The sequence below is a fragment of the Delftia sp. GW456-R20 genome, assembly GCF_001622915.1.
GTDB lineage: Bacteria > Pseudomonadota > Gammaproteobacteria > Burkholderiales > Burkholderiaceae_C > Comamonas > Comamonas acidovorans.
In genome coordinates this window covers 1,626,780-1,682,976 of record NZ_LWCN01000004.1, presented here as the reverse complement: position 1 = coordinate 1,682,976, position 56,197 = coordinate 1,626,780, and the positions used below count along the sequence as shown (strand labels likewise).

The 56,197-nt window shown below is 68.2% G+C and carries 48 protein-coding genes (2 of these 48 only partly in view); 26 read left to right on the top strand and 22 right to left on the bottom strand.

Going from position 1 to position 56,197, the window contains the following annotated elements; genetic code table 11:
* Both A4F85_RS12895 and A4F85_RS12890 read left to right on the top strand, forming a co-directional pair.
* Positions 1 to 291 carry the final stretch of a hypothetical protein gene (locus tag A4F85_RS12895; RefSeq protein WP_063327974.1) on the top strand. Its footprint begins 954 nt before the window's first position, so 291 of the gene's 1,245 nt are visible here — the last part of the coding sequence; its start codon lies beyond the left edge, outside the window; the stop codon is at positions 289 to 291.
* Positions 292 to 323: 32 nt separating this feature from the next.
* The gene (locus A4F85_RS12890) at positions 324 to 980 is read left to right on the top strand and encodes a Vgb family protein (protein WP_063326791.1); all 657 of its coding nucleotides are present in this window, start codon (positions 324 to 326) and stop codon (positions 978 to 980) included.
* Between the two features lie 3 nt (positions 981 to 983).
* Here the strand turns inward: A4F85_RS12890 and A4F85_RS12885 are convergent, their stop codons facing one another.
* On the bottom strand, positions 984 to 2,072 hold the full coding sequence (locus A4F85_RS12885) for a tartrate dehydrogenase (protein ID WP_013803482.1): 1,089 nt from the start codon (positions 2,070 to 2,072) through the stop codon (positions 984 to 986).
* Between the two features lie 130 nt (positions 2,073 to 2,202).
* Here A4F85_RS12885 and A4F85_RS12880 point away from each other — a divergent pair, with 130 nt between their 5' ends.
* Positions 2,203 to 3,117: a LysR substrate-binding domain-containing protein gene (locus A4F85_RS12880; protein ID WP_170962064.1), complete on the top strand. Its 915-nt coding sequence runs from the start codon at positions 2,203 to 2,205 to the stop codon at positions 3,115 to 3,117.
* Positions 3,118 to 3,142: 25 nt separating this feature from the next.
* Here A4F85_RS12880 and A4F85_RS12875 read toward each other — a convergent pair whose 3' ends face one another.
* The 3 genes from A4F85_RS12875 to A4F85_RS12865 all read right to left on the bottom strand — a co-directional run bounded on the left by A4F85_RS12875 (position 3,143) and on the right by A4F85_RS12865 (position 5,310).
* Positions 3,143 to 3,589, bottom strand: coding sequence for a GatB/YqeY domain-containing protein (locus tag A4F85_RS12875; RefSeq protein ID WP_012204282.1), 447 nt, complete (start codon positions 3,587 to 3,589; stop codon positions 3,143 to 3,145).
* A 122-nt stretch (positions 3,590 to 3,711) separates the two neighbouring features.
* Positions 3,712 to 3,924, bottom strand: a complete 213-nt coding sequence (gene rpsU / locus A4F85_RS12870; protein ID WP_012204283.1) for a 30S ribosomal protein S21 — start codon at positions 3,922 to 3,924, stop codon at positions 3,712 to 3,714.
* A 165-nt stretch (positions 3,925 to 4,089) separates the two neighbouring features.
* Complete coding sequence (locus A4F85_RS12865) at positions 4,090 to 5,310, bottom strand: NAD(P)/FAD-dependent oxidoreductase (RefSeq protein ID WP_063326790.1); 1,221 nt, start codon at positions 5,308 to 5,310, stop codon at positions 4,090 to 4,092.
* Positions 5,311 to 5,495: 185 nt separating this feature from the next.
* On the opposite strand from A4F85_RS12865, the gene A4F85_RS12860 reads away from it, so the two are divergent.
* Positions 5,496 to 5,999 (top strand): acyl-CoA thioesterase, encoded by a 504-nt coding sequence (locus A4F85_RS12860; protein ID WP_013803479.1) that lies wholly within the window; start codon positions 5,496 to 5,498, stop codon positions 5,997 to 5,999.
* On the opposite strand, the gene A4F85_RS12855 is transcribed toward A4F85_RS12860, so the two are convergent.
* The 5 genes from A4F85_RS12855 to A4F85_RS12835 form a co-directional block, all read right to left on the bottom strand.
* On the bottom strand, positions 5,986 to 8,925 hold the full coding sequence (locus A4F85_RS12855; RefSeq protein WP_063326789.1) for an ATP-binding protein: 2,940 nt from the start codon (positions 8,923 to 8,925) through the stop codon (positions 5,986 to 5,988). The genes A4F85_RS12860 and A4F85_RS12855 overlap by 14 nt on opposite strands.
* A gap of 251 nt (positions 8,926 to 9,176) precedes the next feature.
* Positions 9,177 to 9,989, bottom strand: coding sequence for a uroporphyrinogen-III C-methyltransferase (gene cobA / locus A4F85_RS12850; protein WP_063326788.1), 813 nt, complete (start codon positions 9,987 to 9,989; stop codon positions 9,177 to 9,179).
* Between the two features lie 27 nt (positions 9,990 to 10,016).
* Positions 10,017 to 10,931, bottom strand: coding sequence for a DNA-binding protein YbiB (gene ybiB, locus A4F85_RS12845; protein ID WP_063326787.1), 915 nt, complete (start codon positions 10,929 to 10,931; stop codon positions 10,017 to 10,019).
* 98 nt (positions 10,932 to 11,029) lie between these two features.
* Positions 11,030 to 13,867, bottom strand: coding sequence for a nitrate reductase (locus tag A4F85_RS12840; protein WP_063326786.1), 2,838 nt, complete (start codon positions 13,865 to 13,867; stop codon positions 11,030 to 11,032).
* Positions 13,868 to 13,911: 44 nt separating this feature from the next.
* Complete coding sequence (locus A4F85_RS12835; protein ID WP_082848196.1) at positions 13,912 to 15,174, bottom strand: NAD(P)/FAD-dependent oxidoreductase; 1,263 nt, start codon at positions 15,172 to 15,174, stop codon at positions 13,912 to 13,914.
* A gap of 414 nt (positions 15,175 to 15,588) precedes the next feature.
* Between A4F85_RS12835 and A4F85_RS12830 the strand changes: the two genes are divergently transcribed.
* The 3 genes from A4F85_RS12830 (at position 15,589) to A4F85_RS12820 (ending at position 18,654) form a co-directional block, all read left to right on the top strand.
* Positions 15,589 to 17,304, top strand: coding sequence for a methyl-accepting chemotaxis protein (locus A4F85_RS12830; RefSeq protein ID WP_063326785.1), 1,716 nt, complete (start codon positions 15,589 to 15,591; stop codon positions 17,302 to 17,304).
* 130 nt (positions 17,305 to 17,434) lie between these two features.
* Positions 17,435 to 18,091, top strand: a complete 657-nt coding sequence (locus tag A4F85_RS12825) for a DUF937 domain-containing protein (RefSeq protein ID WP_063326784.1) — start codon at positions 17,435 to 17,437, stop codon at positions 18,089 to 18,091.
* Between the two features lie 122 nt (positions 18,092 to 18,213).
* The gene (locus A4F85_RS12820; RefSeq protein WP_012204294.1) at positions 18,214 to 18,654 is read left to right on the top strand and encodes a CBS domain-containing protein; all 441 of its coding nucleotides are present in this window, start codon (positions 18,214 to 18,216) and stop codon (positions 18,652 to 18,654) included.
* Between the two features lie 60 nt (positions 18,655 to 18,714).
* On the opposite strand, the gene A4F85_RS12815 is transcribed toward A4F85_RS12820, so the two are convergent.
* The 4 genes from A4F85_RS12815 to A4F85_RS12800 all read right to left on the bottom strand — a co-directional run bounded on the left by A4F85_RS12815 (position 18,715) and on the right by A4F85_RS12800 (position 23,349).
* Positions 18,715 to 19,521, bottom strand: coding sequence for an ABC transporter ATP-binding protein (locus A4F85_RS12815; protein ID WP_013803472.1), 807 nt, complete (start codon positions 19,519 to 19,521; stop codon positions 18,715 to 18,717).
* Positions 19,518 to 20,453 (bottom strand): nitrate ABC transporter permease, encoded by a 936-nt coding sequence (ntrB, locus tag A4F85_RS12810; protein ID WP_063326783.1) that lies wholly within the window; start codon positions 20,451 to 20,453, stop codon positions 19,518 to 19,520. The genes A4F85_RS12815 and ntrB overlap by 4 nt, the downstream gene beginning before the upstream one ends.
* Before the next feature lie 40 nt (positions 20,454 to 20,493).
* Entirely contained in the window at positions 20,494 to 21,774 is a 1,281-nt protein-coding gene (locus A4F85_RS12805) for a CmpA/NrtA family ABC transporter substrate-binding protein (RefSeq protein WP_063326782.1), read from the bottom strand.
* A 309-nt stretch (positions 21,775 to 22,083) separates the two neighbouring features.
* Positions 22,084 to 23,349 carry a nitrate regulatory protein gene (locus A4F85_RS12800; protein WP_063326781.1) on the bottom strand — a complete coding sequence of 422 codons (1,266 nt, stop codon included), beginning with the start codon at positions 23,347 to 23,349 and terminating at the stop codon, positions 22,084 to 22,086.
* A 332-nt stretch (positions 23,350 to 23,681) separates the two neighbouring features.
* Here A4F85_RS12800 and A4F85_RS12795 point away from each other — a divergent pair, with 332 nt between their 5' ends.
* Together A4F85_RS12795 and tsaD are read left to right on the top strand one after the other, a co-directional pair.
* Entirely contained in the window at positions 23,682 to 25,379 is a 1,698-nt protein-coding gene (locus A4F85_RS12795) for a putative bifunctional diguanylate cyclase/phosphodiesterase (protein WP_063326780.1), read from the top strand.
* Positions 25,380 to 25,469: 90 nt separating this feature from the next.
* Positions 25,470 to 26,510, top strand: a complete 1,041-nt coding sequence (gene tsaD, locus A4F85_RS12790) for a tRNA (adenosine(37)-N6)-threonylcarbamoyltransferase complex transferase subunit TsaD (protein WP_063326779.1) — start codon at positions 25,470 to 25,472, stop codon at positions 26,508 to 26,510.
* 180 nt (positions 26,511 to 26,690) lie between these two features.
* Here the strand turns inward: tsaD and A4F85_RS12785 are convergent, their stop codons facing one another.
* Complete coding sequence (locus tag A4F85_RS12785; RefSeq protein WP_012204301.1) at positions 26,691 to 27,071, bottom strand: Hsp20/alpha crystallin family protein; 381 nt, start codon at positions 27,069 to 27,071, stop codon at positions 26,691 to 26,693.
* 98 nt (positions 27,072 to 27,169) lie between these two features.
* Between A4F85_RS12785 and A4F85_RS12780 the strand changes: the two genes are divergently transcribed.
* The gene (locus tag A4F85_RS12780; RefSeq protein ID WP_063326778.1) at positions 27,170 to 28,480 is read left to right on the top strand and encodes a branched-chain amino acid ABC transporter substrate-binding protein; all 1,311 of its coding nucleotides are present in this window, start codon (positions 27,170 to 27,172) and stop codon (positions 28,478 to 28,480) included.
* Positions 28,481 to 28,507: 27 nt separating this feature from the next.
* Here the strand turns inward: A4F85_RS12780 and mltB are convergent, their stop codons facing one another.
* Genes mltB through A4F85_RS12760 form a run of 4 tightly spaced genes read right to left on the bottom strand, consistent with a single transcriptional unit; the run spans position 28,508 to position 33,814 of the window.
* Positions 28,508 to 29,686, bottom strand: coding sequence for a lytic murein transglycosylase B (mltB, locus tag A4F85_RS12775; RefSeq protein WP_063327973.1), 1,179 nt, complete (start codon positions 29,684 to 29,686; stop codon positions 28,508 to 28,510).
* A complete protein-coding gene (locus A4F85_RS12770) occupies positions 29,683 to 31,863 on the bottom strand; it encodes a transglutaminase family protein (RefSeq protein WP_063326777.1) in 2,181 nt (726 codons plus the stop codon). Before A4F85_RS12770 ends, mltB begins: the two co-directional genes overlap by 4 nt.
* Positions 31,860 to 32,894: a DUF58 domain-containing protein gene (locus tag A4F85_RS12765; protein WP_013803464.1), complete on the bottom strand. Its 1,035-nt coding sequence runs from the start codon at positions 32,892 to 32,894 to the stop codon at positions 31,860 to 31,862. The genes A4F85_RS12770 and A4F85_RS12765 overlap by 4 nt, the downstream gene beginning before the upstream one ends.
* Positions 32,894 to 33,814 (bottom strand): AAA family ATPase, encoded by a 921-nt coding sequence (locus A4F85_RS12760; protein ID WP_013803463.1) that lies wholly within the window; start codon positions 33,812 to 33,814, stop codon positions 32,894 to 32,896. Before A4F85_RS12760 ends, A4F85_RS12765 begins: the two co-directional genes overlap by 1 nt.
* Positions 33,815 to 33,904: 90 nt before the next feature.
* Between A4F85_RS12760 and A4F85_RS12755 the strand changes: the two genes are divergently transcribed.
* From A4F85_RS12755 to cydX, 13 genes are all read left to right on the top strand, one after another.
* Positions 33,905 to 34,810, top strand: coding sequence for a histone deacetylase family protein (locus A4F85_RS12755; protein ID WP_049801441.1), 906 nt, complete (start codon positions 33,905 to 33,907; stop codon positions 34,808 to 34,810).
* 17 nt (positions 34,811 to 34,827) lie between these two features.
* A complete protein-coding gene (locus A4F85_RS12750; RefSeq protein WP_063326776.1) occupies positions 34,828 to 35,637 on the top strand; it encodes an enoyl-CoA hydratase in 810 nt (269 codons plus the stop codon).
* A 92-nt stretch (positions 35,638 to 35,729) separates the two neighbouring features.
* Positions 35,730 to 37,019 carry a mechanosensitive ion channel family protein gene (locus tag A4F85_RS12745; protein ID WP_063326775.1) on the top strand — a complete coding sequence of 430 codons (1,290 nt, stop codon included), beginning with the start codon at positions 35,730 to 35,732 and terminating at the stop codon, positions 37,017 to 37,019.
* A gap of 209 nt (positions 37,020 to 37,228) precedes the next feature.
* Positions 37,229 to 37,978, top strand: a complete 750-nt coding sequence (locus A4F85_RS12740; protein ID WP_046239651.1) for an electron transfer flavoprotein subunit beta/FixA family protein — start codon at positions 37,229 to 37,231, stop codon at positions 37,976 to 37,978.
* 13 nt (positions 37,979 to 37,991) lie between these two features.
* Positions 37,992 to 38,924, top strand: coding sequence for an electron transfer flavoprotein subunit alpha/FixB family protein (locus A4F85_RS12735; protein WP_013803459.1), 933 nt, complete (start codon positions 37,992 to 37,994; stop codon positions 38,922 to 38,924).
* Positions 38,925 to 39,078: 154 nt separating this feature from the next.
* Entirely contained in the window at positions 39,079 to 40,221 is a 1,143-nt protein-coding gene (locus A4F85_RS12730; RefSeq protein ID WP_063326774.1) for an ABC transporter substrate-binding protein, read from the top strand.
* 97 nt (positions 40,222 to 40,318) lie between these two features.
* Entirely contained in the window at positions 40,319 to 42,109 is a 1,791-nt protein-coding gene (locus A4F85_RS12725) for an acyl-CoA dehydrogenase (RefSeq protein ID WP_013803457.1), read from the top strand.
* 60 nt (positions 42,110 to 42,169) lie between these two features.
* Complete coding sequence (locus A4F85_RS12720) at positions 42,170 to 43,129, top strand: NAD(P)H-dependent flavin oxidoreductase (RefSeq protein WP_012204314.1); 960 nt, start codon at positions 42,170 to 42,172, stop codon at positions 43,127 to 43,129.
* A gap of 291 nt (positions 43,130 to 43,420) precedes the next feature.
* On the top strand, positions 43,421 to 45,061 hold the full coding sequence (gene cydD, locus A4F85_RS12715; RefSeq protein ID WP_063326773.1) for a thiol reductant ABC exporter subunit CydD: 1,641 nt from the start codon (positions 43,421 to 43,423) through the stop codon (positions 45,059 to 45,061).
* On the top strand, positions 45,058 to 46,743 hold the full coding sequence (locus A4F85_RS12710) for an amino acid ABC transporter ATP-binding/permease protein (RefSeq protein WP_063326772.1): 1,686 nt from the start codon (positions 45,058 to 45,060) through the stop codon (positions 46,741 to 46,743). Before cydD ends, A4F85_RS12710 begins: the two co-directional genes overlap by 4 nt.
* Positions 46,744 to 46,785: 42 nt before the next feature.
* Entirely contained in the window at positions 46,786 to 48,372 is a 1,587-nt protein-coding gene (locus tag A4F85_RS12705; protein WP_034391473.1) for a cytochrome ubiquinol oxidase subunit I, read from the top strand.
* Between the two features lie 18 nt (positions 48,373 to 48,390).
* Entirely contained in the window at positions 48,391 to 49,542 is a 1,152-nt protein-coding gene (gene cydB / locus A4F85_RS12700; RefSeq protein ID WP_012204318.1) for a cytochrome d ubiquinol oxidase subunit II, read from the top strand.
* 49 nt (positions 49,543 to 49,591) lie between these two features.
* Complete coding sequence (gene cydX / locus A4F85_RS12695) at positions 49,592 to 49,717, top strand: cytochrome bd-I oxidase subunit CydX (RefSeq protein WP_012204319.1); 126 nt, start codon at positions 49,592 to 49,594, stop codon at positions 49,715 to 49,717.
* A gap of 199 nt (positions 49,718 to 49,916) precedes the next feature.
* Here the strand turns inward: cydX and A4F85_RS12690 are convergent, their stop codons facing one another.
* Positions 49,917 to 50,513 carry a GbsR/MarR family transcriptional regulator gene (locus tag A4F85_RS12690; protein WP_012204320.1) on the bottom strand — a complete coding sequence of 199 codons (597 nt, stop codon included), beginning with the start codon at positions 50,511 to 50,513 and terminating at the stop codon, positions 49,917 to 49,919.
* Positions 50,514 to 50,674: 161 nt separating this feature from the next.
* Here A4F85_RS12690 and A4F85_RS12685 point away from each other — a divergent pair, with 161 nt between their 5' ends.
* Positions 50,675 to 51,832, top strand: coding sequence for an acyltransferase family protein (locus tag A4F85_RS12685; protein WP_063326771.1), 1,158 nt, complete (start codon positions 50,675 to 50,677; stop codon positions 51,830 to 51,832).
* A gap of 73 nt (positions 51,833 to 51,905) precedes the next feature.
* On the opposite strand, the gene rnk is transcribed toward A4F85_RS12685, so the two are convergent.
* Both rnk and A4F85_RS12675 read right to left on the bottom strand, forming a co-directional pair.
* The gene (gene rnk, locus A4F85_RS12680) at positions 51,906 to 52,310 is read right to left on the bottom strand and encodes a nucleoside diphosphate kinase regulator (RefSeq protein WP_013803451.1); all 405 of its coding nucleotides are present in this window, start codon (positions 52,308 to 52,310) and stop codon (positions 51,906 to 51,908) included.
* Between the two features lie 229 nt (positions 52,311 to 52,539).
* Entirely contained in the window at positions 52,540 to 52,992 is a 453-nt protein-coding gene (locus A4F85_RS12675; RefSeq protein ID WP_043823856.1) for a GNAT family N-acetyltransferase, read from the bottom strand.
* A 95-nt stretch (positions 52,993 to 53,087) separates the two neighbouring features.
* On the opposite strand from A4F85_RS12675, the gene A4F85_RS12670 reads away from it, so the two are divergent.
* On the top strand, positions 53,088 to 54,227 hold the full coding sequence (locus A4F85_RS12670; RefSeq protein ID WP_063326770.1) for a PA0069 family radical SAM protein: 1,140 nt from the start codon (positions 53,088 to 53,090) through the stop codon (positions 54,225 to 54,227).
* A gap of 37 nt (positions 54,228 to 54,264) precedes the next feature.
* Here the strand turns inward: A4F85_RS12670 and A4F85_RS12665 are convergent, their stop codons facing one another.
* Positions 54,265 to 55,131: a LysR family transcriptional regulator gene (locus tag A4F85_RS12665; protein ID WP_063326769.1), complete on the bottom strand. Its 867-nt coding sequence runs from the start codon at positions 55,129 to 55,131 to the stop codon at positions 54,265 to 54,267.
* Between the two features lie 106 nt (positions 55,132 to 55,237).
* Here A4F85_RS12665 and A4F85_RS12660 point away from each other — a divergent pair, with 106 nt between their 5' ends.
* Positions 55,238 to 56,197: the 5' portion of a mandelate racemase/muconate lactonizing enzyme family protein gene (locus tag A4F85_RS12660; RefSeq protein ID WP_063326768.1), read on the top strand. 165 nt of this gene lie beyond the right edge of the window; only the first 960 of its 1,125 coding nucleotides appear in the window; its start codon is at positions 55,238 to 55,240; its stop codon lies off the right edge, out of view.

The window sequence follows — 56,197 nt, the reverse complement described above, 5'->3', positions numbered from 1 at the left end:
GCGCCCCGGCAGGCCCGGGTGGCCGTGCTGGCACGGCCCTTGGAAGCAGTGCAAGGGACGCTGTGCGGGCCGGTGCTGGCGCTGCTCTCCGATGGCGAGGCCTGGGCCAGTTCGGCGCTGGCCCTGGCACTGGGCGCGAGCCAGCGCAGCGTCCAGAGGACCCTGGAGGCGCTGGAGCGCGACGCGCTGGCGCAGCCCGTGGGCCGGGGACGCGCCCGCCGTTGGGTGGCCCGGCCTGCGCCGGGATTCACGACGACTTTGTTACTCCCCGCTGTGCTGCCGGCTGGCTAGCATGGGCCGACCAACGCAACCAGGAGTTCCGCATGAAGACAGAAGCTGCAGAAATCATCCGCGAATACGGTCCCTTTCCCGGCATCGATTGCGTGCACGGGGTGTCCTACGACGGCAGCCAGGTCTGGTTCGCCACCGGCACCCAATTGCAGGCGCTGGACCCCGACAGCGGCCGGATCGTGCGCAGCATCCCTGTGCCGGGCGATGCCGGCACGGCCTTCGATGGCCGGCATCTGTTCCAGATCGCCAATGACCGTATCCAGAAGATCGACCTGTCCACCGGCCATGTGCTGGCCACCATTCCTGCACCCGGGGGCGGCGGCGATGCCGGCGATTCGGGAATGGCCTGGGCCGAGGGCTCGCTGTGGGTGGGTCAGTACCACGGCCGCAAGATCCATCAGATCGACCCCGACACTGGGGCGGTGCTGCGCACCCTGGAGTCCAACCGCTTCGTCACCGGCGTCACCTGGGTGGACGGCCAGTTGTGGCACGGCACCTGGGAAGAGGGCCAGAGCGATCTGCGGCGCCTGGACCCGGACAGCGGTGCCGTGCTGCAGCGGCTGGAGATGCCGGCCGGCACCGGCGTGTCGGGGCTGGAGTCCGACGGCGGCGACCGCTTCTTCTGCGGCGGCGGAGAAAGCGGCCGCATCAGGGCCGTGCGCCGGCCCCGGCAGGCGCAGCAGCCCTGAGGCCTACTTGCCCGCGATCTGTGCCGCGATGGCCTGGCCCACTTCGGTGGTGCTGGCCGTGCCGCCCAGGTCGGGCGTGCGGGGGCCGTTCTTGATGACTTCCTCGATGGCCGAGACGATGGCGTCGTGCGCCGCGCGGCCTGCGCCCTGGCCGTGGGTCAGGAAGTCCAGCATCAGCGCTGCCGACCAGACCATGGCGATGGGGTTGGCGATGTTCTTGCCGTAGATGTCGGGCGCCGAGCCGTGCACGGGCTCGAACAGGCTGGGGAAGCTGCGGTCGGGGTTGAGGTTGGCCGAGGGGGCCAGGCCGATGGTGCCCGTGGTGGCCGGGCCCAGGTCGCTGAGGATGTCGCCGAACAGGTTGGTGGCGGCCACCACGTCGAAGCGGCCCGGCTGCAGCACGAAGCGCGCGGTCAGGATGTCGATGTGCTGCTTGTCCAGCGTGACGTCCGGGTAGGCCTTGGCCACGTCCTCGGCGCGCTGGTCCCACCAGGGCATGCTGATGGCGATGCCGTTGCTCTTGGTGGCCAGGGTGACGTGCTTGCGCTCGCGGCTTTGGGCCAGGTCGAAGGCGTACTTGAGCAGGCGCTCGGCACCCTTGCGCGAGTAGACCGATTCCTGGATCACGATTTCGCGGTCCGTGCCCTCATACATGATGCCGCCCAGCGAGGTGTATTCGCCTTCGGTGTTCTCGCGCACCACGTAGTAGTCGATGTCGCCGGGCTTGCGGCCGGCCAGCGGGCAGGGCACGCCTTCGAACAGGCGCACGGGGCGCAGGTTGATGTACTGGTCGAACTCGCGGCGGAACTTGAGCAGCGAGCCCCACAGCGAGACATGGTCGGGCACGGTGGCGGGCCAGCCCACGGCGCCGAAGAAGATGGCGTCCATGCCGCAGAGCTGCGCCTTCCAGTCGTCGGGCATCATTTTTCCGTGGGCCAGGTAGTAGTCGCAGTGGGCCCAGTCGAAATGGTGGAATTCGAGCTTGATCGCAAAGCGGCTGGCGGCGGCCTCCAGCGTGCGCAGGCCTTCGGGCATGACTTCCTTGCCAATGCCGTCACCGGCGATGACGGCGATCTTGAATGTGTCTTGCATGGTGTCTGTCCTTGGATCGAATGGAGGGATATGAAGCGGCGCCGCTGACAGCCTGGCCGCATGCATGGCATTGTTGGCTGCGCCAGGGCTAAATACAATCGGCCAACTGTGGTTCCATTGTTTACAGATCGTGAATAAACAACCGGCTCCCGAAGACCTGCGTGTCTTCACCGTGGTGGCTCGCAAATCCGGCTTTGCCGCTGCGGCCGAGGAATTGGGTGCATCGCCCGCCTATGTGAGCAAGCGCATCCGCCTGCTGGAGCAGGAGTTGGGCGTGAAGCTGCTGCACCGCACCACGCGCCGCGTGGCCGTGACCGAGGAGGGCGAGCGCGTATTCCACTGGGCGCAGCGCATCCTCGACGACATGGACCAGCTGATGCAGGAGGTGGCCATTACGCGCAGCGAGCCGCGCGGCCTGCTGCGCGTGAGCAGCAGCTTCGGCTTCGGGCGGCATGTGATCGCACCGGCGCTGTCCCGGCTGGTGGAGCGCCATCCGGGGCTGCAGGTGCGGCTGGATGTGTTCGACCGGCTGGTGGATGTGGCGGGGGAGGGCTTCGATCTGGATGTGCGCGTGGGCGACGAGATCGCTCCCCACCTGATTGCGCGGCGGCTGGCCGACAACCACCGCGTGCTGTGCGCGGCGCCGGCCTACCTGGCGCGCCGTGGCACGCCGCGCACGCCGGCCGAGCTGTCGGCCCACGACTGCCTGGCCATCAAGGAGCGCGACCAGGCCTTTGGCGTGTGGCGGCTGCGCGCGGGCGCCGCCGAGCAATCGGTGAAGGTCACGGGGCCGCTGTCGGCCAACAACGGGGAGATGGTGGTGCAGTGGGCCGTGGACGGGCGCGGCATTGCGCTGCGCTCGTTGTGGGATGTGGGCGCCCATCTGCAGGCCGGGCGCCTGGTGCAGCTGCTGCCCGAATGGCGGCAGGAGGCCAATGTCTGGGCGGTCTATCCGACGCGGCTGCAGCTGTCGGCCAAGGTGCGTGTCTGTGTCGAATTCCTGCAGGAGCACTTTCAGCAGGAATGGGCGGCAGCAGCGTCCTGAAAAGGGCGCGGCTGCCGCAGCAGGCTCAACCTGCCAGGGCGGCCTTGACGGCAGCGGACACCTGGCCCATGTCGGCCTTGCCAGCCAGTTGCGCTTTGACCGCGCCCATGACCTTGCCCATGTCGCCGGGGCCGGAGGCACCCAGCTCGGCCACGATGGCCTTCACGGCGGTGGCCACTTCCTCGGCCGACATGCGTGCGGGCAGGTAGGCGGTCAGCACGGCCATTTCGGCCTTTTCCTTGTCGGCCAGATCCTGGCGGCCCGCGCCCTCGAAGGCGGCAATGCTGTCCTTGCGCTGCTTGATCAGCTTGTCCACGATGGCGATGACGGCGGCGTCGTCGAGCTCGACGCGCTCATCGACTTCCTTTTGCTTCATCGCGGCCAGCAGCAGGCGGATGGTGCCCAGGCGTTCGCTGTCCTTGGCGCGCATGGCGGTCTTCATGTCTTCGGTGATCTGGGCCTTGAGGCTCATGGCATTTCTCCTGAGGTAGTGGCGTCGGAAAACAAAAACCAAAAAACAAAAACAAAAAACCCGCGCCTGGCGTCCCGAGCGCGGGTTTTGCGGCTGACGAGAGCCGGCTGGTCAAGAGCTGATCAGTACAGCTTCTTGGGCAGCTGCATGCTGCGAACGCGCTTGTAGTGACGCTTGACGGCGGCAGCCTTCTTGCGCTTGCGTTCGGATGTGGGCTTCTCGTAGAACTCGCGAGCGCGCAGGTCGGTCAGCAGGCCGAGCTTTTCGATGGTGCGCTTGAAGCGGCGCAGGGCAACTTCATAGGGCTCGTTTTCTTTTACGCGGATGGTGGTCATTAGCTAGATTTCCAGATATCTGTGCTGACAGCGGGTTCTCGGGAAGATCGGGCCTGAGAGCCATGTTCAGCGGTTGGTCCCCGTCAATAGTTAACTAGTATTGGCCGACGGGGCAATTGCCAGCAAAGCGGGCGATTATACGCGAGACTAAAGCGATCTGACAAATCACGCACAAGGCAAGGCCTGCGCGCAGGCATACCCGCTGGCCCAGGCCCATTGGAAGTTGTATCCGCCCAGCCAGCCGGTGATGTCCACCACTTCGCCGATGCAGTACAGGCCGGGCTGGGTCTTGCATTCCATGGTCTGTTGCGAAAGCGCACGCGTGTCCACGCCGCCCAGTGTCACTTCGGCCTTCTTGTAGCCTTCGGTGCCGGTGGGCACGATCTCCCAGCGCGACAGGCGCTCGGCCAGCTGGTTCAGGGCCTTGTCCGAGGCTTCGGCAATGGGGCGCTGCCAGGCCGCGTCCTGCTGCACCCAGGCATCGGCCAGGCGCGAGGGCAGCCACTGCGCCAGTTCGTTGGCGATGAGCTTGCGCGAGCGCGACTTGGCCTTGAGCAATTCGTCCTGCAGGTCCACCTCGGGGGCGAGGTTGATGCACAGGGGCGTGCCGGGCTTCCAGTAGCTAGAGATCTGCAGCACGGCGGGGCCGGACAGGCCGCGGTGCGTGAACAGCAGGTCTTCCATGAAGGCCATGCGTTCCTTCTTGCTGCCGGTGCTGATCTCGACCGGAAGGGCCAGGCCGGCGAGCTGGGCGTAGGGTGTCCAGGCGTCGCCATCGAAGGTCAGCGGCACCAGGCCCGGCGTGCGCTCGACCAGGGGCAGGCCGAACTGCTGGGCCAGGCGGTAGCCGAAGTCGGTGGCGCCGATCTTGGGAATGGACAGCCCGCCCGTGGCGATGACCAGGCTGGGCGCCTGCACGGCGCCACGGCTGGTCTGCAGGCGGTACTGGCCATCCGCATGCGCGACGGAATCGACCTTGCAGGGCTGCCAGCGCTGCACGCCGCCGGCCTGGCATTCGGCCAGTAGCATGGCGATGATGTCCTCGGCCGAGCGGTCGGCGAACAGCTGGCCCTTGTGCTTTTCATGGTGGGCAATGCCGTGCCTGTCCATCAGCGCGATGAAGTCGGCCGGCGTGTAGCGCGACAGGGCCGAGCGGCAGAACTGCGGGTTGCCGCCCACGAAGTGCTTGTGCGGCGCACGCACGTCCAGGTCGCGGTTGGTGAAGTTGCAACGGCCGCCGCCCGAGATGCGGATCTTCTCGGCCACCTTCTCCGCGTGGTCCAGGAGCAGCACCGACAGGCCCCGCTGTCCGGCCTGGGCCGCACAGAACAGACCGGCCGCGCCGGCGCCGATGACGATGGCGTCGAAAGAGAGGGAAGAGGTCACAAAAACGTCACTCGGGGGGCAAAAGGGCGCCCATTCTCGCGCACTTGTGCCAGCCCTTCGCGTGCCCTGTGAAACTGGCGTGTCCTGAAGCCAGGGACACCGAGGAAGGGCCGCCCCGCACCGAGGGTGTCGTCCCCCTCTGGGGGAAGGCGCGCAGCGACTCAGGGGGGACCTAAAATCCAGCGATGAATTTCCCATCGCACCAGCTGAGCATGACCGTGCTCATGTCGCCCGACATGGCGAACTTTTCGGGCAACGTCCATGGCGGCGCCGTTCTCAAGCAGCTCGACCAGGTGGCCTATGCCTGCGCCAGCCGCTACGCGGGCCGCTATGTGGTCACGCTGAGCGTGGACCAGGTGATGTTCCTGCAGCCCATCCACGTGGGCGAGCTGGTGACCTTCCTGGCCAGCGTCAACCACACGGGCAAGTCGTCGATGGAAATCGGCATCAAGGTGGTGGCCGAGGACATCCGCACCCAGGTGGTGCGCCATGTCAACAGCTGCTTTTTCACCATGGTGGCGGTGGACGAGAACAAGCAGCCTGCGCCCGTGCCCACGCTGGTGCCGGCCACCGACGAGGAAAAGCGCCGCTGGCAGGCCGCGCTGATCCGCAAGGACCTGCGCCGCGAGCTGGCCCAGCGCTTCGAGCAAAGCCGCGTGACGGCCAGCAGCTCGGTCAAGCCGGGCTGAGCGTGGAGGGTGCGGCCGGTGGCCGATGCCAGGTGCCGGGCGCGCTGCCCTGCAACTCGTCCCGCACCTGCTCGATGACGCGCCTGAGGTCTTCCATGGAAGCAGGCTTGGACAGCACCTCGTCGGCACCGGCCTGCAGGTAGCGCAGGGCCTCGGAGGCCTCGGGACTGGCGGTCAGCGCAATCACGCGGCAGCGGCGCAGCTGGTTTTCGGCTTCCCGCCGACGCAGGCGCCGGATGAACTCGAAGCCGTCCATGATCGGCATGCGGCCGTCGGTGATGATGAGATCGAAGGACTCGACCAGGCAACGCGCCCAGGCCTCCTGTCCATCGCCGGCCAGCGAGATGCCCTGGCCCAGCGCGGTGAGCTGGCTCTTGAGCAGCTCGCGATTGAACATATAGTCTTCCACGGCCAGGATTCTGAGTTCCGGCTCGGCCGGGACTTCGGGCAGGGGCTCGGTGCCTGTATCGGCCTTTGCACGCAGCTCCAGGGGCGCGGGCATGATCCGGGGCAATACCTCTTCGGCCGACGGCCTGTCGTCCGGCTCCACCAGGGGCAGGCTCAACCTGACCGTGAAGCGTGAGCCCCGGCCCGGCACGCTCTCCAGGGTGATGGTCCCCCCCATGTGCTCCAGCAGGCGGCGCGTGATGCTCAGGCCCAGGCCGCTGCCGAAGGCCTGGTCCTGATGGGCGCCCGGCACCTGCGAAAAGGGCTTGAACAGCCGGGCCTGGTCCTGCGGCGCAATGCCGATGCCGGTGTCCTCCACCTCCATCTGCAGCAGCAGGCGGTCATGGCGGCGGGTGCCTTGCGCGCGCAGGGTGACGCTGCCGCGTTCGGTGAATTTGATGGCATTGCTCAGCAGGTTGAACAGCACCTGCTTGAGGTGCAGCGGGTCGGCCGTCACGCTGTGGTCCACGCCCTTGCCAACCTGGGTGCGCAGCGACAGCCGCTTGCCGTGCGCCAGGCCCTGCAGCAGCGGGGCCATGTCTTCGATCAGAGGCCGCAGCGCCACGGGCTGGGGCGTGGAGTCGATGTGGCCCGACTCGATGCGGTGCAGGTCCAGCACATTGCCCAGCAGCAGCAGCATGCCCTGTGAGGCCTTGTGGGCCGCGGCCAGCGTATCGCGGTGGGGCAGGCCGAGTTTTTCGCGGTCCTGAGCCAGCTCCAGCAGGCCGATGATGGCGCTCAGCGGCGTGCGTATCTCGTGGCTGGTGGTGGACAGGAACAGGCTTTTGGCCCGGTTGGCGGCCTCGGCGCGCCGCTCGGCACGGCGCGTCCTGCGCATCTGGCGGCTCAGGTAAAAGCCCCAGACCAGGGAGGTGGCCGTGGCCAGCGCCAGCGCTGCCAGCAGCAGCAGCAGGCGCTGGCGGTGCTCGCGCCAAAAGCGCGTGCCGCTGCCGCTATCGCGCGGCGCCCACAGGCGCACGATTTCGGCCATTTCTTCGGGTGAGATGGACAGCTGGGCCTTCTCCAGAATGCTCAGAAGCTCGGGCTCGGCGGCATGCACTGCCAGGCTCACGGGGCGGGTGTAGTCCTCCAGGATGCCGGTGAGCTGCAACTGGTTGCCCAATTGCTGGGCGTTGGCATAGCGCGCTGCGTAGTCGTTGCCGACGAAGGCATCGCTGTCATCGGCTGCCACGCTGGCCAGGGCCTGGGCCAGGTCGGGATACAGCTGCAGCCGTATGCGCGGATGCTCGCGGCGCACCGTGTCCTCCAGGAAGAAGCCAGCCACCATGGCCACGCGCTTGCCCTCCAGTCCCTGCAGGTGGTGTATGCCCTTGTCACGCTGTGTGCCCGCATTCGCCTCGGGCCGGGCCAGCACCACCACCGCGCTGCGCAGGTAGGGCGGCAGCAGCTTGATATCGGGCGATGCAATCGGCGGCGAGGTGTAGACGGGGGTGAGCAGGGCCTTGCCCGAGCCCAGAATGGCCTCGAGTTCGGTGTAGTTGCGTGCGGTCACGTAGTCGAACTGCAGGCCGGCGCGGTGGCTGATCAGGTCCAGGTAGTCGGGTCCTATGCCCTCGGCCTGGCGGTCGGCATTCAGCTTTCCCAGCGATCCCAGCGAGCTGTTGAGCACCACGGGAATGCGGGGATGGGCATCCAGCCACTGCTTTTCCGAGGGTGTCAGGGCCACGCGGTCGCTTCCCAGCAGCGGACGGCGGCTGCCGCTCCAGCTGTGCAGAATGTCGTCGCCATGCTGCAAGGTGATGGCGGGCAGTGCCTGGTCCAGATAGGCCTTCAGCTGCGTATCGTCATGCCGCACCAGCATGCCGAAGCCCCGGCTTTCTATGGGGGCAAAGCCCTGCACGCGCAGGTTGAGCAGGTAGTTGGCCTGGATCAGGTAGTGCACCGTGACCGTGTCGCCGACGAAGCCATCGATCTCGCCCAGGCTCAGCGCCTCCAGCGCGCGGCGGGGTGTTTCATAGGTCAGCAGCTCGCTGAGAGGATAGGCGGCCGCAACCTGGGAGCGCAACAGCTGGTCGGGCGTCATGGCCAACCGCGCGCCCCGGCGCTCCGCGTCGAAGGGCGCATGCGAGAGCGACACCAGCACGGGCTGGCTGGGCAGGTAGGGCACGCTCAGGGCCAGGTCGGCGCGTTCGGCCTCCAGCTCGGTGCCCTCGCAGGCCAGGTCGATCTCGCCGCGCCGCAGCGCATCGAGCACGGCCACGCGCGATCCATAGGTCTTGAAGCGCACCGGCGCGGGAAACAGCAGTCCCAGGTGGTCGGCCGTGATGCCCTGGAAGCGCTCGCCATCGATCATTTCCAGGGGAGGATGGTCGGGCAGGGAAATGCCCACGGTCAGCGGCCCGCGCGCCTGCAGCCACTGGCGGTGCGCGGGTGTGAGCCAGGGCTTTGCAGCGGCCGTGACGCGCGTGGCCAGCACCATTTCGGCGCCTCCAGCCAGGCCGGGCATGAGCAGGGCCATGCCAAGCGCGCAGCCGGCCAGCAGCGGCGACCACGTGCGCCGCCATGCGGACAGCCGTATCTGCGCAGCTGTGGAAGTGAAATTAAGGCCTGGTGTTTTCATGGAATCCCCCGATGGCGCTACCGCCGCCTGGCGGAGCTGACGGTCTGCCAAAACGGTCTAAACGCCGTTTCGGCAGCCAACAGGGGATTTTTAATGAAAACTAATGACTTTTATGAATCGATAGATTTTCGATTGCAGCAATCTCGCACTCAGGCGGCTGCAACCGCAGCGGTGAGCTGCGTCTGAGGTTCGGCCATTGCCCGTACGCCATGGACCACATCGCCAACGACGATGACGCTGGGGCTGCCCAGGCCCGTGTCGGCAATGCACTCCACCAGCGCGCCCAGCGTGGTCAGCGCGTGGCGCTGCTGTGGCAGGCTGGCGTGCTGGATCACGGCCACGGGCGTGGCTGCGGGCAGGCCATTGAGCAGCTCGGCGCGGATGTGCTCCACGCTGCTCACGCCCATGTAGATCACCAGGGTGAGCCGCGCATCGCGCGCGGTGGCGGCCAGCTGGCGCCAGTCAGTGCCGCTGTCGCCGGGCTTGGCGTGGCCCGTGATGAAGACCACGCCGTGCGCCCGGTCGCGGTGCGTGAGCGGGGCGCCCAGGCTGGTGAGCCCGGCCAGGCCAGCAGTGATGCCGTTGATGACCTGGACCTCGATGCCGGCCTCGCGCAGGTGCTCCACCTCTTCGCCGCCGCGCCCGAAGATGAAGGGGTCGCCGCCCTTCAGGCGCACCACGGTCTCGCCCTCCTGCACGGCGCTCAGCATGAGCTTTTCGATGAAGGCCTGGGGCGTGCTCTTGCAGCCGCCGCGCTTGCCCACGTAGACGATGCGCGCCGTGGGCGCGGCATGGGCCACGATGGCGTCGCTGACCAGGTCATCGACCAGCAGCACGGTGGCAGCCTGTATGGCCTTGAGGGCCTTGATGGTCAGCAGCTCCGGGTCGCCGGGGCCGGCGCCGACCAGGGTGCAGGTGCCGCGCCGGGCGGTGTTCGCAGGGGTGTGGGACGGGGTCGTCATGGCGGGGCTCCGTTTTTTCTGGGGTGTTCAGCGAATCTGATCGGCAAGGTGGACGATGTGTTCCACCTGGCGTGTGAGCGCGGGCGGCACGGGCAGCCGGCCCGCGAGCACGTCTTCGGTGTAGCGCGCCGTGGTGTCCACGTCGATCTCGGCGGGCAGGCCCGGCACGTCGGAGGCGGTGCCGCTTTGCTGCTCGGCCAGCAGCTGGTGGGCGCCTGCCACAAAGCCGTCGTAGCGCGGCAGCCGGCGCGGGTCGGCCGCGACCTCGCCTTCCAGCCCGCGCGAGAGCAGGACATTCATGCCCAGCGTCCCGAAGGTGCCGTGCAGCATGGGCAGGTACTCGGGATGGGTGTAGGCCGTTACCAGCAGGCAGGGGCCGTCGCAGGGCGCCAGCAGCTTGACCACGCTGTGGCCCGGGTTGCGCAGGCCGATGACCTCGCGCACGGACAGCAGGCGCGCCAGGGCCGGGTGCAGATGTTCGGTATGGATATGGGCCACCTGGCCGCCGGCCAGGGCCTGGGGAGATGGCAGCGGCGCAATGCCCAGGGCCTGCAGCACATCGCTGGCCAGGATGCGGCGCGCCTCGGTGCGCATGCCGTGCAGCAGCACGGGCAGGCCTTCGCGCGCCAGCAGCAGGGCCAGCAGGGGCGTGAGCACGGGCAGGCGGCGCGCGCCGTTGTAGCTGGGCAGCACGATCACGGGGCGGCCATTGGCCGCGGCGGGAAAACGGGCGACGCGCGCATGCACGGCGTCCAGGAAGCCGCTCATCTCCTCGACGGTCTCGCCCTTGATGCGCATGGCGATGCAAAAGGCCCCGATCTCCAGGTCGCTGACGCCGCCGTCCAGCACCTGGCCGAACAGGTCGGCCGCCTGCGGGCGCTCCAGCGCCTTGGCTCCGCGTGCGCCGCGGCCTATTTCCTTGATGTATTGGCTGATGCCCATGGCGTTGCAATCGTGGGTGGAATCCTGTGGGGGCATATTTTCCCGCAGGTTTCATTACTTTTCGCTATATATGCAAACCCGTTGTTCCATCGCCTCTTTCATGCGGTCTCCTGGCTCTTCGCCAGGGGTATGTGGCGCACCAGGCGCTTGAGCTCGGGCAGGCAGGAGCCGCAATTGGTGCCGCAGCGCAACTGGCCCTGCAGCGCGGCCAGGCGAGCGTCGTCGCTGCCCTCGCAGCGCGCAAGCGCGCCTGCGATGGCGGTCTCGTCCACATCGAAGCAGGTACAGACCTGGCGCGCACGCGGCTGGATGGCCAGCGGCGCCGAACCCGAGGGCATGAGCAGCAGGCGGCCATAGTCCTGTGCCGGCATCTGGTCCTGCAGCAGGGTGGACAGCCAGCTGCCCGCGCGCGTGTCGCCCGCCAGCAGCAGGGCCTCGACCGTGGTGGACAGGCTGTGGCGGTCCAGCCGCAGCGCGCGGCTGTGCTGGCGGCGGCGGTCGCTGTAGCGCAGGGTGTCGGCGGCATCCAGGCCCAGCAGGGATTCGATCCGTGCGAGGACGGCCTCGCCCGGCGCCTCATGCGCGGCGGCGCGCAGCAGCACGCCGTGCCGGGCCCGGGCAGCATCCTGCAGCGGGACGGCATTGCCGAAGGGCACGCAGCTGGCGAAGCCGAAGTGCGGCATGAGGGCGGACAACTGCTCGCGCACGGCCAGCACCCGGTCCTCGGGCAGCCAGGCCATGGCCAGCAGGGTCCAGGGCAGTTCGGCCTTTTGCAGCTTCACGGCCGTGTGCTTGAGTTCGGGCTGCTTGGAGCCGGGGCACAAGGCCGGTGTGGTCAGGGCGTTGATGCCGCCCATTGAAGTGCCGCCCAGGTACTCGCCGCCCCAGTGCATGGCCATGAAGAGCTGGGAGGGCGTCAGCGTGTCATCGGGCTGCACCGGCACCAGCAGGGCGCCGCGCCGGCTGCTCATCTGCACCAGGTCGCCCGCGCGCAGGCCGCGCTCGGCCATGTCCCGCGGGTGCATTTGCAGGCAGGGCTCGGCCGCATGGCCGAACAAGCGGCCCAGCTGGCCCGTGCGGCTCATGCCGTGCCACTGGTCGCGCAGCCGGCCCGTGGTCAGGCTGAAGGGATAGTGCGCATCGGGCGGCTCGGCCAGCGGCTGCCAGGGCAGCAGGGCAAAGCGTGCGCGGCCATCGGGCGTGGGAAAGCGGCCGTCTTCGTAGAGCCGTGCGCGGCCCTGGGCTGCACCTTCGGGCAGCGGCCATTGCTGGGGGCCTTGCGCGTCCAGCAGATCCCAGGACAGGCCGGTGATGTCCAGGTCACGCCCGCGCGTGCTCTCGCGGTGCTCGTTCCAGATGGCCTGGGCGCCGGCAGCGGCGTCTTCGGTGTCGTAGGGGAAGAGGCTGGGCCGGCCTGGGCGCAGCCGTGCCTCCATGCGCTGCGCGCAGTCCACTGCAATGCGCCAGTCATGGCGCGCGGCACCGGGTGCGGCCACGGCGGGGCGCACGCGCGAGATGCGCCTTTCGCTGTTGGTCACCGTGCCGATCTTCTCGCCCCAGGTGGTGGCGGGCAGCAGCAGGTCGGCGTAGGCGCAGGTGGCGGTGGTGGCAAAGGCCTCCTGCACGATGACGAATTCGGCCCGCTGCAGCGCGCGCCGTACCAGGGCCTGGTCGGGCATGCTTTGCGCAGGGTTGGTGCAGGCTATCCACAGCGCGCGGATCTCGCCCTCGGCGGCGGCCTCGAACATCTCCACGGCGGTCTTGCCGGGGCGGGGCGGCACGGCGTCCACGCCCCACAGTGCGGCCACTTCGGCGCGGTGGGCGGGGTTGGCCAGGTCGCGGTGGGCCGACAGCAGATTGGCCAGCCCGCCCACCTCGCGCCCGCCCATGGCATTGGGCTGGCCCGTGAGCGAGAAGGGCCCCGCGCCTGCGCGCCCGATCTGGCCTGTGGCCAGGTGCAGGCCGATCAGCGCGGCGTTCTTGGCCGTGCCGTTGCTGCTCTGGTTCAGGCCCTGGCAGTACAGGCTCAGCGTGGCGCCACGGGCGGCGCCGTCGCGTGCATCCCCGCCCAGCGCAAACCATTGCGCGGCCTGGAACAGATCGTGCCGGGGCAGGCCGCAGAGCTCGCCCACGCGCTCGGGCGTGGCCTCCCGCACCAGGGCCTGCAGGTCGGCAAAGCCGCTGGTGTGGCGTGCGATGTAGGCCTGGTCCAGCCAGCCTTCCAGTTCCATGATGTGCAGCATGCCGTGGAACAGCAGGGTGTCGCTGCCCGGGCGCAGCGGCAGGAAGAGGTCGGCCATGCCGGCCGTGTCGGTGCGGCGCGGGTCGGCCACGATGATCTTCATCTGCGGCCGCGCGGCACGCGCCTGCTCGATGCGCCGCGTGAGCACGGGATGCGCCCAGGCCGCGTTGCTGCCCGCGATGAAAAGGCAGTCCGCATGGTCCACATCCTCGTAGCAGGCCGGTGGCGCGTCGGCGCCCAGCGTGAGCTTGTAGCCGGCCACGGCGCTGCTCATGCACAGGCGCGAATTGGTGTCGATGTTGTTGGTGCCGATCAGGCCCTTGGCCAGCTTGTTGAAGACGTAGTAGTCCTCGGTCAGCAACTGGCCGCTCACATACAGGCCCACGGCGTCGGGGCCGTGCTCCTGCACGATGGAGGCCAGCCTGCCGGCGGCCAGGTCCAGTGCGGCATCCCAGCCCACATCCTGGGGCGCCGCGCCGCGCGTGGCACGCAGCGCGGGCTGCAGCAGCCGCGTCTGCTGTGCCAGTGCGGGCGAGGCCGTCAGGTGCAGGGTGCTGCCCTTGGTGCACAGGCGGCCGTGGTTGGCGGGGTGCGCCGGATCGCCGCGCACGCCCGTGATGCGCGCACCATCGCTTTCGATGAGGACGCCGCAGCCTACGCCGCAATAGGGGCAGGTGGATCGGGTTTCTTGCATGGTGGGCCTGGGGTGGATGAGGGAAGGGCAGGGCACGGGCGCCGTCACGCGCCGCTGGCCGGGTCGGCCTGGCTGGCCTTGCTGGCTTGACTTTCGCCGAACATGAGGCGGTCGCGCAGTTCCTGCACTGCCACGCCATCGCGCAACAGGCGGAAGTACCAGCCACCGTCCTCGGTGTCGCCATACAGGCAGGCGCCGACCAGCCTGTCACCGCGCAGCACAAGCTTGCGGTACACGCCCGCGCCGGGGTCGCTGAGCACGATTTCCTCCGTGCCCTCGTCGCCGCGGAAATCGCCCGCGCTGAACAGATGGATGCCCGTGACCTTGAGCTTGGCCGAGGTCTGCGAGCCCGGATAGCGGCCGATGCCCATCTCCGCCAGGTGGTTGGCCAGCACCTTGCCCTGCTCGAACAGCGGCGCCACCAGCCCGTAGGCCACGCCCCGGTGCGCCGCGCACTCGCCCACGGCGTAGATGCGCGGGTCGGTCACGGTCTGCAGCGTGTCGCTGACCACGATGCCGCGCTGCACGTGCAGGTGCATCTGCTCGGCCAGCGTGGTCTCGGGCCGGATGCCCACGGCCATGACCACCAGCGAGGCCGGTGCCTCGCGCCCGTCCTGCAGGTGCACGCAGGCCACGCGGCCCTGGCCGTCGCCCGTCAGCGCCCGGGTCTGGGCCTGCATCAGAAAGCGCATGCCGCGCTCGGCCAGCGAGGCCTGCAGCAAGGCGGCGGCGGTCTCGTCCAGCTGGCGGTCCAGCAGGCGCTCGCCCGCATGCACCACGGTAACGTCCATGCCGCGCTTCATGAGTCCGTTGGCGGCCTCCAGGCCCAGCAGGCCGCCGCCGATGACCACGGCATGGCGGTGGCTGGCGGCCGCCGCGATCATGGCCTGGGTGTCGGCAATGTCGCGGTAGCCCAGCACGCCTTCCAGCTCGCGCCCGGGCACGGGCAGCATGAAGGGGCGCGAGCCCGTGGCCAGGATCAGCCGGTCGTACTCGGCGCTCACCGGCTGTCCGGCCGCGTCCACGGCGTGCACCACGCGGCGCGCCCGGTCGACTGCGTGCACGCGGCAGCCCGCATGCAGGGTAATGCCGTGCTGCGCATACCAGGACCAGTCGTTGAGGATGATCTCGTGCAGCTGCTGCTCGCCCGCCAGCACGGGCGACAGCATGATGCGGTTGTAGTTGGGGTGGGGCTCGGCCCCGAATACCGTGATCTCGTAGAGGTCGGGCGCGATCTTGAGCAGCTCCTCCAGCGTGCGCACGCCGGCCATGCCGTTGCCCACCATCACCAGCCTGGATTTTTTCATCGTGCCCCCGTTGCGGTTCGGAAAACAAAAAAGGCGTCCCCACGCTGCGCGGCCGATGGCTGCGCGCGGGGTGACGCCTTTGTCCCGGGCCGTGGCACGTCGTTGCGCCTGGCCCTGCGGCCCTTCATGGCCACGCCCGGTATTTAGCAAGCTGCGTGCCAGGCCTGCTGCCCTGTGGCGACTGATCGCCCCGGGGACGCGAGTCCGCGCGGCCGTGCCAGGCTGGTGCGCCGCATGCATCAAAGCGGTGCGCGTGCTATCGATACGGTCCTATCAGATGTCTGAATCCAATGGAGGTTTTGTTTTTATTTGTTTCAAATGTGGCGATTCGGGGTAAAAACTGTGAACTCCGGCCAGCGGTTCGCTGGGCCGGATGGGGCACGCAGGATTTTTCTTCTTCAAGGGAGGATGCCTATGAGAGTGAATCTGCCGGTCAGTACGCGCGAGTACTCGTTTCCCAAGGGCCAGACCCTGGTCTCCACCACGGACCTGAAGGGCCGCATCCTCTACTGCAACCCGATGTTCATCGAGGTCAGCGGCTACGAGCGCGAAGACCTGCTGGGCCAGCCCCACAACATGATCCGCCACCCCGACATGCCGGAGGAAGCCTTCCGCGACATGTGGGAGACCATCTCGGCGGGCCTGCCCTGGTCCGCCCCCGTGAAGAACCGGCGCAAGAACGGCGACTTCTACTGGGTCATGGCCAATGTCACCCCGCTGATGGATGGCGACCGGCCCTCGGGCTACATGTCGGTGCGCACCGAGGCCACGCGCGAGCAGACCGATGCGGCCGAGCGCCTCTACGCCACCATGCGCGCCGAAAAGGACGCCGGGCGCCGGGTCCACGTGCTGCGTGCCGGCCACCTGTTGCGCAACAACCTGCGCGGCCGCCTGGCCAACGCATTGAGCCTGGGCCTGGCCGGCAAGCTGGTGCTGATCTTCTTCATGGTGGTGGCTGCGGCCTTTGGCGCGGCGGTGGCCGGTGGGCATACGCTGGACGCATGGTCTGCGCTGGCCTGGCTGGCGGTCTGCATCTTCACGGGCCTGGCCGGGGCCTGGGCCTACCGGCTGACCGTGGCGCCGCTGGCGCAGATGGTGCTGCTGGCCAATCGCCTGGCGGCCGGCGACCTGACGCAGACGATACGCATCACGCGCAAGGACGTGGTGGGCGATCTGCAGAAGGCGCTGAGCCAGCTCAACGTGAACCTGCTGTCCATCGTGCGCGATGCGCGCGAGGAAAGCGACAAGATGCAGATCTCCAGCCGGGAAATCGCGCAGGGCAACCATGACCTGTCCGCGCGCACCGAAACCCAGGCGGGCAACCTGCAGCAGACGGCGGCCTCCATGGAGGAGATCACGGGCACCGTCAAGCACACGGCCGACTCGGCCCGCCAGGCCACGGACCTGGCCGCCCAGGCCAGCGAGGTGGCCGAACGCAGCAGCGGCGCCGTCGATGGCGTGGCCGCCACCATGAAGCAGATCCAGGCCGCGTCGGGGCGCATTGGCGAGATCACGCAGCTCATCGACTCCATCGCCTTCCAGACCAATATCCTGGCGCTGAACGCTGCGGTGGAGGCCGCGCGCGCAGGCGACCAGGGCCGGGGCTTTGCGGTCGTGGCGGCCGAGGTGCGCAGCCTCTCGCAGCGCACGCTGGCGGCGGCCAAGGAGATCCGCGAGCTCATCGACGACTCCGCCGCCAAGGTGCTGGACGGCAACCAGAGGACCGAGGTGGCGCAGAAGACCATGATCGAATCGCTGGATCTGGTGCGGCGCGTGAGCCTGCTGATCGGTGAGATCCACAGCGCCTCCAGCGAGCAGCTCAGCGGCATCTCGCAGGTCAACGCGGCCGTGGCGCATCTGGACAGCATCACGCAGCAGAATGCGGCCCTGGTCGAGCAGAACGCGGCATCGGCCATGGCCCTGCAGGCCCAGGCGCAGACCGTGTCGGAAACCGTGCAGGTGTTCCGGCTGGACGTCACGGGCCGCTCTCCTGCCGCAGCGGGCGATGCCGTGGCCCTGCGCCGGTCCATGAAGGCCCAGGCACAGAGCCTGGCACGCAGCCAGGTGCAGAGCCCGCCACAGATGCGGCAGGCGCGCGCGCAGCCGCAGAGGGTGCTGACCACGACCTGACCCCTGCGGGTTCCTGCGGCCGCTGGAAAACATCGTTGACACTTGGACGTGGCACCGTCATGTGCGCTGCGCAGGCTTGCGCATACCATGTGGTTTTGTGTTGACCGGGCGACCGGATGAAGGAACGACCATGAACTCCAGCTCTTCCCTGGCCGCCGAACTGATGGCCCAACTGCAGGGCGCGCCCATGCAGCAGATGGCGGACCAGATCGGCGCCAGCCCCGCCCAGACCGAAAGCGCCGTGGGCGCGGCCCTGCCCGTGCTGCTGGCCTCGCTGGGCCGCAATGCGGCCGATCCGCAGGGCGCGGCCAATCTCTTCGGCGCGCTGCAGCGCGACCATGGCGCGGCCAGCGGCGGCGGCGGCGCCGGTGGCCTGGACCTCGGCGGCCTGCTGGGCTCGCTGCTGGGCGGCGGCGCAGGCGCGGGCGGCAATGCAGGTGGCGGGCTCGATGGCGCAGCCATCCTGGGCCACATCCTGGGCGGCAACCAGCAGCGCGCGCAGGACGGACTGGGCCAGGCCACGGGCCTGGGCAGCGGCGGCGCGGCCCAGCTGCTGCAGCTGCTGGCACCCATCGTCATGTCCTTTCTTGCACAGCGCGTGAGCGCAGGCGGCATGGATGCCGGCGGCCTGGGCCAGGTGCTGGGCCGCGAGCATGCGCAGGCGCAGCAGCAGGGCGGTCTGGGTGGTGGTTTGCTGGGCAGCCTGCTCGATCAGGATGGCGACGGCCAGGTAGGTCTCAGCGATCTGATGAAGATTGGTGGCAGTCTGCTGGGTGGTCGCCGCTGAAGGGCCGCATTCACTGAATCGGGCAGGGCCGGTGCGTGTGCATACACGCGCTGGCCCTGTTGCTTTTTGGGCGCAGTTCGGATGACACTAGAACCGAATTGGCGAACGACTGAAAGGCACCCATGACAGCAGTTGCAGACATTCTCAAGTCCAAGGCCAGCGGCGCGGTGTACAGCATCGCGCCTACCGATTCCGTGCTCGACGCGCTGCGGCTCATGGCCGACAAGGGCATTGGAGCCCTGCTCGTGATGGAGGGCAGCGAGATCGCAGGCATCGTCACCGAGCGCGACTACGCGCGCAAGATCGCGCTGCTGGGGCGTACCTCGGGCGCCACCCTGGTGCGCGACGTGATGACGCGCGACGTGCTCTTCGTCGGCCCCACCCAGACCACGCAGGAATGCATGGCGGTGATGACCGAGAACCGGCTGCGCCACCTGCCCGTGGTGGACGAGGGCGGCAAGCTGCTGGGCCTGATCTCCATCGGAGACCTGGTCAAGGACATCATCTCCGAGCAGAAGTTCATCATCGAGCAGCTGGAGCACTACATCTCGGGCCGGCACTGAGCCGGGGCTCGGCCGGCCCGCTCTGTGCAGGGCCTGGAAGGCGGCAGGACCGGCGAAGGTTCAGGCCGCCTTTTCCACATGCCCCTGGCGTGTGTAGAGGAAGTCGATCACCGCCTTGCGGCACTCGCGGTAGCGGTCGTCCTCGGCAAGTGCCACGCGGTTGCGCGGCCGGGCGATGCCGACTTCCAGCACCTCGCCGATGGTGGCTGCCGGGCCGTTGGTCATCATCACGATCTTGTCGGACAGCAGCACGGCCTCGTCCACATCGTGGGTGACCATGACCACGGTGCTTTGCGTGCGCGCCACGATCTCCAGCAGCTCGTCCTGGAGCTTGGCGCGCGTGAGCGCATCGAGCGCGCCGAAGGGCTCGTCCATCAGCAGCACCTGCGGCTCCATCGACAGCGCGCGCGCAATGCCCACGCGCTGCTTCATGCCGCCCGAGATTTCACCGGGCCGCTTGTGCGCGGCATGGGCCAGGCCCACCAGCTCCAGCGCGGCCAGGGTGCGTGCCTTGAGCTGGGCGCGGCTTTCCGTGCGGCCATAGACGCGCTCCACGGCCAGGTGGATATTGCCCTCGCAGGTCAGCCAGGGCAGCAGAGAGTGGTTCTGGAAGACCACGGCGCGCTCGGGCCCGGGGCCCTTGATCTCCTTGTTGGCGCACAGCAGCACGCCCGTGGTGGGCGTGGTCAGGCCCGCGATCAGGTTCAGCAGGGTGGACTTGCCGCAGCCCGAGTGGCCGATCAGCGAGACGAACTCGCCCCGCGCAATGGTCAGGTCGATATTGCGCAGCGCCGGAAACAGGCCCTTGGCGGTCTTGAAGCTCTGCTCCACGCCCTGGACCTCGATGAACTTGGACGATGCATTCATGCCTTCACCTCTTCGAACGTAAATGCCGTTGCCAGCTTGACCAGGGCCATCTCCAGCAGCAGGCCCACGATGCCGATCACGAAGATCGCGATGATGATGTTCTTGACGTTGAGGTTGTTCCACTCGTCCCAGACCCAGAAACCGATGCCCACGCCGCCGGTGAGCATCTCGGCCGCGACGATGACCAGCCAGGCCGTGCCCACGGCCAGGCGCACGCCGGTCAGCATGTAGGGCAGCACGGCGGGGAACAGGATGGTGGTGGCGATCTTCCATTCGCTGAGGTTGAGCACGCGCGCCACGTTCATGTAGTCCTGCGGCACGCGCTGCACGCCCACGGCGGTGTTGATGAGCATGGGCCAGATGGAGCAGATGAAGATGGTCCAGATGGCCGCCGGGTTGGCGCCCTTGAAGACCAGCAGGCCGATGGGCAGCCAGGCCAGCGGCGACACCGGGCGCAGCAGGCTGATCAGCGGGTTGAACATGCGCGACAGGAAGTTGAAGCGCCCGATCACGAAGCCGGCCGGAATGCCGACCAGCGCCGCCAGGCCAAAGCCCACGGCCACGCGCTGCAGCGAAGCCAGCACATTCCAGCCCACGCCCTGGTCATTGGGGCCGTTGCGGTAGAACGGGTCGCTGAAAATCTCCACCGCCTGCTGCCAGGTCGCCAGGGGCCCCGGAATGCTCTGGCCCGAGCCTGCAGCCACCAGGGACCACACGCCCACCAGCAAACCGAGGCCGCACAGCGGCGGCAGCACGGCCAGCCAGAAGGCACGCGAGAGCGCTGCCCAGTCGCGCGGGGCGGCGGGTGCCCGGGCCTGGGTGGCCGGCGCGGCTGGAGCGGCGGGCCCGGAGACCTGCGCGGAGATCGGTGTGGAGGCGGCTGCCGGCGCGGCAGCGGATTCGGCCGGGAAGTGGAAGACGGCGCTGACCATGGTGTGTTCCTCTGTGGGGTGGGGCTTCAAAGGGGATCTCTCAGGCCTTGATGGCAAAGCTGTCTGCGTACTTGCGCGGATCCTTGCCGTCCCAGACGGTGCCATCCATGAGCTTGCTGCTGCGCATCTCCGCCTTGGGCAGCGGGGCCTTGGAGGCGGTGGCGGCCTGCTGGTAGATGTCCAGGCGGTTGATGGAGCGGGCCACGCCCAGGTAGTCGGGGTGGTCCTTGAGCAGGCCCCAGCGCTTGTGCTGGGTCAGGAACCACATGCCGTCGGACAGGTAGGGGTAGCCCACGCTGCCGTCGCCGTAGAACTTCATGTGGTTGGGGTCGTCCCAGGTCTTGCCCATGCCGTCCTGGTAGCGGCCCAGGATGCGCTGGTTGATGGCATCCACGCCCGTGTTCACATAGGCCTTGCCGGCGATGGTCTCGGCCATGCGGGTCTTGTTGGCCAGGCTCTCGTCGATCCAGCGGCTGGCCTCGATGATGGCCGCCGTCACGGCGCGTGCCGTGTTGGGGTTCTGGCGTGCGAACTCGGCCGTGGTGCCCAGCACCTTTTCTGGGTGGTCCTGCCAGATGGACTGGGTGGTGGCGGCCGTGACGCCGATGCCGTCCATGATGGCGCGGTGGTTCCAGGGCTCGCCCACGCAAAAGCCGTCCATGTTGCCCACGCGCATATTGGCCACCATCTGCGGCGGTGGCACGGTGATGACCTTGGCATCCTTGAGCGGGTGGATGCCGTTGGCCGCCAGCCAGTAGTACAGCCACATGGCATGCGTGCCCGTGGGAAAGGTCTGGGCAAAGGTGTATTCGCGCTTTTCGCTGGCCATCAGCTTGGCCAGGCCCGCGCCATTGACGGCACCCTTGTCGGCCAGTTTCTTCGACAGCGATATGGCCTGGCCGTTGTGGTTGAGCGTCATCAGCACGGCCATGTCCTTCTTGGCGCCGCCCACGCCCAGGTGCACGCCGTAGACCAGGCCGTAGAGCACGTGGGCAAAGTCCAGCTCGCTGTTGACCAGCTTGTCGCGCACGCTGGCCCAGCTCGCTTCCTTGGAGGGAATGATCTTGACGCCGTACTTCTGATCGATCCCCAGCACCGAGGCCATGACCACGCTGGCGCAGTCGGTCAGCGGGATGAAGCCGATGCGCACCTCTTTCTTCTCTGGCGCATCCGAGCCGGCCGCCCAGGCGCCATGGTGGCCCAGCTGGGTGTAGAGCGCCGCACCGCCTGCCAGCGTGCCGGCCTGGCGCAGAAAGTCGCGCCGGGGCAGGGCCGGGCCGGCGGTGAGAGGGCCTGTGGTGGGCTTGGGGCTTGACGCCATGGCGGAACTCCTTCGATCGTCGGGAATGGAACACTTGCAAACGGGCTCTGCTCCAAGCAAAACGGCGTCCTCTCCAGCCGCGCTGCGCGGGGAGAGTGACGCCGTTGTCCTGGGGCCTTGAATCAAGACCGGGGTCCCGGCCGCCTTTGGCCGGGAGTTGCCAGAGTCAATGCAGAAAGCGTGCCAGGCCGTGTTCACAGGGGACCATGCCGTCCATCGGCCTTGCAGTCCTCGCCGGGCCACCTTCTGGTGCGTTCCATGGCACCAAGTCGGTGCTGCACTGCAGCATGGCTCGCACCGGCCCGGCGTTCAAGGCGCAGGCGGCAGGAGATCGGCCATGGAAAGCACGGCCTGCGCCACATCGGCCAGGCGGCGGTTCTGGTTCATGGCGGTCTGGCGCAGCAGCTTGTGGGCCTCGCCTTCGCTGAGCTGGCGCCGCGCCATCAGCAGGCCCTTGGCGCGTTCCAGCAGCTTGCGCTCCGTGAGCGTGGCGCGCACGGTCTCCAGCTCGGCCTGCATGGCCTGCAGGCGCTGCGACTGGTCCTGCACCAGGTCCATCACGGAACGGTCCAATTGCGGCCCCAGCCGTGCAGCCGGCGGCTGCAGCTCGCCCGGCGCCAGCGTGGCCGAGACCGGCGTGGTCGCCAATGCCTGCGGCGCCTGCAGCAGCGTCTGCAGGGCGGCGCGGGCATCGGCAATGCGGTGCTGGCATTGCTGCTGCAGCTCGGCCGTCAGGCGGGCCTCGACGGTCTGCAGCGCGTCCATGCGCTGCGAGCAGCTGTCGAACCAGGGCTCGGCCATCTCCACGGACAAAGGCGCGCCCGCCGCGGCCGTGCAGCCCACGCGGCGCAGCCGCTCGATCACGGCCAGCGTGGCGTCGGCCGCGCTGCTTTCTTGCCACAGGGCCAGGGAATGGGGCGGCGCGAACTCCGCAAAGACCTGAAAGCAGCGCTCCTGCGAGGCGATCAGGTGCAGCCAGTGCTGCTGGCGCGGCGCATCGCTCACGCCCGCGCCGAACGCCGCCACGCCCGTGGCGCGCTCCTGGCCCGCGAACTCCTTGCCCTGCATGAAGTTGAACAAGGCCACCAGCAGGCGCGAGATGCCGGGCTCGGGCGCGCTGTCCGCCGCCTCGAAGACCACGGCCAGCAGGCCGGCCACCAGATCGATATAGAGGGCCGTGGCCGCCTCCGGCGACAGCGTGCGGCTGGCGACGCGCTCGCGCAGCGCGGGCAGGGCGTCCAGGCACTGCAGCACATGGGCGATGCGGCTGAACAGCCGCGCGCCATGGCCGGGGTGGCCGGTGAGTCCCCCACCGCCGGGCTGCATGTCCACCCGCTCGAAGCCGTCGCGCGCCGCAGCGGCCATGCGGTCGCACTCGGCCATCTGCGCCAGCCGTGCCGGGCCGCCGCGCGCGCCTGCGCTGGCCAGAAACACGTTGGACAGGCCGCGCTCCTTTTGCAGCGCATGGATGAGGCGGCTGAGCAGATCCACCAGGGCGCTGGTGCGCTGCAGTTGCTCCAGCTCGCCGATTTCGCACTGCCGCGCGGCCACAAGAAAGTTGAGAGCGGTTTTCATGGGGGGCTTGGTCCTGTCTGCCTGCCTTGATGCAGTTTGCCTTCGTGCAAGGGACCTGGATGCAATTCCCATGCCGGGGGCGTCGCGCGGTGCTTGCATGGGCACGGGATCGATGATTTGATAGAATTTTTTTAATGATTTGAAATTTTCGATACACAAACTGACGTGTAAGCGTGTCGAATGTTTGCAAAGCGAATGGGGCGGTTTTTCAAGAAAAGCCCCGTTCATCCGGCGCACATGGCAACGCAGACCACGGCATTGGGCTGCGCAATGCGGCAGTGAGGCTGAATCGGCATGAGTTTGAAATATCACGAGAAGATCGGTTTTTCCCCATGCATTCGCTGTTCCTGACCGAGGGGGTGTCCCGGTGGATACTTGCGCGCTGGCGCGGCCCGACATTTGCGTGCTGGCTGGCTTCGCTGCTGCCCTGCATGGTGCAGGGTCAGGTGCCTGCGGCTGCCCCGGATGGCGTCGCGTCGGCGCAATTGGCCGATGAGGGCGTCTGGTTCGCTGGATGGCATGCCCTCGGCCCGTGGGGTGCCGGTGCGTTCGTGGCCTTCCTGCTGGTGTGCTCGGTGCTCTACATCCGCATGCGCTGCAAGGCGCAGCGCCTGACGCAGTCGCTCAAGCAGAGCAATGAGAAATTGCTGCGCGCCAATGTGAAGCTCAAGCGCATCGCCTTCCGGGACCCGTTGACCGGTACGGCCAACCGGGCGCTGTTCGAGTACCGGCTGGGCCGCACGATTGCGCGCGCCGACAGCTCGGTGGAGCAGCCGGGGCCCTGCGGCCCGGTGCGCGTGGGCCTGCTGTACATCGACCTGGATGGATTCAAGCCCATCAACGATGTGGAAGGCCATGCCGCCGGTGATGCGCTGCTGTGCCAGGTGGCCGTGCGTCTGGGCCATATGACGCGCAAATCGGACACGCTGGCGCGCGTGGGTGGCGACGAGTTCGTGCTGCTGCTGGGCTGCCTGGCTTCGGTGGACGACGCCGTGGCCATGGCAGGCCGCGTGCAGAAGGCCTTGAGCCAGCCGTTCGACCTGCCAGGAAAAGCGGTCTCCATCAGCAGCTCCATCGGCGTGGCCATCTATCCCGACCATGGCAAGAAGGAAAAGCTCATGGCGGCGGCCGATGCCGCCATGTACACGGCCAAGCGTGCCGGCGGGAACACCTACGCCATCTTCAAGGAAAGCATGCGCCAGGGCGTGGCCGCGCAGTTCGACCTGCAGCAGGCCCTGCGCCGCGCCGTGGCCAGCCAGCAGCTGGTGCTGTTCTATCAGCCCAAGATCGATACCCGCACGGGCCGCATCCGCAGCGTGGAGGCGCTGGCGCGCTGGAACCACCCGCAGTTCGGCCTGATCAGTCCCCGTGTGTTCATCCCGCTGGCCGAGCGCTTCGGCCTGATCAGCGAGATCGGCGACTGGGTCATCGACGAGGCCTGCCGCCAGACCGCGCAATGGGCGCGCGAGCGGCGCTTCATGCGGGTGTCCATCAATATCTCGGGCTACCAGCTCTTTCAGACGCGGCTGGCGCAGTTCATCGCCGAGGCGATCGCAAGGCACCACATCCGGCCCGAGCAACTGGTCTTCGAGATCACCGAGTCCGTGGCCATGGAGGACGACAAGACCACCATGGCCGTGATTGCCGAACTCACGGGCATGGGCGTGCAGATCTCCATCGACGACTTCGGCACCGGCTACTCCAGCCTGGCCCTGCTGCGCCAGCTGTGCGCCGACGAGGTGAAGATCGACCGCAGCTTTGTGCGCGACGTGGCCCTCAAGAGCGATGCGCGGGCGGTGGTCGATGCCATCGTGCGCCTGGCCCATGCGCTGGAGCTGCGCGTGGTGGCCGAAGGCGTGACCAACCAGCAGCAGCGCGAAGTGCTGCAGGCGCTGGGCTGCGACGAGCTGCAGGGCTTTTACTTTGCCCGCCCCATGGATGCCCAGGCACTGATCGCCAGCGAAATCTGGACCTCCGACGGCTTCGAGCCCGTGCGGTTCTCGCGCTCTTCCTACATAGACAACCTGTAGCGGAGCGCCGGCCGTGCAACTGCCCGCCTGCCAGGGGCCATTGATGCCGGTGGCCGTGCGCCGCGCCCGCAGGTTCTACACTTCAGCCCCATGAGTTTGCTGATTCTGGGGATCGAATCCTCCTGCGATGAAACCGGCGTGGCCCTGGTCGAGGCCCCCGATGGCACGGGCGTGCCCACGCTGCTGTCCCATGCGCTGCACAGCCAGATCGACATGCACCGCGCCTACGGCGGCGTGGTGCCCGAGCTGGCCAGCCGGGACCACATCCGCCGCGTGCTGCCGCTGACCGAAAACGTGCTGGGCGAGTCCGGCCGCACGCTGGACCAGGTCGATGTGATCGCCTTCACGCGCGGCCCCGGCCTGGCCGGCGCGCTGCTGGTGGGCGCGGGCGTGGCCTGCGCCATGGCTGCGGCATTGAACAAGCCCGTGCTGGGCGTGCACCACCTGGAAGGCCATCTGCTGTCGCCCTTCCTGAGCGCCGATCCCCCCGAATTCCCCTTCGTGGCCCTGCTGGTCTCGGGTGGCCACACGCAGCTGATGCGCGTGGACGGCGTGGGCAGCTACGCCATCCTGGGCGAGACCATCGATGACGCGGCCGGCGAGGCCTTCGACAAATCGGCCAAGCTCATGGGCCTGCCCTATCCGGGCGGTCCCGTGCTCTCGCGCCTGGCCGAAGGCGGCGATGCCCAGGCCTTCAAGCTGCCCCGACCGCTGCTGCATTCGGGCGACCTGGACTTCTCCTTCGCCGGCCTGAAGACGGCCGTGCTGACCCAGGCGAAGAAGCTGGGCGATGACCTGGAGGCGCGCAAGGCCGACCTGGCCGCCAGCACGCAGGCCGCCATCGTCGAGGTGCTGGTCAAGAAGACCCTGGCCGCGCTGCAGCAGACCGGCATGAAGCGCGTGGTCGTGGCCGGCGGCGTGGGTGCCAACCGGCTGCTGCGCTCGCAGCTGGATGCCGCCTGCGCCAAGCGCAAGCTGCGCGTGCACTACCCCGAGCTGCACCTGTGCACCGACAACGGCGCCATGATCGCCATGGCCGCCGCCATGCGCCTGCAGGCGGGCCGGGAGGTGGCCAACAGGCACTACGCCTTCGACGTCAAGCCGCGCTGGCCGCTCGATTCGCTGGCCTGATTCTTCGGCCGCCTCTGCCTTCCCCATCGCCGCGCTGTGCGGCGGGGCACCTGTGATGCGCAGCCTGCGCACAAAAAAAGCCCGGCATGTGCCGGGCTTTGAAAACGGGCTGTCACCTTGCTAAGAGGAGGGAAGAAAGGATTGGTTGACAGCCCGGGTGCACAAACTCGATGACCGGATTTACTGGATGCTCAGCGTGGTGGCCTTGCTCTGCGGTTCCAGGCGGGCCAGGGACAGCGTGAGCACGCCGTTTTCCAGCTTTGCGCTGCTGGCGGCAGTGTCGATCTCATGGTCCAGCTCCCAGGCGCGCTGCACCTGGCGGGGCGCACCCTCGACGCTGGACAGACGGACCACGGCGCCCTCAATGCTCAGCTGCAGCTGCTCGCGGGACAGGCCGGGCACATCCAGCTGCAGCGTCGTGGCCTTTTCATCGCGCTGCACCTGCACCGACGAGGGGGAGGGGGCGGCGTTGCCCAGGGTGCCTTGCAGGAAGCGCTGCAGGGCCAGATCGGCGGCTTGGGGGTTGAAGGCGTTGCGGCGGAGAACAGGCGAGAAGATCATGGTGAAGTGGCTCCTATAAACTGCGCGGCTTCATCGAAGTTGTCGCCGCATGGAGCGTAGTTGAGCGGCGTTGAACGCATTTCAAGAGGGAAAAAGCCATGAATAAATTGCGCCGCAAGGTCTTGAAAAGCGGTGCCATGGCGCTATTTGCGGCGCCCGCGCTGGCGGCCCTGGCCGCAAACGAACGCGGACAGCCAGTGCCCCCGCCGCGCGGCGAGCCCATACGGCTGGCGCTGATCGAAAGCCTGTCCGGCCCCTTTGCCAACACGGGCGAGGCCGTGTTCCGCAACCTGCTGTGGGCCACCGAGCGCGTGAATGCGCGCGGCGGTGTGCCACTGCCGGCCGCGCAGGGCGGCGCCCGGCCCCTGGCCATCGAACGCCATGACAGCAAGGGCCAGAACGAGGAGGCGTTGTCCGCGCTGCGCGCAGCCATCGACGGCGGTGCGCGCGTGGTCATGCAGGGCAATTCTTCGGCCGTGGCCGCCGTGCTGGTCGATGCCATTGCCAAGCACAACGAGCGCGATCCGGCCCGGCGCGTGCTGTACCTGAACTACTCGGCCGTCGATCCCGCGCTCACCAACGAGCGCTGCAGCTTCTGGCACTTTCGCTTCGACGCCCATGCCGACATGCGCATGGCCGCGCTGATGCAGGTGCTGCGCGAGGACGCGGCCGTGCGCAGCGCCTACCTGATCGGGCAGGACTACAGCTTTGGCCAGGCCGTGCTGCGCGAGGCACGGCGCCAGCTGGCCGCGCAGCGGCCCGATGTGGCCATCGTGGGCGACGAGCTGCACCCCGTGGGCCGCGTCAAGGACTTTGCGCCCTATGCCGCCAAGATCAAGGCCAGCGGCGCCCAGGCCGTGATCACAGGCAACTGGGGCAACGATCTGATGCTGCTGGTCAAGGCCGCGCGGGAGGCGGGTTTTGACGGCCGCTTCTACACCTTCTACGGCAATGCGCTGGGTGCGCCAGCCGCTTTAGGCGAGGCCGGCGTGGGCAAGGTGCTGGCCGTGGCCGACTGGCTGCCCAACGTGCCGGGCCCCGACAGCCAGGCCTTCTACAAGGCATTCCGCGAGCGCTTTCCCAGGCCTGCCGATGACTATGTGCACATGCGCATGCAGCTGATGATCGAGGCCCTGGCCCAGTCCATGGCGCGTGCGGGCAGCACCGACACGGTGGCCGTGGCGCAGGCGCTGGAAGGCGCCGAGGTGGCGCTGGCCGGGCGCAAGGGCCGCATGCGCGCGGCCGACCACCAGTTCCAGCAGGCGCTGGTGGTCGGTGTCATGGACAGGCAGGGCGCGCCCGGCGTGCCCTTCGATGTGGAGGGCTCGGGCTACGGCTTCCGCGTGGTGCGAGAGATCGAGGCGGCGCGTGCCGAGCAGCCTGCGATGTGCCGCATGCGCCGTCCCTGACGGCCTCGACGGTTTGGATGGCCCGGATCAGCGGCCCATGGCCGCAGCGACTTCCTGGCCCAGTTCGATCACTGACAGCGCGTAGTAGCTGGACCAGTTGTAGCGCGTGATGGCATAGAAGTTCTCGGTGCCCGCGATGTACAGCGGCTGGCCCTGCGCGCCGTTTTCCAGCTTGACCAGGGCCAGCGGCCCTTGATGCGCCGCGCCGCTGCCCGGCAGTTGCACGCCGCGCGCAGCCATCTCGTCGGCCGTGAACTGGGGCAGGATGTCGGGCGCCAGCAGGGCGGCCAGGTCGGCGCCCTGGGCTTGCATGATCACAGGGTAGTGGGTGGGCATGCCGCTTTTCCAGCCATGCGCGACAAAGTAGTTGGCCACCGAGCCGATGGCGTCGGCCGCGCTGCCGAACAGGTCGATGCGGTCGTCGCCGTCGAAGTCCACCGCCCACTTCACCCAGCTGCTGGGCATGAACTGGCCCATGCCCATGGCGCCCGCGTAGCTGCCGCGCAGCGAGAACGGGTCCGTTGCGGCGCGGTGCGTGAAGCGCAGGAACTGCTCCAGCTCGCCGCGGAAGTACTCGGTGCGTGCCTGCGCTCGGGGGTGGGCTGCGGGGAAGTCGAAGCTCAGCGTGGCCAGGGCGTCGATCACGCGGAAATTGCCCATCTGCTGGCCGTAGATGGTCTCCACGCCGATGATGCCGACGATGATTTCGGCCGGCACGCCGTACTGCTTTTCGGCACGCGCCAGCGCGGCGGCATTGGCCTGCCAAAAGCGGGTTCCGGCGCGTATGCGCACGGGCTCGACAAAGCGGCTGCGGTAGACGCCCCAGTTCTTGGCCGTGCCCTGGGCAGCCGGCGTCATCAGGCGGGGAACCTGGGGCAGAAAGCGCGCCTGGGCGATGGTGTCGCGCACCCAGTCCACCGGCAGGTCGTGGCGCATCGCAATGTCGGCGGCCATTTGCATGGCATCAGGCCGTTCTCCGTAGGGGGTGCTGCCCTGCACGGTCCTGGCCACGGCGGCGCCGCCTGCCGCCGTGGCGGCGGCAGCAGCGGCCGTGCGCTTTTTCGTGGAAGGTTTGGCCGTGGACTTGGTGGCAGTCTTGGCTGCGCCGGTCTGGGCGGGCGCCGGCTTGCTGGCCAGCGCGCCGCAGGGCAGGGCGGCGGCCGCGAGCAGCAGCAGGGCGGAGGGGATCAGTCGTTGCTTGGTCATGGTGTGCTTGTCGTGGGGCCGGCAGCGGCGGCTTGTGGCCGTGGCTGCGGAGTGCGTGGCCAGTCCAGCGCCCGCCATTGGCGTCGCAGGGCGGGCAGGCCGGGGGTATCGGGTGCGGAATTGGGTGCGGACTGGGGTGCGGATCGGGGGACGGATTGGGGGGCGCGTGCGTAGCGCTGGCGCTCCATGTCCAAAAGCCAGTCGTGCAGGGCCTTGGCGGCCGTGGCGTCGTCCTGGCCCCAGCGGTCCATGACCTGGGCTGCCAGCGCGCGCGGGGGCAGGCTGGCATCGGCATCCAGGCCGATGCGGCGCAGCCGGGCGCGGGTCTTGTCCATCAGGCGCAGCCATTCATCGCGGCTGCTGCGCTGGGCGCGGGCCATCCAGGCCAGCCAGGCCAGTGCGGCCACGCCGGCCAGTGCGCCCAGCAGGCGCAGCATGTCCACCCACGACGGCGACTGCACGCCCAGGTTCTTGAGCAGGTCCAGCTGGCGGCTTTGCGTGTAGTTCAGCACCCACTGGTTCCAGCCGTTGTTGACGGCCTCCCACACGGCGCGCATCTGCTGCAGCATGCCCACGCCCACGAAGTTGCCCACGGCGCCCGCAATGGCACCCTGGGGGGCGCGCAGGCGCTGGAACTCGCCCACGCGCGACGGGGCCACGGCGCCGGTGGGGTCGATGCGCACCCAGCCCTCGTCCGCCAGCCAGACCTCGGTCCAGGCGTGGGCGTCGGCGTTGCGCACGGTCCAGTAGCCATCGACAGGGTTGCGCTCGCCGCCCTGGTAGCCGGTGACGATGCGGGCAGGCACGCCCATGCCGCGCATCAGCACGGCGAAGGCCGAGGCGATGTGCTCGCAGAATCCCTCTTTGCTGTCGAACCAGAAGTCATCGGCCGTGTGCACGCTGTCCACCACGCCGGGCTCCAGCGTGTAGGTGTAGCCTCCCGTGCGCAGGCGCGCCAGCGCGGCCTGTACCCAGGCGCGGGGCGGGGCGTCGGCCAGTTGCGGGTCGGCGCGCATCTGCCGGGCCAGCGCCAGCGTGCGCGGGTTGCTGCCTTCGGGCAGCTGGGTGTAGCGGCGCAGGGCGCGCGTGGGCTGCAGCGGCCCGTAGCTGAACTGCACATGGCTTTGGGCGCTGATGCGCACCACGTCGATGATGGGGCGCCAGGCCAGCCATTGCAGCTGGGGCGTCATGCGGGCGCTGCCCATGCCCGGGGGGAGCTCGGGAGCCTTGGCCGCGGCGTCCAGCAGGGGCAGCCAGGGGCGGCGGCTGGGCTCGATGGTCATCTGGTAGCTCACGCCCTCGCCGGAGACGCGCAACTGCGCGTCCTCCAGAACGGCCTCCGTGTCCATCTGCCATTCCTGTCCGTCAAAGCGCGACAGAACGGGCCCCCGGAAATACAGGGTGTTGGCAGGCGGAGGCGCACCATCGGGCGTATCGAAGCGCAGGCGCAGGGCCACGTTTTCGTCCAGCACCAGCGAGGCCATGGAGCCCACGCGCATGTTTTCCGACAGGCCGCTGCGGCCGGCCAGGTCGTTGCTGGGCACACCCCACAGCGGCGCCATGCGCGGGAAGAACAGGAACAGCGCCACCATCACCGGCGTACCCCACAGCGCCAGCAGGGCTGCCGTGCGCAGCGCCTGCGTCAGCGGCGGGCGGCCGGCGGTCATGTGGGCATTGACCAGGGCCGTGAGCAGGCCCAGCAGGCCCAGCACCATGGCCAGGGCCAGCAGCAGGGACTGCGAGTAGAAGAAGTTGGCCAGCAGCGCGAAGAAGCCCAGGAAGAACACCACCATGGCATCGCGCCGGGCGCGCAGCTCCAGCGTCTTGAGCGCCAGCAGCAGCACGATCAGGGTCACGCCCGCATCGCGCCCGATAAAGGTGCCATGCGAGACCCAGGTGGCGCCCACGGCCAGCAGCAGCAATCCACCCAGCACCCAGCGGCCGGGCAGGGGCTGGCCGCGCCAGGCCAGCAGGCCGCGCCACAGCAGCAGGCCGGCCACGAAGACCATGGTCCACCAGGGCGTGTGGGCGGCCTGGGGCATCAGCACCCAGGCGACCACGGCCAGCAGGAACAGGGTGTCGCGCGCATCGCGCGGCAGGGCGGCCAGGCGCTGGCGCCAGGGGGCCGCGGGCTGCGCAATGGCTTGGAAGGAGGAGGGCATGGACGTGCGATTCATGGGCAGGCCGCCAGGGCTTCCAGGCATAGCGTGGCGTGGGCCGCGCCCTGGTCGGGGGCGATCTCGCGGCCGTCGGGCAGGCGCAGGCCCCAGGTCAGGTCCTGCTGGCGCGCGACCAGCACCCAGGCGGTCAGGCGGCTGAGGCGGGCCTCGGGGTCGGCCAGACCGGTGGCCTTGGCGTCCAGCCACAGGCGGTGCTGCTGGGACAGCGGGCGGTCGCGGCTCACCAGTTGGTCACTGCCCGTGGCAAAGGCCTGGGCAGCCTTTTTCCAGACCACCAGCTTGAGCGCATCACCGCGCCGGTAGGCACGCACGCCATCGAACTCGTCGCCGTGGCGCGTGGAGGCCGCGCTGCGGCCGCCGGCATCGGCACTGGCCGCAGGCAGGGGCGGGGGATTGTGTTCGGGCGCCGGGTAGATCCAGGCCTGGGTCTGCGCGCGCCACAGCGCCCAGACGCGGAAGGTGCCCAGCGGGTAGCGCGTGGCCGCCGTGATCGTGGGCAGCGATTGCAGGCCCCTGCGCAGTGGCGTGAAAGCCAGTTGCGCCGTGGTGCTGCCCTGTGCCGGGACATCGATCCACGTCCAGTCGGTGGCCGCTGCATCGCCCTGCACGGCAAGGCCTATGCCCCAACGCGTGCTGCGGCGTGCGTTGTGCAGCACCACGTCGAAGCGGCAGGGCCGGCCGGCAAAGCTGCCGGCCGGCGGCAGCAGGTGCAGCGCCAGGCCGCGCAGATTGCCGTGGCCGACCACCATGCCCGCTGCCGCGCTGCCGGCCAGCAGGAACGTCAGCAGATAACCCAGGTTGAGCTGGTAGTTGATGGCGGCCACCAGCAGCACGCACAGCGTCAGCGCCAGGGCCCAGCCTGCACGCGACGGCATGATGTAGACATTGCGCTGGGTCAGCTTCAGGCTGTCCGTGCGGGGCAGGCGGGCATGCCACCACTGGCGCACGCGCCGCGCGGGAGACCAGCGCTGGCGCAGCGATGCCCCCGGCTGGGGGGCGCCGGGCGAAGACGCGGGGGCGGCCGGCATCAGCGCAGCGCCACGGCGTCCAGCATGGCGCGCACCTGCTCCACGGCGCCCCGGCCGCTGGAGCCTATCGGCACCAGGCGGTGGGCCGCCGTCTGCGGCAGGATGGCCTGCACATCGTCGGGCGCCACATAGTCGCGCCCTTCCATCAGGGCCACGGCCCGGGCCGCGCGCAGCAGCGCAATGCCCGCGCGAGGCGACAGGCCCTGCACGAACCACTGGCCCGAGCGCGTGGCTTCCAGCAGGTCCTGCACATAGTCGAGCAGGGCATCGCTGGCATGCACCTGCAGCACGGCTGCCTGCAGATCCTGCAGCTCCTGCGTGGTCAGCAGCGGTGCCAGCGCGTCGGCCTGGGCGCGCCGGCCATTGCCGGACAGCAGGGATCGCTCGGCCGCGCGGTCGGGATAGCCCAGGCTGATGCGCATCAGAAAGCGGTCCAGCTGGCTTTCGGGCAGCGGGAAGGTGCCCAGCTGTTCCTGCGGGTTCTGGGTGGCGATCACGAAGAAGGGCTCGGGCAGGCGGTGCGTGCGGCCCTCTGCCGAGACCTGTCGCTCCTCCATGGCTTCGAGCAGGGCGCTCTGCGTCTTGGGGCTGGCGCGGTTGATCTCGTCGGCCAGCAGCACCTGGGCGAAAACGGGGCCCGGGTGGAAGACAAAGGTCTCGCTGGCGCGCTCGTAGATGGACACGCCGGTGAGGTCGCTGGGCATGAGGTCGGCCGTGAACTGCACGCGCGAGAACTGCAGCCCGAAGCTGTGTGCCAGCGCATGCGCCAGCGTGGTCTTGCCCACGCCGGGAACGTCTTCCAGCAGCAGGTGTCCCCCGGCCAGCAGGCAGGCCACACTGTCGCGGACCTGAGCCGGTTTCCCTACAACCACCGTGTTAAGCTGATCCAGAAGCGCCTTGATCTTGTGTGTTGCTTGCATGGCGCGACGTTATCCTAAAAAAAACATCGCGGAGACATCACTGTGGGCAAGACGGGTTATTTCACCCATAGGGAGTGCTGGCGGCATGAGATGGGGCCGGGGCACCCGGAATGCCCGGCCCGGCTCGACGCCATCGAGGACCGGCTGCTGGTGACCGGCGTGGCCGATGCGCTGGAGCGGCACGAGGCTCCCCAGGCCTCGCTGGCCGACATCGAACTGGCCCATGACCGCATGCATGTGGCCGCGCTGCAGGGCCTGACACAGCGCCTGGTCGAGGAGCAGCAGGCCGGCGGCCCCGAGTACTCCCAGATCGACACCGACACCTCCATCAACAGCCACACCTTCTCGGCCGCCCTGCATGCGGCCGGCGCCGCGCTGGCGGCCACCGATGCGGTGATGGCCGGCGAACTGGAGAACGCCTTCTGCGCCGTGCGCCCTCCGGGCCACCATGCCACGCGCCACCAGGCCATGGGCTTTTGCTTCTTCAACAACGTGGCCGTGGGCGTGAAGTACGCGCTCAGCCGCCACCACCTCAAGCGCGTGGCCGTGATCGATTTCGACGTGCACCACGGCAATGGCACGGAGGACATCCTCTCCGGCGACGACCGCGTGCTCATGTGCGGCATCTTCCAGCACCCCTTCTATCCCTTCAGCGGCGACCAGCACCCGGCCGCCAACATGGTCAACGTGCCAGTGGCCGCCTATACCAAGGGCATGGACATCCGCGAGATTGTCGAGATGATGTGGATTCCGCGCCTGGAGGCCTTCAAGCCCGAGCTGATCTTCATCAGCGCCGGCTTCGACGCCCACCGCGAGGACGACATGGGCCAGCTGGGCATGACCGAGCAGGACTTCACCTGGATCACCTCGCGCATCAAGGACATCGCGCGGCGCTTTTCCAAGGGGCGCATCGTCTCCTGCCTGGAAGGCGGCTATGTGATGGGGCCGCTTGCGCGCAGCGTGGAAGCGCACGTGCGCGTGCTGGCCGACCTCTGAACCGGATCTGGAGCACCATGAACGCGAGCACCCATCCTTCTGAAGCCAGCCCCCTGCTCGACGTGCAGCGCGACGCGCGCGGCGTCGTGCGCCTCACGCTCAACGACCCGCAGCGCTTCAATGCCCTGGGAGAGCAGATGCTCACGCAGCTGCAGCAGGCGCTGGATGACGTGGCGCGCGACGAGTCCGTGCGCGTGGTCGTGCTGGCTGCGGCCGGCAAGGCCTTTTGCGCGGGGCACAACCTCAAGGACATGGCGGCCCATCCGCAGCTGGACTACTACCAGAAGCTGTTCGCCCAGTGCAGCCGCATGATGCTGTCCATCCACCGGCTGCCCGTTCCCGTGATCGCGCGCGTGCACGGCATTGCCACGGCGGCAGGCTGCCAGCTCGTGGCCCAGTGCGATCTGGCCGTTGCTGCGCAGGCGGCACGCTTTGCCACCAGCGGCATCCACTATGGCCTGTTCTGCGCCACCCCCAGCGTGCCGCTGGTGCGCAATGTGCCGGCCAAGCAGGCCATGGAGATGCTGCTCACGGGCGACTTCATCGACGCGCAGCAGGCGCTGGAGCAGGGACTGGTCAACCGCGTGGTGGCCGAGGAGGCGCTGGACGATGCCGTCGAGCACTTCGTGCAGTCCATCGTCAGCAAGCCCCGTGCGGCCGTGGCCATGGGCAAGGCCCTGGTCTACCGGCAGCGCGAGATGGGCATCGAGGCGGCCTACCAACTGGCCGCCCAGACCATGGCCGCCAACATGATGGATGCCGACGCCCAGGAGGGCGCCCAGGCCTTCGCCGCCAAGCGCGAACCGGCCTGGAAGACGGGCCACTGACCGACCTGCATGTAGGTCCCGGTCCGGTCGGCCTGTCCTGGATCTGCGCGATGATGGCGACCTGCGCCCTTGCGGCGGAACGGCCCTGACCCATGGACATCTTCGACAAGCTCATCAACGACTTCCAAAGCTCCAGCGCCTGGCTGGAGTTCTCCGTGCTCATCGCCTGCCTGCTGCTGGCCTACGGCGCCATGCGCGGCCTGCATGCGCGCTACGGCCATCTCAACGATGGAAAGCCCTCCGTATGGATAGGCCGCCATGCGCTCGATGGCGCCCTGTTCCCGCTACTGGCGCTGGTGCTGGTCTTCACCAGCCAGGAGATCCTGGCGCGGTTTTCCACGGTGTTCTGGCTGCGCGTGGCCGTGTCGCTGCTGGTGTCCCTGTCGGTGATCCGCTTCGTGGCGCGGGTGCTCAGCCGGACCTTCCCCCACTCCACCGTGGTGCGCCTGATCGAGCGCATCTTCTCCTGGCTGGCCTGGGGCGCGGCCGTGCTGCACAGCATCGGCCTGCTGCCGCAGGTCATGGAGGAGCTGGAGGCCCTGCAGTTCAACATCGGCAAGACGCCGGTCAGCCTGCTCAACCTGATCGAGGGCACGCTGTCGGCGGGCCTGATGATGGTGGCCGTGCTGTGGGTGGCAACGCTGTTCGAGCAGAAGGTCATCAACCAGTGGGTCAGCGACCTGTCCATGCGCAAGGTGGCCATGAACATCACGCGCAGCGTGCTGATCCTGGTGGGGCTGCTGGTGTCGCTGTCCATGGTGGGCGTGGACCTGACGGCGCTGTCCGTCATGGGCGGCGCCATCGGCGTGGGCCTGGGTTTCGGTATGCAGAAGATCGCCTCCAACTACGTCAGCGGCTTTCTGGTGCTGATCGAACGCGCGCTGCGCATCGGCGACAACGTGCGCGTGGATGGCTTCGAGGGCCGTATCACCGACATCCGCACGCGCTACACCATCATCCGCGCGCTCAACGGCCGCGAATCCATCGTGCCCAACGAGACGCTGATCACCCAGCGTGTGGAGAACCTCACCGGATTCGACGTCAAGTTCGGCCTGTCCACCAACATCGTCGTGGGCATGGACAGCGATGTGGAGCAGGTGCGCGGCATCCTGCTCGAAGCCGCAGCCGCGCAGCCGCGCGTGCTCAAGACGCCCGCGCCTTCGGTGGCTCTGGTCGACTTCGTCGAGCAGGGTCTGCAGTTCAGTCTCAGCTACTACATCAACGACCCGCAAAATGGCCAGGGCAATGTGCGCTCCGAGGTGAACCTCGCCGTGCTGCGCGGCCTGCGTGCGGCGGGCGTGAGCCTGCCGGTCCCCAAGCAGGTGGTACAGATCACCGAACGCGGGGGCGTGGTGGCTCAGGCGGCAGAGAAAAGCAGCTAGGATTATTCCTAGGTGCATACCCTGAGTTCAGGCTGTTCCCCCGCAGGAAATCTCAAGGGTCGTGCTTAAAATGGCACGATCGTTCTTTTTTGTGAGCGCGCATGCGGCCCTCGGCCGTCAGGGAAACCTGCCGCAGCTGCTGCAGCGCCGCATACAATGATTTCGGTTTACGTAAACGTCAATCTATCAATCAATCAGGAGCCGCTGCAATGAAGGTTTTGGTCCCGGTCAAGCGCGTGGTGGACTACAACGTGAAGGTCCGCGTGAAGTCGGACGGCACGGGCGTGGACATCGCCAACGTCAAGATGAGCATGAACCCCTTTGACGAAATCGCCGTCGAAGAAGCCGTTCGCCTCAAGGAAAAGGGCGTGGTCACCGAAGTCATCGCCGTCTCCTGCGGCGTGGCCCAGTGCCAGGAAACCCTGCGCACGGCCATGGCCATCGGTGCCGACCGCGGCATCCTTGTGGAGACCACCGAGGAGCTGCAGCCCCTGGCCGTCGCCAAGCTGCTCAAGGCGCTGGTGGACAAGGAGCAGCCCGGCCTCATCATCCTGGGCAAGCAGGCCATCGACGACGATGCCAACCAGACCGGCCAGATGCTGGCGGCCCTGGCCGACCTGCCGCAAGCCACCTTCGCCTCCAAGGTCGAAGTCGCTGGCGACAAGGTGAATGTCACGCGCGAAGTGGACGGCGGCCTGGAAACCCTGGCCCTTAGCCTGCCGGCCGTCATCACCACCGACCTGCGTCTGAACGAGCCGCGCTACGTCACGCTGCCCAACATCATGAAGGCCAAGAAAAAGCAGCTGGACACGGTCAAGCCTGAAGAGCTGGGCGTGGATGTGGCCCCGCGCCTGAAGACGCTCAAGGTGGCCGAGCCCGCCAAGCGCGGCGCTGGCGTGAAGGTGCCCGATGTGGCGACCCTGGTCAGCAAGCTCAAGAACGAAGCCAAAGTGATCTAAGGAAGACAGCGACATGACATCCCTCGTTATTGCAGAACACGACAACGCTTCCATCAAGAGCGCCACGCTCAACACCGTCACTGCGGCCCTGGCCTGCGGCGGCGACGTGCATGTGCTGGTGGCGGGCGAGAATGCCGGCGCCGCTGCGCAGGCTGCGGCCCAGATCGCTGGCGTGTCCAAGGTCATCCACGCCGATGGCGCCAGCCTGAAGGACGGCCTGGCCGAGAACATTGCGGCTCAGGTGCTGGCAATCGCTTCGAACTACAGCCACATCCTGTTCCCCGCCACCGCCAGCGGCAAGAACGCCGCGCCGCGCGTGGCCGCCAAGCTGGACGTGGCCCAGATCAGCGACATCACCAAGGTGGACAGCGCCGACACCTTCGAGCGCCCCATCTACGCAGGCAACGCCATTGCCACGGTGCAAAGCAGCGACAAGATCAAGGTCATCACCGTGCGCGGCACGGGCTTTGACGCAGCGGCCACCACGGGCGGCAGCGCCCAGGTGGAGCAGCTGGCCGCCGCTGGCGACAACGGCAAGAGCAGCTTCGTGGGCCGCGAGGTCACCAAGAACGACCGCCCGGAACTGACGGCTGCCAAGATCATCGTCTCCGGCGGCCGCGCGCTGGGCAGCAGCGAGAAGTTCCAGGAAGTCATCACACCCCTGGCCGACAAGCTGGGTGCCGCCATCGGCGCTTCGCGCGCAGCGGTGGACGCAGGCTATGCGCCCAATGACCTGCAGGTCGGCCAGACCGGCAAGATCGTGGCGCCGCAGCTGTACATCGCCCTGGGCATCTCGGGCGCCATCCAGCATTTGGCCGGCATGAAGGACTCCAAGGTGATCGTGGCGATCAACAAGGACCCTGAGGCACCGATCTTCTCGGTGGCCGACTACGGCCTGGAGGCCGACCTGTTCCAGGCCGTGCCGGAACTGGTGCAGGCGCTGTAAGCGGCTGAAGCTGAAAAATGAGGGGCACAGGCCCCTCTTTTTCCGTCATGGATTCCGGGATGGTCCGCTGGTCACGGCGCGCACCACCGACTACAACAACGGACTTGGCCGCCAGCCGGTGCTGGCGATGGCATGAACCGAGAGGGAGATTGAAATGAAGATGATGCGCTTGCGCCTGGCCCGCACGGCCGTGGCCTTTGTCTGTGGCGCCATGGCGCTGGCCGCCGAGGCCAATGCCTGGGTGGTGGGGCAGGTGGCACCCATGTCGGGAGCCGGTGCGACGCAGGGCCGTGCCTATGCCCAGGGCATGCGCTTGTACTTCGACCAGATCAACAAGGCCGGCGGCGTGCAGGGGCAGCCCGTGCAACTGGTCACGGTGGACGATGTGGGCCACCCCGAGGAAACCGTGGACAAGACCCGCAAGCTGCTGGACGAGTACAAACCCGTGGTGCTGGCCGGCTACTTCGGCAACCGCAACATGGCGGCGCTGCTGGACAGCAAGCTGCTCGATCAGTCGCAGATCTCCCTCGTGGGCTACCAGAGCACGGACACGCGGGTGCTGAGCAATCCCCAGATCTTCAGCACGCGCGCCAACCTGCCCGAGGAAATGGCCAAGATCGCCTCGCACCTGGCCACCGTGGGCATCACGCGCCTGGCCCTGCTGCATGACGAACGACCGGATGCCAAGGCCGTGGCGGAACTCGTGGACAAGGCGATTGCGCCTTCCAAGGCCAAGCTGGTGGTCAGCGCCTCGCTGAGCACGGGCAAGGGTGCCATGGACAAGGCCGTGTCCCAGTTGCAAAAGGCCCAGCCTTCGGCGCAGGCCGTGATGGTGGTGGCCTCCAGCCCCGTGACCTCGGCCTTTGTCGAGGCGTACCGCATGGCGGGTGGCACGGCCCAGATCTACGCGACGTCCGAAGCCGATATCGAGCAACTGGCCAAGCGCCTGCCCGTGGAGTTCATGAGCGGCCTGTCCATTGCCCAGGTCGTGCCCAGTCCCTACAAGGTGACCATGCGCCTGAACAAGGAGTTCAGGGACGCGGCCACCGCTGCCGGCAAGTCGCTGACCGTGCCGGTCAGCTACGCCATGATGGAAGGCTATGTGAACGCCCGCGTCATCGTGGAGGCCATGCGCCGCACCCAGCCGCTGACGCGCGACAAGCTGGCCGCTTCGCTGCGCGGCCTGGACGCCTTCGATCTGGGCGGCTACTGGGTTACCTATCGTCCGGGCTCGCAGGCGGGCTCGAAATTCGTGGATTTGTCCATCGTCAACGCATCGGGCCGCGTCACGCAATAACGCAGCAATGCAGTAGTGCCGTGGCGGCGTGCCCGCTGTCCCAGGTCGCCGCGCGCTGCGCGCCGGCGGTCCAGGCTCTGTTCAGGAAGGTTCAACAATGACTTACTCGGCTCCCCTCAAAGACATGCTGTTCGCCATGGAGCATCTGGCGCAGATCGACCAGGTGGCGCAGTTGCCCGGTTTCGAGGAGGCTGGCCTGGAGACGGCCCAGGCCGTGCTGGAGGAATGCGCCAAGCTGTGCGAAGGCGTGGTGGCACCGCTGAACCTGCCGGGCGACGTGGCGCCTTCCAGCCTCAAGGACGGCGTGGTCACCACCACGGCGGGCTTCAAGCAGGCCTTTCGCCAGTACGCCGAAGGAGGCTGGCAGGGCCTGCAGCATCCGCAGGATTTTGGCGGCCAGGGCCTGCCCAAGACGATTGGCGCGGCCTGTGTGGAAATGCTCAACAGCGCCAACCTGAGCTTTGCTTTGTGCCCCCTGCTGACCGACGGCGCCATCGAGGCCCTGCTGACGGCGGGCAGCGATGAGCTCAAGGCCACCTATCTCGAGAAGCTGGTGACCGGCGAGTGGACCGGCACCATGAACCTGACCGAGCCCCAGGCCGGCTCCGACCTGGCACTGGTGCGCACCAAGGCCGATCCGCAGCCCGATGGCAGCTACAAGGTCTTCGGCACCAAGATCTTCATCACCTATGGCGAGCACGACATGGCCGAGAACATCGTCCATCTGGTGCTGGCCCGTGTGGCCGGGGCGCCCGAGGGCGTCAAGGGCATCAGCCTGTTCGTGGTGCCCAAGTTCCTGGTCAACAAGGATGGCTCGCTGGGCGCGCGCAACGATGTGCACTGCGTGAGCATCGAGCACAAGATGGGCATCAAGGCCTCGCCCACGGCCGTGCTGCAGTACGGCGACAACGGCGGGGCCATCGGTTACCTGGTTGGCGAGGAAAACCGGGGCCTCGAATACATGTTCATCATGATGAACGCGGCCCGCTACGCCGTGGGCGTGCAGGGCATTGCCGTGGCCGAGCGCGCCTACCAGCACGCCGTGGCCTATGCCCGCGAGCGTGTGCAAAGCCGCCCCGTGGACGGCAGCGTCAAGGCCAGCGCCACCATCATCCACCACCCCGATGTGCGCCGCATGCTCATGACCATGCGCGCCTACACCGAGGGCTGCCGCGCCATGGCGGCCACGGCCGCTGCCGCCTACGATGCGTCCCACCACCATGCCGACGCCCAGGTGCGCGAGGCCAATGCGGCCTTCTATGAATTCATGGTGCCCCTGGTCAAGGGCTACAGCACCGAGATGAGCCTGGAAGTCACCAGCCTGGGCGTGCAGGTGCACGGCGGCATGGGCTTCATCGAGGAGACGGGCGCCGCCCAGTACTACCGCGACGCCAAGATCCTGACCATCTACGAAGGCACGACCGCCATCCAGGCCAATGACCTGGTGGGCCGCAAGACGGCGCGCGATGGCGGCCAGACCGCGCTGGCCATTGCGGGCCAGATCGAGAAGACCGAGGCCGAGCTGGCCGCCAGCGGCACGCCCGAGGCACTGGCCGTGGCCCGCCAACTGGCCGCTGCGCGCCAGGCCTTCGTGGAGGCGGTGCACTTCGTCTCGGGCCAGGCCAAGGCCGAGCCCAATGCCGTGTACGCCGGCAGCGTTCCCTACCTGATGCTGGCGGGCAACCTCGTCGCAGGCTGGCAGATGGGCCGCGCCCTGCTGGTGGCCGAGCAGCTGTTGCACAAGGGACAGGACGAGGCCTTCATGCGCGCGAAGATTGCGACGGCGCGCTTTTATGCCGAGCACATCCTCGTCAAGGCAGCGGGCCTGCGCGATGCCATCGTGCACGGCGGCGACAGCGTGATGGCTCTGCCCATGGACGCCTTCTGACCCGGCGCTTGTGCACGGCACAACGCAGACAAAGATACCGAGAACCAACGGAGACAACGCATGTCCAAGCTTCCCCCGGCGCTGAAGAAACTGGCCCTGCCAGTGATCGGCTCGCCGCTGTTCATCATCAGCAACCCCAAGCTCGTGATCGCCCAGTGCCAGGCCGGCATCGTGGGTTCCATGCCCGCGCTCAACGCGCGCCCGGCCGAGCAGCTCGAAGACTGGCTGGCCGAGATCACCGAGACCCTGGCCGCCTGGGACAAGGCCCATCCGGATCGGCCCTCGGCGCCGTTCGCCATCAACCAGATCGTGCACAAGAGCAATGACCGGCTCGAGCACGACATGCAGATGTGCGCCAAGTACAAGGTGCCCATCGTCATCACCAGCCTGGGTGCGCGCGAGGACGTGAACCAGGCCGTGCACAGCTGGGGCGGCGTGGTGCTGCACGACATCATCAACAACAAGTTCGCGCACAAGGCCATCGAAAAGGGGGCCGACGGCCTGATCGCCGTGGCGGCGGGCGCGGGCGGCCATGCGGGCGTCAAGAGCCCGTTCGCGCTGATCCAGGAAATCCGCGAATGGTTCGACGGCCCCGTGGCGCTGTCGGGCTCCATCGCCTCGGGCGGTGCCATCCTGGCGGCCCAGGCCATGGGAGCGGACTTCGCCTATATCGGCTCGGCCTTCATTGCCACGCATGAGGCGCGTGCGCACGACGCCTACAAGCAGGCCATCGTGGACGGCACCTCCGACGACATCGTCTACAGCAACCTGTTCACGGGCGTGCACGGCAACTACCTGGCGCCGTCCATCCGTGCGGCAGGGCTGGACCCCGACAACCTGCCCGAGTCGGACCCCAGCAAGATGAACTTCGGCGGCGACGCCAAGAAGGCCTGGAAGGACATCTGGGGCTGCGGCCAGGGCATTGGCGCCATCCGCGAAGTCACGGGTGCGGGCGAGCTGGTCGAGCGTCTCAAGCGCGAATACAACCAGGCGCGCGACCGCCTGCTGTCCACCCCCTAAGGTCGGGGAGCCCAGGACGGGCTCTTCTCCTACCCCGCCAGACGGCGCCTTCGGGCGCCGTTTTCTTTGGGTATTACCCACGCTGTGCGGGTCCGGTTCTCGAAGTTGTTTGCGCAAAACCCCTTGCGCACGCTTGACTGCTTCACTCGGCTTCCCCCTGCGAGCGACTTGCCTGGAGCAAGTTTGTTTAGAATTCTTTGCGTAATTTCAGTAAATACTGAAATTACAGAATAAATGAACAAACCTTGTACCCCGTCATTGCCTGAGTTCCACCAGCTGGCGCGTCGTCCGATGGCGGGTACGGGGCGCCTGGTGCTGGCCTCGCTGCTGTGGCTGCCCCAGGCGGCGCTGCTGGCGCTGGCCGTGCAGTCCATGGCCGATGGCGCAGGCGTGGAGCCGATGTGGCCGCTGTGGCAGCTTGCGGCCGGCGTGGCACTGCTGGGCGGGTTGCGCGCCTGGTGCGATGCCAGCGGCACGCGCCGCGCCAATCTGCAGGCGCGCAGCCTGGTGAGCGCGCTGCGAATGCAGGTGCTGCGCACGCTGGCGGGCACCTCGCCGCTGGACCGCCAGCGCGCGGCCTCGGGCCAGGCGGCCAGCGCCATGGCCGAGCAGGCCGAGGCCATCGTGCCCTGGCTGTCGCGCTACCAGACCGCCATGTGGCGCGTGCGCACCGTGCCGCTGGTGATTGCGCTGGCCGTGGCCAGCCAGAGCTGGGTGGTGGCGCTGATCCTGGTGGTGGCCGCACCGCTGATCCCGCTGTTCATGGCCATCGTCGGCTGGCGCGCCAAGGCGGCCAGCCAGGCGCAGATGGTGGAGCTGGGCGGCATTAACGCCTTCCTGCTCGACCGCCTGCGCGGCCTGTCCACCCTGCGCGCCCTGGGCGCGGTGGATGCCACGGCGCAGCGGCTGCGCGCCAACGCCGAATCCCTGCGCGAACGCAGCATGCGCGTGCTGCGCATCGCCTTTCTGTCCTCTGCGGTGCTGGAGCTGTTCTCGGCCCTGGGCGTGGCCATGGTGGCCGTCTACGTGGGCTTTCACCTGCTGGGCCATCTGCCCTTTGGCAGCTGGGGCCAGACACTGAGCCTGGGCCAGGCGCTGTTCGTGCTGCTGCTGGCGCCCAGCTTCTTCGATCCCCTGCGTGAGCTGTCTGCCGTCTGGCACGACCGCGCCAGCGGCGAGGCCGCCCTGCAGGCCCTGGGCGAGCTGGGCCGCGATGCGCAGCCGCTGCCCGGCGCATTGGCTGCGCCCGGCAGGGCGGCCGGCCAGGCCTGCGCCCTGCACCTGGAGCAGGTGCGGCCCCAGGCGCCAGGCGGCGCAGTCACGCTGCCGGCGCTCACGGTGGACGTGCGGCCTGGCGAGCATGTGGCGCTGTGGAGCCCCAGCGGCAGCGGCAAGTCGCTGCTGCTGGCGCAGATTGCAGGCCTGCTGCCGGTGGCCGAGCCTGGGCGCATCCATATCGACGGCCAGCTGCTCGACGGCGAATCGGCCGGCCGGCTGCGCGCGCGCATGGCCTGGATGGGGCAGAGCCCCCATGTGTTCGCCGGCTCGGTGGCCGAAAACCTCCGGCTGGGCCGCCCGGGATTCACCTTCGGCGAACTGCGCCAGGCCCTGCGGCTGGCCGGGCTGGGCAAGCTGGCCGAGACCCGGCCCGGCGCCACGCTGGGCGAGGGCGGAGCCGGCCTGTCGGGCGGGGAGATCGTGCGCCTGGCACTGGCGCGCCTGGCCTTGTCGCGCGATGCAGGCCTGCTGCTGGTCGATGAACCCACGGCCCACCTGGACCCGGCCACGGCCGCCCAGGTCACCGATGCCCTGCTGCAGCTGGCACGCGGGCGCACGCTGATCGTCGCCACCCACGATGCCGAACTGGCCGCCGCCATGCACCGCGTGGTGGAGCTGGCGGGCCATGCCGCCCCGCAGGAGCTGGCCGCATGAAGCCCCGCTCCACCCTCCGGCCCGTGCTGGCCGCCCTGGCGCGCATGGCACCCCGCCGCCTGTGGCTGGGCGGCGCGCTGCTGGCCCTGCTCACGGTGCTCATGGGCATGGCGCTGCTGGGCCTGTCGGGCTGGTTCATCACGGCCACGGCGTTGGCCGGGCTGCTGCCGGCCACGGCCATCGTTTTTGATGTCTTCATGCCCTCGGCCGGCATCCGCCTGCTGGCCCTGGGCCGCACGGGCACGCGCTATGCCGAACGGCTGGTCACCCATGACGCCACCCTGGCCGTGCTGGCAGCCCTGCGCGAGCGGCTGCTGCGCAGCTGGGCCACGCCCGCCGCCGCCCTGAGCCTGCGCCTGCGGCCCGCGCGTCTGCTGCAGCGGCTGACGGCCGACGTGGATGCGCTGGACAGCCTGTACCTGCGCCTGTTCGTGCCCTTGCTGGCCGCCACGGGTGCCACGCTGGTCGCCGCCCTGGCACTGGGCCTGATGCGCTGGTGGCTGGGCATGGCCTTGGCTGCGTGGCTGCTGGCCACGGGCCTGGGCAGCGCCCTGTGGCTGGCGCGCAGTGCGCGCCGGCCCGCCGTGCGCCGCGCGCTGGCGCTGGAGTCCCTGCGCGCCCGCACGGCCGACCTGGTAGCCGGGCAGGCAGAGCTGGCCATGGCCGGCACCCTGGCCGCCCATTGCGAACGCATTGCCGCCCTGGACGCACGCGTGGCCGAGGCCGACGCCGAGCTCCACGGCCTGGAGGCCCGAACCTCCTTCGTGCAAGGCCTGTGCGGCGCCCTGGCCCTGGCCGGTGTGCTGCTGGGCGTAGGCTGGCTGGCCGAGGCCGGCCTGCTGGGCGCGCCCGTGGCCGCGCTGGCCCTGTTGCTGGCGCTGACGGCCATGGAGCCCTTTGCCGCATTGCGCCGTGGCGCGCTGGAGGCCGGCCGCAGCTGGCTGGCCGCGCGCCGGCTGGCGCCCGCCCTGCGCGACGGCGCTGTGCAAGGCGCCTGCGAACCGGCTGCGCCCAGGCAGGGCTGGGCGGTTGAGCTGGAGCAGGTCGTGGCACCCCGTGCCGCCGTGCTGGCCCAGGACATCCGTATCGCCGAAGGCGAACGTGTCGCCCTGCTGGGCGCCAGCGGCGCGGGCAAGACCACGCTGCTGTCCCTGATAGCCGGCGAGCTCCAGCCGCTGTCCGGCGCCGTGCGTGCCCGGCGCTGCACCTGGATGACGCAGCGCACCGAACTGTTCGAGGACAGCCTGCGCGACAACCTTTTGCTGGCTTGCCCCGAGGCCGCCGAGGACACGCTGTGGGCGGCGCTGGAAGTCGCCGGGCTGGCCGGCGATGTGCGCGCCATGGCGCAGGGCCTGGACACGCGGCTGGGCGAGGGCGGGCTGGGCCTGTCCGGCGGCCAAGCACGGCGCCTGGCGCTGGCGCGGCTGCTGCTGAGCCCCGCGCGCTGCTGGCTGCTGGACGAAGTGACCGAGGGCCTGGATGCACGCACGGCCGCCGACCTGCTGGTGCGGCTGGACAGTGCAGCCCGGGGCCGCACCCTGGTGCTGGCCACCCACAAGCTGCGGGAGGCGCAACTGGCCGACCGGCTGCTGTGGGTGGAGCAGGGCCGCGTGGTGTCCGAGGCGCTGCGCGGCACACCGCCGTTCGAGGCGGCCCTGGCGCGCCTGCGGCAGGACGGCTGATCAAGGATTTCACCAAGTACCCCCGAGAGAAAGGATCTCACCATGGACCTCGACATCGTCGATCTATCGCGGCTGCAGTTCGCGGTAACGGCGCTCTACCACTTCCTGTTCGTGCCGCTGACCATCGGCCTGGCCGTGATCATCGCCATCATGGAGACCGTCTACGTGATGACGGGCCGCACCATCTGGCGCGACATGACGAAGTTCTGGGGCACGTTGTTCGGCATCAACTTCGCCATGGGCGTGGCCACAGGCATCGTGATGGAGTTCCAGTTCGGCATGAACTGGAGCTACTACAGCCACTACGTGGGCGACATCTTCGGCGCGCCGCTGGCCATCGAGGGGCTGATGGCCTTCTTCCTCGAAGCCACCTTCGTGGGCCTGTTCTTCTTCGGCTGGGACCGCCTGAGCAAGGTCGGCCACCTGGTGACCACCTGGTGCGTGGCCCTGGGCTCGAACTTCTCGGCGCTGTGGATTCTGATCGCCAATGGCTGGATGCAAAACCCCGTGGGCGCGGCGTTCAACCCGCAGACCATGCGCATGGAGGTCACCGACTTCTTCGCGGTGCTGACCAACCCCGTGGCCCAGGCCAAGTTCGTGCACACGGTCTCGGCCGGCTACGTGACGGCGGCCATCTTCGTGCTGGGCGTCTCGGCCTGGTATCTGCTCAAGGGCCGGCATATCCAGCTGGCGCGCCGCTCCATGACGGTGGCCACCTCGTTCGGCCTGGCCGCCGCGCTGTCGGTGGTGGTACTGGGCGATGAAAGCGGCTACCTGTCGTCGGAGCACCAGAAGATGAAGCTGGCCGCCATCGAGGCCATGTGGGACACCGAGCCCGCACCGGCCGCCTTCACGGCCTTCGGCTTCCCCGACAAGGCCGCACGGGAGACGCACTATGCCGTGCACATTCCCTGGGTCATGGGCCTGATCGGCACGCGCTCGCTGACCACCGAGATCCCCGGCATCAACGACCTGGTCCAGCGCACCGAGCAGTACATCCGCAACGGCATCGAGGCCTATGGCGCGCTGGAGGCCATCCGCGCCGCCGGCCCCACGGGCCAGGTGCCGGCCGAGGCCAAGGCCGTCTTCGAGGACAAGGGCGGGCAACTGGGCTACGCGCTGCTGCTCAAGCGCTACGTGGACGACCCGCGCCAGGCCACGGACGCGCAGATCGCCCAGGCCGCCTGGGACACCGTGCCGGCCGTGGGGCCGCTGTTCTGGGCCTTCCGCATCATGGTGGGGCTGGGCATGTTCTTCATCGCGCTCACGGCCGCGTTCTTCTGGCTGTCGGTGCGGCGCAGGCTGGACGCCCATCCGTGGATGCTCAAGCTGGCCGTGATCGCCATTCCCCTGCCCTGGATCGCGGCCGAGTGCGGCTGGATCGTGGCCGAGGTGGGCCGCCAGCCCTGGATCATCGAAGGCGTGCTGCCCACGGCGCTGGCCGTCTCCAACCTGGGCGCGGGCACGCTGCTGCTGACGATTGCAGGCTTCATCGCCATCTACTCCGTGCTCTTCGTCATCGAGATGAAGCTCATGGTGAAGGCCATCCGCAAGGGACCGCAGGAGGAAAGCGCACCGCACCTGACCACCTACTTCCCTCTGATGCAAAAACTCGCCCGCGGGCAATGACCAAGGGAGATTGTCACCATGATTCTTCACGAACTGATCAGCTACGACATCCTGCGCCTGCTGTGGTGGGGCCTGCTGGGCGTGCTGCTCATCGCCTTTGCCGTCACCGATGGCTTTGACCTGGGCGCTGCCGCGCTGCTGCCGCTGGCGGCCAGGACCGACGTGGAGCGCCGCGTCGTCATCAACTCTCTGGGCCCGGTCTGGGAAGGCAACCAGGTCTGGCTCATCCTGGGCGGCGGCGCCATCTTTGCGGCCTGGCCGCAGCTGTATGCCGTGTCGTTCTCAGGCTTTTACCTGGCCATGTTCGCGGCCCTGGTGGCGCTGATCCTGCGGCCCGTGGCCTTCAAGTTCCGCAGCAAGCGCGAGGAGCCGGCCTGGCGCGCGCGCTGGGATGCCGTGCTGTGCATGGCCGGCGTGGTGCCCGCGCTGATCTTCGGCGTGGCACTGGGCAATGTGCTGCAGGGCGTGCCCTTCCGCCTGGCGCCCGACATGCGCATCTACTACGAGGGCACGTTCTTCGGCCTGCTCAACCCGTTTGCGCTGCTGGCCGGCCTGGTCTCGCTGTGCATGCTGCTCATGCATGGTGCGTCCTGGCTGGTGTTCAAGACCGAGGGCGATGTGGCCGCGCGCGCGCGCCGCTTCGGCATGGTGGCGGCCGTCGCCACCACGGTGCTGTTCGCGGCGGCTGGCGTGTGGCTGGCCGCGCTCAATGGCTACCGCATCACCAGCGAGATCAACACCACCGGACCGTCCAACCCGCTGTTCAAGACGGCTGCGCTGCAGGCGGGCGCCTGGTTCGCCAACTACCAGGCCAGGCCCGTGCTCTGGGCCGTGCCGGCCATCGGCCTGCTGATGCCGCTGCTGGCGGCGCTGGGCCTGTGGCTGCGCCGCGAGTGGCTGGCCCTGCTGTCCAGCGGCCTGGGCATTGCGGGCATCATCGCCAGCGTGGGGGCGTCCATGTTCCCGTTCATCCTGCCCTCGTCGCTGAACCCGCAGCACAGCCTCACGGTCTGGGACTCTTCGTCCAGCCATGTGACGCTGTTCATCATGCTGGTGTGCGCGCTGATCTTCGTGCCCCTCATCGTGGCCTACACCAGCTGGGTCTACAGCGTGCTGCGCGGCAAGGTCGACCCGATGGCCATCATCGAGGGCCGTGGCCACTCGTACTGATCCACCGAATCAAGAAACGACAGTCAACGTCAAGAAAGGACACAACACCATGTGGTACTTCGCCTGGTTGCTCGGCCTGCCGCTGGCGGCCGCCTTCGCGGTGCTCAACGCGATGTGGTACGAACTGATGGACGACGAGGCCACGCGCCGCGAACTCCTGGCCCGGGAGAAATAAAGCTCCCCCTGAGGCGCTTCGCGCCTTCCCCCTCTCTCTTCGGGAGGGGGACGACACCCTCGCTGCGGGGGCGGCCCTTGCTCGGTGTCCCTTGCTTTGGGCTACGCCAGTTTTTGCACGCGCTTACCGCCAATGAAGCATTGCTGTAAACACAATGAGCTCCCTCGGGAGCTCATTTTTGTACGCAGGCTTGCCAGGTTCAATCGTCGGTGTCATCCGCCTTGGCGCGGCCCTTGCCTCCCGTGATGCGGTCCTTCAGATCCAGCAGCCGCGTCACGGCCGTGCCCATGCCCATGAGCTGCATGGCGGTCTCGGGCGACAGGCGCTGCACGTCGTCAAACCAGTTCATGAGCCGGTCGATCAGCTCGTACATGTCGCGCATGCGCTGCTGGGCGTAGCGTTCCTCTTCGGTGGTGACTTCCTCCAGCATGGCGGCGCGCAGCATGGACTGGGTGGGCTCGATTTCGCGGCGGCGGCGTTCCTCGGCCAGGCGGCGGAAGATTTCCCAGACATCCTGCGGCGCCTCGAAATACTCGCGCCGGTCGCCGGGCTGGTGGCGCAATTGCACCAGGCGCCAGGCCTGCAATTCCTTGAGCCCCATGCTCACGTTGGAGCGCGAGAACTCCAGCGTCTCGGCGATCTGGTCGGCATTGAGCGGCTCGGGCGAAAGAAACAGCAGTGCGTAGATCTGGCCTACCGTGCGGTTGATGCCCCAGCGGCTGCCCATCTCGCCGAAGTGCGAGACGAACTGCCGGTTCAACGCCGGAAGAGGTTTGGATTGCGTCATGGCATGCATTGTGCCTGCGCGTGCGCGGCACGCTCCGGGCGGCTTGGGAAGCGATGTGTCAGCTTTCTGCAAGTCGCGTCCAAAAGGCGCACAATGGCGCCTTTGCGGGCTTGCGGCCAGGCGGCCCGGGCCCTGCGCCTTCCCGCCCCGTACCGACTACAGATTGCCCCATGTCCCACGCTAGCCGCAGTGCACTGATCGACTGCACCAAGGGCCTGGCCTGTGCCGCCATCATCTGGCACCACCTGGCCTTCTACGGCCCCATGTCCGATATCGCCCATCCGGCCGCGCCGGACCTCATCGACTGGCTCTATGAATATGCGCGCATGGCCGTGCAGATCTTCCTGGTGCTGGGCGGCTACCTGGCGGCAGCCAGCATGGCGCCGCAAGGCCACGGCCAGCACAGCGATCCGTGGTCGCGCATCGGGCGCCGCTTCGTGCGCCTGGTCGTGCCCTATGCGGTGGCCCTGGTCGTGGCCATCGTGGTCTCGGCGGCCGTGCGGCCCTGGTTCGACCATGCCTCGGTGTCGGGCGAGCCCGATCTCTGGCAACTGGTGGCGCATGCGCTGCTGCTGCAGAACATCGTGGGCGAGGAATCGCTGTCTGCGGGCGTCTGGTATGTGTCCATTGACTTCCAGCTGTTTGCGCTGACTGCGCTGCTGCTGGCCGGCACGCGCTGGGGCGGTGCCTTGCTGCGCCGCCGCTTTGGCGGCGACGCCCTGTCACGCTGCTGGCCCTGGGCGCTGAGCGTGGCGCAGGCGCTGGTGGTGATCGGCGTGACCGCTTCGCTGCTGGGCTTCAATCTGGATGCGCAATGGGATGTGTGGGCGCCGTACTTCTTTGGCGCCTACGGCCTGGGCATGCTGGCCTACTGGGCCGCGCATGCGGACAAGTCCTCGACGGCCTGGAGCTGGTCCCTGCTGATCGTGGCCCTGGTCGTGGCGGCATTGGCACTGGAGTGGCGCGACCGCATCGCGCTGGCCGGTGCCACGGCGCTGGCCCTGGTCGTGGCCATGCGCAGCCCCGCGTTTGCGCAGGCGCAAGGCTGGGCGCCGCTGCGTCGGCTGGGCAAGATTTCGTACTCGGTGTTTCTCGTGCACTTCTCGGTCTGCCTGCTGGTCAATGCCGTGGAAAGCCATTTCTGGCCACATTCCATTCCCGCCGCCCTGCTGGGCATGTGCACGGCCTTTGTGCTGTCGATTGCGGCCGGCCATCTGCTGTACGAGCGCGTGGAGCGCCACGTTCCCAGCTGGCACATGGCGCTGCGCTGGCAGGCGGGCCTGGTGGGCACCGGCCTGATCGCGGCATTTGTGGCAGGCCTGCGCTGAGGCGCCGTGCATCAGTCCACAAACAACAAAGGCAGCCGGTTGGCTGCCTTTTTCGCTTCACGCCGGTTGGCGTTCAACGGTGCAGCTCGCCCGCGCTTTCCGGCTGGAACTCGATGGCATCCACGCGCACGGTGACCTGGCCCGAGGGGCCGGCCATGCGCGACTGGTCGCCCACGCTCAGGCCCAGCAGGGCAATGCCCACGGGCGCGAAGACCGACACCTTGTCGGAGCTGCCGTCCATCTCCTTGGGATAGACCAGGGTCAGCGTATTGGACTTGCCCGACTCCAGCAGCGTGAAGCGCACGGTGGAGTTCATGGTCACCACGTTGGGCGGCATTTCCTTGGGTTCGAGCACGTCGGCGCGGTCCAGCTCGGCCTCGAGCGCGTCGCGGCCGGGGAAGGCGGGTTGCTTGTCCAGCAGGGCCTCGATGCGCTCCAGGTCCAGGGACGAAAGAATGATGTGGGGCTTGCGCTCCATGGTGTTGGCTCCCTTGTGTGCTTGCGCCGTGGCTGCAGTGAAGGGCAGCGGCGCCCAAACGGACAAAAGCCCGGGCAACGCGGTTGTCCGGGCCAAGGCATCTTCAGAAAAGAGAAAAGCACCAAGTTGGTGCGATAGGCCCATTGTGCAGGCCCGTGTGGGTTCTGCCAAGCGAACCCGCACGGTACGGTGCGGATTGGCGTGGGCTTGACGCGGCCTGCTGCGAGCGCTACTGCGCGCGCGTGCTGCCTAGGGCCTTGAAAAAGATCAGCTCGGGGTCGCCGGGGTCCAGGTTGTCCACGCGCCCGCTGGGCACAAAGCCCGCCTGGGCGAACAGCGCCTGCGCGGCCAGGTTCGATGCATTGGTCGAGGTAAAGAGCTTGTCCGTGGTGCAGCGCTGCCGAGCCGCCGCCAGCAGTGCAAGCGCCACGCCGCTGCGCCGCGCTGCATCTGCCACGGCGATGAGGGAGATGAACCCATGGCCGAAGAATCCGGGCTCCAGCACGACAAAACCCGGCACCGAGCCATCCCGCTCGGCCAGCAATACCGCGCCAGCGGCCGTTTTCTCCCGCAGAAAGGCCTGGCGTTCAGCATGGCTGCGGGCATATGGATCGCAGGCCAGCAAGGACGGGAAGTCGCTGTCGATGGCAGGGCGGATGTGGTGCATGGGTCTGGATGGCATGGATCAGGGGCATTGTCATCGTTCTGGATAACGGGCTGCTGCGCAGCTATGATCTGTATGTTTGTACAGTATTCATCGTTGCGGGAGCGAACCCCATGCGCGCCAACCCAGACCTCTCTCCGGAGCCGGCCTCCATTCCCCTGCACGCCATCAAGGGCCGGGGCGCAGCCAGCCAACTGGCACACCGCTTCACCACCGACCCGCGCGAGGCCTTTGACGACGGCTGGGGCAGCCTTGAGGCGCCCGCCGAAGACGAAGAGGCCGCTCCGCTGCGCACCGAACTGCGCTGGGAGCAGGCCCGCTCGGCGCTGAGCCGCCACCAGTCGCCCGACCTGCCGTTTCACATGGGGCTCAATCCCTACCGGGGCTGCGAGCATGGCTGCATCTATTGCTATGCCCGGCCCACGCACAGCTACCTGGGCTGGTCGCCGGGGCTGGACTTCGAGACCCGGCTCATCGCCAAGCAGAACCTGCCCGAGCTGCTGCGCGCCGAGCTGTCGCGCGCCAGCCATGTGGCCGCGCCCGTGATGCTGGGCTCGGTCACCGACTGCTACCAGCCCGTGGAGCGCGAGCTGGGGCTGACGCGCCGCCTGATCGAAGTGCTGGCCGAGGCGCGCCACCCGTTTTCCATCGTCACCAAGGGCAGCGGGGTGGAGCGTGACCTGGACCTGCTGGCCCCGCTGGCGCGCCAGGGCCTGGCCTCGGTGCACATCACGCTGACCACGCTGGACGCAGACCTGGCACGCCACCTGGAGCCGCGCGCCGCCGCGCCGCACCGCCGGCTGCGCAGCATCCGCGCGCTGACCGAGGCGGGCGTGCCCGTGGGCGTGAGCCTGGCGCCGCAGATTCCCTTCATCAACGAAGACCTGGAGAAGGTGCTGGAGGCGGCTGCCGACGCAGGCGCGCGCCACGCCTTCTATGCCGTGCTGCGCCTGCCCTGGGAAGTGGCACCGCTGTTCGAGCAATGGCTGCAGGTGCACTACCCCGACCGCGCCCGCCGCGTGATGGAGCGCGTGCGCGACCTGCACGGCATCCAGGGCGAGCAGCGCGAGGCCGGCCGCGTGTACAACGCCGAGTTCGGCCAGCGCATGAAAGGTACCGGCCACTGGGCCGAACTGCTGCGCCAGCGCTTTGCCCTGGCCTGCCGTCGGTACGGATTCAACCGCGAGCCGCTGCGGCTCGATTGCAGCCTCTACCACCCGTCGCTGCTGCTGGCGCAACGCAGCCTGTTCTGAGAGCCTGCGTGCCAGGCACAGGTCAGGGCATGGTCCGCTAGCGGGAATCGATCAGCTCGGACAAGGCGGCTGCCAGCGGGGAGCGCACCGAAGAGCGCAGCCACACCATGCCCACTTCGCGGGACGGGCTCGGAGGGGGCAGCGGCCATCGGCGCGTTCTGGCATCCGGCGGTCCCAGCACGGGCCAGTCCGGCAGGATGGAGACACCGAAGCCTTCCGCAACCAGCTGTGCGATCTGCTCGATGCCGTCCAGCTCGAAGCGAACTTTCGGCTTGATGCCGTGGCCCCGCAGGTATTCATCCGCCATTTTTCCTGCCACCACCTTGCGGTCGTACTGGATAAAGGGTTCGCGTGCGGCCGTGAGCAGCGGATCGCGCACCTTCATGTCCCGGGGCGCGAGAAGAATCAGCGCCTCGCTGCGCATCAGCCGCCATTCGCAGGTCTTGGGCATGGCGAAGGCCGGGTGCACGAGGATGGCCGCATCCAGATGGCCGGTCTGCACCTGGTCCAGCAGCAGTGAGGAAGTGCCGGGTTCGATGTAGACGCGCACGGCCGGATGGGAGCTCATCCACCGGCGCAGCAGCGGGGGCACCAGGCCCATCAGCGCCGTGGGCGTTGCCCCCAGCCTCAATGGGCCTGCGGGAAGCTCGGTGGCCGAGGCGGCCGACCTCAGGTTCTCCACGGATTTGAGCACCTCCCGCGCATGCTCCACGATCCGGGCGCCCACAACGGTGGGCCGCACCGTCCGGCCCACCCGCGTGAGCAGTGCGCAGCCCACGTCGGCCTCCAGCGCACGCATCTGCTGGGCCACGGTGGTGGGCGGCAGGTCCAGCCTGCGCGCGGCGTCGGCCATCGAGCCGCAGTCCACGACGGCAATGAAGCTCTGGAGAAAGCGCGAATCCATGCGACGCATTTTGCGTCATCTGAACCATGGGACACCATCTTTGTTGCAGATCTCCTGAAGCGCAAAGTTCGCTCGTTCCCGCTTCCAAACCATGTCAGGAGAGCTCATGCCCCTCATCGAATCCATTGAAGTCTGCGTTGCCCGCGTGCCGCTGGACAAGGTCACCTATCTGTCGAACCGCACCGTGGTCGACCGCCACTACGGGCTGGTCAAGGTCCGCAGCAGCGACGGCGTCGAAGGCATCGGCTTTTGCTATGTGGGCAATGCGGCGGGCGAGCTGTTCCGCGTCGCGGTCGAGCAGCTGCTCGGTCCTGTGCTGCTGGGCCGCGAGTCCCTGGCCGTCGAAGGGCTGTGGAAGGAGATGTACCAGGAGGCGCTGCTGCAAGGCCGCATGGGCACCGTGATGCGGGCACTGAGCGCACTCGACATTGCGCTGTGGGACCTCAATGCCCGCACCGCCCAGTTGCCTTTGCACAAGTACCTGGGCGCGGTGGAGCTGGACACGGTGCCGGCCTATGCCAGCGGCGGCTACTACGTGGACGGCAAGACCGCCGGCCATGTCGGCGAGGAGATGGCCGGCTATGTCGAACTGGGCTTTCAGGCCGTGAAGATGAAGACCGGCCGCTGGTCGCCCCAGGGCGAGGAGTCGCGCGTGAAGGCGGCGCGCGAGGCCATCGGCCCGGACGTGGAGCTCATGCTGGACTGCAACAACGGCTGGGTGGACACCGTGCAGGCCATGCAGTACCTGCGCCGCATGGAGGCGTACGACCCCTATTTCATCGAGGAGCCGTTCAGCCCCGACGATGTCGAAAGCCACGCCCGCCTGGCAAAGCTCACCCGCATTCCCGTGGCCACCGCGGAAATCGGCTATGGCCGCTGGTACCACAAGCATCTGCTCGACATGGGCGCCGCATCCATCCTGCAGACCGACGCCGCAGTCTGCGGGGGCATTACCGAGTGGAAGCGCATTGCCGCCATGGCGGCGGGCTATGGGCTGCAGATGTGTCCGCACTGGTTCCACGATGTGCACGCGCCGCTGGTGGCCGCGACCCCCAATGCGCGCTAT

Excerpts from the sequence above, each read along its gene's own strand:
- A4F85_RS12820 (WP_012204294.1), top strand. The coding sequence starts at position 18,214 with ATGACAGCAGTTGCAGACATTCTCAAGTCCAAGGCCAGCGGCGCGGTG.
- ybiB (WP_063326787.1), bottom strand. The coding sequence starts at position 10,931 with ATGGGCATCAGCCAATACATCAAGGAAATAGGCCGCGGCGCACGCGGA.
- A4F85_RS12720 (WP_012204314.1), top strand. The coding sequence starts at position 42,170 with ATGTCCAAGCTTCCCCCGGCGCTGAAGAAACTGGCCCTGCCAGTGATC.
- tsaD (WP_063326779.1), top strand. The coding sequence starts at position 25,470 with ATGAGTTTGCTGATTCTGGGGATCGAATCCTCCTGCGATGAAACCGGC.
- A4F85_RS12770 (WP_063326777.1), bottom strand. The coding sequence starts at position 31,863 with ATGAATCGCACGTCCATGCCCTCCTCCTTCCAAGCCATTGCGCAGCCC.
- A4F85_RS12675 (WP_043823856.1), bottom strand. The coding sequence starts at position 52,992 with ATGCCATCCAGACCCATGCACCACATCCGCCCTGCCATCGACAGCGAC.
- A4F85_RS12760 (WP_013803463.1), bottom strand. The coding sequence starts at position 33,814 with ATGCAAGCAACACACAAGATCAAGGCGCTTCTGGATCAGCTTAACACG.
- cydD (WP_063326773.1), top strand. The coding sequence starts at position 43,421 with ATGGCGGGTACGGGGCGCCTGGTGCTGGCCTCGCTGCTGTGGCTGCCC.
- A4F85_RS12885 (WP_013803482.1), bottom strand. The coding sequence starts at position 2,072 with ATGCAAGACACATTCAAGATCGCCGTCATCGCCGGTGACGGCATTGGC.
- A4F85_RS12825 (WP_063326784.1), top strand. The coding sequence starts at position 17,435 with ATGAACTCCAGCTCTTCCCTGGCCGCCGAACTGATGGCCCAACTGCAG.
- A4F85_RS12890 (WP_063326791.1), top strand. The coding sequence starts at position 324 with ATGAAGACAGAAGCTGCAGAAATCATCCGCGAATACGGTCCCTTTCCC.
- A4F85_RS12830 (WP_063326785.1), top strand. The coding sequence starts at position 15,589 with ATGAGAGTGAATCTGCCGGTCAGTACGCGCGAGTACTCGTTTCCCAAG.
- A4F85_RS12765 (WP_013803464.1), bottom strand. The coding sequence starts at position 32,894 with ATGCCGGCCGCCCCCGCGTCTTCGCCCGGCGCCCCCCAGCCGGGGGCA.
- A4F85_RS12835 (WP_082848196.1), bottom strand. The coding sequence starts at position 15,174 with ATGAAAAAATCCAGGCTGGTGATGGTGGGCAACGGCATGGCCGGCGTG.
- A4F85_RS12780 (WP_063326778.1), top strand. The coding sequence starts at position 27,170 with ATGAATAAATTGCGCCGCAAGGTCTTGAAAAGCGGTGCCATGGCGCTA.
- A4F85_RS12740 (WP_046239651.1), top strand. The coding sequence starts at position 37,229 with ATGAAGGTTTTGGTCCCGGTCAAGCGCGTGGTGGACTACAACGTGAAG.
- rpsU (WP_012204283.1), bottom strand. The coding sequence starts at position 3,924 with ATGACCACCATCCGCGTAAAAGAAAACGAGCCCTATGAAGTTGCCCTG.
- A4F85_RS12710 (WP_063326772.1), top strand. The coding sequence starts at position 45,058 with ATGAAGCCCCGCTCCACCCTCCGGCCCGTGCTGGCCGCCCTGGCGCGC.
- A4F85_RS12800 (WP_063326781.1), bottom strand. The coding sequence starts at position 23,349 with ATGAAAACCGCTCTCAACTTTCTTGTGGCCGCGCGGCAGTGCGAAATC.
- ntrB (WP_063326783.1), bottom strand. The coding sequence starts at position 20,453 with ATGGTCAGCGCCGTCTTCCACTTCCCGGCCGAATCCGCTGCCGCGCCG.
- A4F85_RS12750 (WP_063326776.1), top strand. The coding sequence starts at position 34,828 with ATGAACGCGAGCACCCATCCTTCTGAAGCCAGCCCCCTGCTCGACGTG.
- A4F85_RS12805 (WP_063326782.1), bottom strand. The coding sequence starts at position 21,774 with ATGGCGTCAAGCCCCAAGCCCACCACAGGCCCTCTCACCGCCGGCCCG.
- A4F85_RS12815 (WP_013803472.1), bottom strand. The coding sequence starts at position 19,521 with ATGAATGCATCGTCCAAGTTCATCGAGGTCCAGGGCGTGGAGCAGAGC.
- A4F85_RS12745 (WP_063326775.1), top strand. The coding sequence starts at position 35,730 with ATGGACATCTTCGACAAGCTCATCAACGACTTCCAAAGCTCCAGCGCC.
- cydX (WP_012204319.1), top strand. The coding sequence starts at position 49,592 with ATGTGGTACTTCGCCTGGTTGCTCGGCCTGCCGCTGGCGGCCGCCTTC.
- A4F85_RS12665 (WP_063326769.1), bottom strand. The coding sequence starts at position 55,131 with ATGGATTCGCGCTTTCTCCAGAGCTTCATTGCCGTCGTGGACTGCGGC.
- rnk (WP_013803451.1), bottom strand. The coding sequence starts at position 52,310 with ATGGAGCGCAAGCCCCACATCATTCTTTCGTCCCTGGACCTGGAGCGC.
- A4F85_RS12670 (WP_063326770.1), top strand. The coding sequence starts at position 53,088 with ATGCGCGCCAACCCAGACCTCTCTCCGGAGCCGGCCTCCATTCCCCTG.
- A4F85_RS12730 (WP_063326774.1), top strand. The coding sequence starts at position 39,079 with ATGAAGATGATGCGCTTGCGCCTGGCCCGCACGGCCGTGGCCTTTGTC.
- mltB (WP_063327973.1), bottom strand. The coding sequence starts at position 29,686 with ATGACCAAGCAACGACTGATCCCCTCCGCCCTGCTGCTGCTCGCGGCC.
- cobA (WP_063326788.1), bottom strand. The coding sequence starts at position 9,989 with ATGACGACCCCGTCCCACACCCCTGCGAACACCGCCCGGCGCGGCACC.
- A4F85_RS12755 (WP_049801441.1), top strand. The coding sequence starts at position 33,905 with ATGGGGCCGGGGCACCCGGAATGCCCGGCCCGGCTCGACGCCATCGAG.
- A4F85_RS12840 (WP_063326786.1), bottom strand. The coding sequence starts at position 13,867 with ATGCAAGAAACCCGATCCACCTGCCCCTATTGCGGCGTAGGCTGCGGC.
- cydB (WP_012204318.1), top strand. The coding sequence starts at position 48,391 with ATGATTCTTCACGAACTGATCAGCTACGACATCCTGCGCCTGCTGTGG.
- A4F85_RS12795 (WP_063326780.1), top strand. The coding sequence starts at position 23,682 with ATGCATTCGCTGTTCCTGACCGAGGGGGTGTCCCGGTGGATACTTGCG.
- A4F85_RS12855 (WP_063326789.1), bottom strand. The coding sequence starts at position 8,925 with ATGGCCCTGCTCATGCCCGGCCTGGCTGGAGGCGCCGAAATGGTGCTG.
- A4F85_RS12705 (WP_034391473.1), top strand. The coding sequence starts at position 46,786 with ATGGACCTCGACATCGTCGATCTATCGCGGCTGCAGTTCGCGGTAACG.
- A4F85_RS12685 (WP_063326771.1), top strand. The coding sequence starts at position 50,675 with ATGTCCCACGCTAGCCGCAGTGCACTGATCGACTGCACCAAGGGCCTG.
- A4F85_RS12725 (WP_013803457.1), top strand. The coding sequence starts at position 40,319 with ATGACTTACTCGGCTCCCCTCAAAGACATGCTGTTCGCCATGGAGCAT.
- A4F85_RS12690 (WP_012204320.1), bottom strand. The coding sequence starts at position 50,513 with ATGCATGCCATGACGCAATCCAAACCTCTTCCGGCGTTGAACCGGCAG.
- A4F85_RS12785 (WP_012204301.1), bottom strand. The coding sequence starts at position 27,071 with ATGATCTTCTCGCCTGTTCTCCGCCGCAACGCCTTCAACCCCCAAGCC.
- A4F85_RS12875 (WP_012204282.1), bottom strand. The coding sequence starts at position 3,589 with ATGAGCCTCAAGGCCCAGATCACCGAAGACATGAAGACCGCCATGCGC.
- A4F85_RS12860 (WP_013803479.1), top strand. The coding sequence starts at position 5,496 with ATGAATTTCCCATCGCACCAGCTGAGCATGACCGTGCTCATGTCGCCC.
- A4F85_RS12735 (WP_013803459.1), top strand. The coding sequence starts at position 37,992 with ATGACATCCCTCGTTATTGCAGAACACGACAACGCTTCCATCAAGAGC.